General features: G+C 53.4%; 49 protein-coding genes. 22 read left to right on the forward strand and 27 right to left on the reverse strand.

The features are described from left to right. Positions 1 to 464: 464 nt before the first annotated feature. Positions 465 to 1454 (reverse strand): magnesium transporter CorA family protein, encoded by a 990-nt coding sequence (locus HY913_12610; protein MBI4964113.1) that lies wholly within the window; start codon positions 1452 to 1454, stop codon positions 465 to 467. A 542-nt stretch (positions 1455 to 1996) separates the two neighbouring features. Here HY913_12610 and HY913_12615 point away from each other — a divergent pair. From HY913_12615 to HY913_12630, 4 genes are all read left to right on the forward strand, one after another. Continuing rightward, the gene (locus tag HY913_12615; protein ID MBI4964114.1) at positions 1997 to 2491 is read left to right on the forward strand and encodes an amino acid-binding protein; all 495 of its coding nucleotides are present in this window, start codon (positions 1997 to 1999) and stop codon (positions 2489 to 2491) included. Positions 2492 to 2579: 88 nt separating this feature from the next. Then, a complete protein-coding gene (locus HY913_12620) occupies positions 2580 to 2921 on the forward strand; it encodes an ATP-dependent Clp protease adaptor ClpS (GenBank protein MBI4964115.1) in 342 nt (113 codons plus the stop codon). A gap of 154 nt (positions 2922 to 3075) precedes the next feature. Next, entirely contained in the window at positions 3076 to 3864 is a 789-nt protein-coding gene (locus HY913_12625; protein MBI4964116.1) for a glycosyltransferase family 2 protein, read from the forward strand. Positions 3865 to 4044: 180 nt separating this feature from the next. After that, positions 4045 to 5205, forward strand: a complete 1161-nt coding sequence (locus tag HY913_12630; GenBank protein MBI4964117.1) for a glycosyltransferase family 4 protein — start codon at positions 4045 to 4047, stop codon at positions 5203 to 5205. 211 nt (positions 5206 to 5416) lie between these two features. Here the strand turns inward: HY913_12630 and HY913_12635 are convergent, their stop codons facing one another. The 6 genes from HY913_12635 to HY913_12660 form a co-directional block, all read right to left on the reverse strand. After that, positions 5417 to 5977, reverse strand: coding sequence for a flavodoxin family protein (locus HY913_12635; GenBank protein MBI4964118.1), 561 nt, complete (start codon positions 5975 to 5977; stop codon positions 5417 to 5419). Then, positions 5952 to 7523: a uroporphyrinogen-III C-methyltransferase gene (cobA, locus tag HY913_12640; protein MBI4964119.1), complete on the reverse strand. Its 1572-nt coding sequence runs from the start codon at positions 7521 to 7523 to the stop codon at positions 5952 to 5954. Before cobA ends, HY913_12635 begins: the two co-directional genes overlap by 26 nt. Positions 7524 to 7571: 48 nt before the next feature. After that, positions 7572 to 8522 carry a hydroxymethylbilane synthase gene (gene hemC, locus HY913_12645; protein MBI4964120.1) on the reverse strand — a complete coding sequence of 317 codons (951 nt, stop codon included), beginning with the start codon at positions 8520 to 8522 and terminating at the stop codon, positions 7572 to 7574. Next, positions 8519 to 9835 (reverse strand): glutamyl-tRNA reductase, encoded by a 1317-nt coding sequence (locus HY913_12650; GenBank protein ID MBI4964121.1) that lies wholly within the window; start codon positions 9833 to 9835, stop codon positions 8519 to 8521. Before HY913_12650 ends, hemC begins: the two co-directional genes overlap by 4 nt. Continuing rightward, positions 9832 to 10683, reverse strand: coding sequence for a c-type cytochrome biogenesis protein CcsB (ccsB, locus tag HY913_12655; protein MBI4964122.1), 852 nt, complete (start codon positions 10681 to 10683; stop codon positions 9832 to 9834). The genes HY913_12650 and ccsB overlap by 4 nt, the downstream gene beginning before the upstream one ends. A 205-nt stretch (positions 10684 to 10888) precedes the next feature. Further along, positions 10889 to 11566 (reverse strand): bifunctional precorrin-2 dehydrogenase/sirohydrochlorin ferrochelatase, encoded by a 678-nt coding sequence (locus HY913_12660; GenBank protein MBI4964123.1) that lies wholly within the window; start codon positions 11564 to 11566, stop codon positions 10889 to 10891. 247 nt (positions 11567 to 11813) lie between these two features. On the opposite strand from HY913_12660, the gene HY913_12665 reads away from it, so the two are divergent. After that, a complete protein-coding gene (locus HY913_12665) occupies positions 11814 to 12047 on the forward strand; it encodes a hypothetical protein (GenBank protein MBI4964124.1) in 234 nt (77 codons plus the stop codon). A gap of 145 nt (positions 12048 to 12192) precedes the next feature. Then, a complete protein-coding gene (locus HY913_12670) occupies positions 12193 to 12399 on the forward strand; it encodes an AbrB/MazE/SpoVT family DNA-binding domain-containing protein (protein MBI4964125.1) in 207 nt (68 codons plus the stop codon). A gap of 174 nt (positions 12400 to 12573) precedes the next feature. Here HY913_12670 and HY913_12675 read toward each other — a convergent pair whose 3' ends face one another. The 4 genes from HY913_12675 to HY913_12690 all read right to left on the reverse strand — a co-directional run bounded on the left by HY913_12675 (position 12574) and on the right by HY913_12690 (position 16257). Continuing rightward, the gene (locus tag HY913_12675) at positions 12574 to 13290 is read right to left on the reverse strand and encodes an AAA family ATPase (GenBank protein ID MBI4964126.1); all 717 of its coding nucleotides are present in this window, start codon (positions 13288 to 13290) and stop codon (positions 12574 to 12576) included. Between the two features lie 34 nt (positions 13291 to 13324). After that, entirely contained in the window at positions 13325 to 14851 is a 1527-nt protein-coding gene (locus tag HY913_12680; GenBank protein ID MBI4964127.1) for an AAA family ATPase, read from the reverse strand. Between the two features lie 205 nt (positions 14852 to 15056). Next, positions 15057 to 15563, reverse strand: a complete 507-nt coding sequence (locus HY913_12685; GenBank protein MBI4964128.1) for a hypothetical protein — start codon at positions 15561 to 15563, stop codon at positions 15057 to 15059. A 448-nt stretch (positions 15564 to 16011) separates the two neighbouring features. Further along, positions 16012 to 16257, reverse strand: a complete 246-nt coding sequence (locus HY913_12690) for a hypothetical protein (GenBank protein MBI4964129.1) — start codon at positions 16255 to 16257, stop codon at positions 16012 to 16014. A 212-nt stretch (positions 16258 to 16469) separates the two neighbouring features. Here HY913_12690 and HY913_12695 point away from each other — a divergent pair, with 212 nt between their 5' ends. From HY913_12695 to HY913_12725, 7 genes are all read left to right on the forward strand, one after another. Continuing rightward, positions 16470 to 16829 (forward strand): hypothetical protein, encoded by a 360-nt coding sequence (locus tag HY913_12695; GenBank protein MBI4964130.1) that lies wholly within the window; start codon positions 16470 to 16472, stop codon positions 16827 to 16829. Positions 16830 to 16895: 66 nt separating this feature from the next. After that, positions 16896 to 17252 (forward strand): hydrogenase maturation nickel metallochaperone HypA, encoded by a 357-nt coding sequence (gene hypA / locus HY913_12700; protein ID MBI4964131.1) that lies wholly within the window; start codon positions 16896 to 16898, stop codon positions 17250 to 17252. Positions 17253 to 17347: 95 nt separating this feature from the next. Beyond that, positions 17348 to 17872 carry a type 1 glutamine amidotransferase gene (locus tag HY913_12705; protein MBI4964132.1) on the forward strand — a complete coding sequence of 175 codons (525 nt, stop codon included), beginning with the start codon at positions 17348 to 17350 and terminating at the stop codon, positions 17870 to 17872. Between the two features lie 18 nt (positions 17873 to 17890). Beyond that, positions 17891 to 19192: an amidohydrolase family protein gene (locus HY913_12710; protein MBI4964133.1), complete on the forward strand. Its 1302-nt coding sequence runs from the start codon at positions 17891 to 17893 to the stop codon at positions 19190 to 19192. Positions 19193 to 19376: 184 nt separating this feature from the next. After that, positions 19377 to 20318, forward strand: coding sequence for an aspartate carbamoyltransferase (gene pyrB, locus HY913_12715; GenBank protein MBI4964134.1), 942 nt, complete (start codon positions 19377 to 19379; stop codon positions 20316 to 20318). After that, positions 20315 to 20791 (forward strand): aspartate carbamoyltransferase regulatory subunit, encoded by a 477-nt coding sequence (locus HY913_12720; GenBank protein ID MBI4964135.1) that lies wholly within the window; start codon positions 20315 to 20317, stop codon positions 20789 to 20791. The genes pyrB and HY913_12720 overlap by 4 nt, the downstream gene beginning before the upstream one ends. A gap of 177 nt (positions 20792 to 20968) precedes the next feature. After that, positions 20969 to 21865 (forward strand): pentapeptide repeat-containing protein, encoded by an 897-nt coding sequence (locus tag HY913_12725; GenBank protein ID MBI4964136.1) that lies wholly within the window; start codon positions 20969 to 20971, stop codon positions 21863 to 21865. 269 nt (positions 21866 to 22134) lie between these two features. Here HY913_12725 and groL read toward each other — a convergent pair whose 3' ends face one another. Together groL and groES are read right to left on the reverse strand one after the other, a co-directional pair. Continuing rightward, entirely contained in the window at positions 22135 to 23766 is a 1632-nt protein-coding gene (gene groL / locus HY913_12730; GenBank protein MBI4964137.1) for a chaperonin GroEL, read from the reverse strand. A gap of 63 nt (positions 23767 to 23829) precedes the next feature. Beyond that, the gene (groES, locus tag HY913_12735; protein ID MBI4964138.1) at positions 23830 to 24120 is read right to left on the reverse strand and encodes a co-chaperone GroES; all 291 of its coding nucleotides are present in this window, start codon (positions 24118 to 24120) and stop codon (positions 23830 to 23832) included. A gap of 288 nt (positions 24121 to 24408) precedes the next feature. Here groES and HY913_12740 point away from each other — a divergent pair, with 288 nt between their 5' ends. From HY913_12740 to ubiE, 7 genes are all read left to right on the forward strand, one after another. Continuing rightward, on the forward strand, positions 24409 to 24849 hold the full coding sequence (locus tag HY913_12740; protein MBI4964139.1) for an NUDIX hydrolase: 441 nt from the start codon (positions 24409 to 24411) through the stop codon (positions 24847 to 24849). Positions 24850 to 24944: 95 nt separating this feature from the next. Further along, positions 24945 to 26123 (forward strand): 12,18-didecarboxysiroheme deacetylase, encoded by a 1179-nt coding sequence (gene ahbC / locus HY913_12745; protein MBI4964140.1) that lies wholly within the window; start codon positions 24945 to 24947, stop codon positions 26121 to 26123. Positions 26124 to 26561: 438 nt separating this feature from the next. After that, complete coding sequence (locus HY913_12750) at positions 26562 to 27347, forward strand: sugar phosphate isomerase/epimerase (protein ID MBI4964141.1); 786 nt, start codon at positions 26562 to 26564, stop codon at positions 27345 to 27347. A gap of 174 nt (positions 27348 to 27521) precedes the next feature. Beyond that, positions 27522 to 30455, forward strand: a complete 2934-nt coding sequence (locus HY913_12755) for an AAA family ATPase (GenBank protein ID MBI4964142.1) — start codon at positions 27522 to 27524, stop codon at positions 30453 to 30455. Between the two features lie 8 nt (positions 30456 to 30463). Then, positions 30464 to 33130, forward strand: a complete 2667-nt coding sequence (gene polA / locus HY913_12760) for a DNA polymerase I (GenBank protein ID MBI4964143.1) — start codon at positions 30464 to 30466, stop codon at positions 33128 to 33130. Positions 33131 to 33500: 370 nt separating this feature from the next. Beyond that, on the forward strand, positions 33501 to 34781 hold the full coding sequence (locus HY913_12765; protein ID MBI4964144.1) for a competence/damage-inducible protein A: 1281 nt from the start codon (positions 33501 to 33503) through the stop codon (positions 34779 to 34781). 90 nt (positions 34782 to 34871) lie between these two features. Further along, a complete protein-coding gene (gene ubiE, locus HY913_12770; GenBank protein ID MBI4964145.1) occupies positions 34872 to 35543 on the forward strand; it encodes a bifunctional demethylmenaquinone methyltransferase/2-methoxy-6-polyprenyl-1,4-benzoquinol methylase UbiE in 672 nt (223 codons plus the stop codon). 41 nt (positions 35544 to 35584) lie between these two features. On the opposite strand, the gene HY913_12775 is transcribed toward ubiE, so the two are convergent. The 5 genes from HY913_12775 to HY913_12795 form a co-directional block, all read right to left on the reverse strand. Next, the gene (locus tag HY913_12775) at positions 35585 to 36142 is read right to left on the reverse strand and encodes a hypothetical protein (GenBank protein MBI4964146.1); all 558 of its coding nucleotides are present in this window, start codon (positions 36140 to 36142) and stop codon (positions 35585 to 35587) included. A 91-nt stretch (positions 36143 to 36233) separates the two neighbouring features. Further along, the gene (locus tag HY913_12780) at positions 36234 to 39713 is read right to left on the reverse strand and encodes a tetratricopeptide repeat protein (protein MBI4964147.1); all 3480 of its coding nucleotides are present in this window, start codon (positions 39711 to 39713) and stop codon (positions 36234 to 36236) included. A gap of 210 nt (positions 39714 to 39923) precedes the next feature. Beyond that, a complete protein-coding gene (locus HY913_12785) occupies positions 39924 to 40373 on the reverse strand; it encodes a hypothetical protein (GenBank protein MBI4964148.1) in 450 nt (149 codons plus the stop codon). Next, complete coding sequence (locus tag HY913_12790; GenBank protein ID MBI4964149.1) at positions 40373 to 40696, reverse strand: hypothetical protein; 324 nt, start codon at positions 40694 to 40696, stop codon at positions 40373 to 40375. Before HY913_12790 ends, HY913_12785 begins: the two co-directional genes overlap by 1 nt. Before the next feature lie 132 nt (positions 40697 to 40828). After that, entirely contained in the window at positions 40829 to 41731 is a 903-nt protein-coding gene (locus HY913_12795; GenBank protein MBI4964150.1) for a LysR family transcriptional regulator, read from the reverse strand. A 116-nt stretch (positions 41732 to 41847) separates the two neighbouring features. Here HY913_12795 and HY913_12800 point away from each other — a divergent pair, with 116 nt between their 5' ends. Beyond that, positions 41848 to 42294: a thioesterase family protein gene (locus tag HY913_12800; protein ID MBI4964151.1), complete on the forward strand. Its 447-nt coding sequence runs from the start codon at positions 41848 to 41850 to the stop codon at positions 42292 to 42294. A gap of 2 nt (positions 42295 to 42296) precedes the next feature. On the opposite strand, the gene HY913_12805 is transcribed toward HY913_12800, so the two are convergent. From HY913_12805 to HY913_12835, 7 genes are all read right to left on the reverse strand, one after another. Further along, complete coding sequence (locus HY913_12805; GenBank protein ID MBI4964152.1) at positions 42297 to 42995, reverse strand: succinate dehydrogenase iron-sulfur subunit; 699 nt, start codon at positions 42993 to 42995, stop codon at positions 42297 to 42299. Next, positions 42995 to 44716, reverse strand: coding sequence for a succinate dehydrogenase flavoprotein subunit (locus tag HY913_12810; protein ID MBI4964153.1), 1722 nt, complete (start codon positions 44714 to 44716; stop codon positions 42995 to 42997). The genes HY913_12805 and HY913_12810 overlap by 1 nt, the downstream gene beginning before the upstream one ends. 44 nt (positions 44717 to 44760) lie before the next feature. Beyond that, positions 44761 to 45945 carry a citrate (Si)-synthase gene (locus HY913_12815; GenBank protein ID MBI4964154.1) on the reverse strand — a complete coding sequence of 395 codons (1185 nt, stop codon included), beginning with the start codon at positions 45943 to 45945 and terminating at the stop codon, positions 44761 to 44763. 195 nt (positions 45946 to 46140) lie between these two features. Further along, positions 46141 to 46644, reverse strand: a complete 504-nt coding sequence (locus HY913_12820) for a rubrerythrin family protein (protein MBI4964155.1) — start codon at positions 46642 to 46644, stop codon at positions 46141 to 46143. A gap of 273 nt (positions 46645 to 46917) precedes the next feature. Next, a complete protein-coding gene (locus HY913_12825; GenBank protein ID MBI4964156.1) occupies positions 46918 to 48651 on the reverse strand; it encodes a glutaconyl-CoA decarboxylase subunit alpha in 1734 nt (577 codons plus the stop codon). 404 nt (positions 48652 to 49055) lie between these two features. Next, on the reverse strand, positions 49056 to 50360 hold the full coding sequence (locus tag HY913_12830) for an ABC transporter substrate-binding protein (GenBank protein ID MBI4964157.1): 1305 nt from the start codon (positions 50358 to 50360) through the stop codon (positions 49056 to 49058). Between the two features lie 587 nt (positions 50361 to 50947). Beyond that, positions 50948 to 51745, reverse strand: coding sequence for a DUF2225 domain-containing protein (locus tag HY913_12835; protein MBI4964158.1), 798 nt, complete (start codon positions 51743 to 51745; stop codon positions 50948 to 50950). 141 nt (positions 51746 to 51886) lie between these two features. Here HY913_12835 and HY913_12840 point away from each other — a divergent pair, with 141 nt between their 5' ends. After that, a complete protein-coding gene (locus tag HY913_12840; GenBank protein MBI4964159.1) occupies positions 51887 to 53845 on the forward strand; it encodes an ATP-dependent helicase in 1959 nt (652 codons plus the stop codon). Positions 53846 to 53958: 113 nt separating this feature from the next. On the opposite strand, the gene HY913_12845 is transcribed toward HY913_12840, so the two are convergent. Together HY913_12845 and HY913_12850 are read right to left on the reverse strand one after the other, a co-directional pair. After that, the gene (locus tag HY913_12845) at positions 53959 to 54414 is read right to left on the reverse strand and encodes a transposase (protein ID MBI4964160.1); all 456 of its coding nucleotides are present in this window, start codon (positions 54412 to 54414) and stop codon (positions 53959 to 53961) included. Between the two features lie 393 nt (positions 54415 to 54807). Continuing rightward, positions 54808 to 56532 (reverse strand): hypothetical protein (locus HY913_12850; protein MBI4964161.1); only part of this gene is annotated, 1725 nt, incomplete at its 5' end.

A 56532-nucleotide genomic window follows, 5' to 3' on the forward strand; every position in this document is an offset into this window, starting at 1 on the left:
GCGGGGCCGTGCCCGCCACAGGGTGAATCGGCCTAAAAGTGAAGATGGCGGCCATAGGCCGCCCTACGGGAAACAGAATCGTTCGGGGGATTTCACAGACGCACTCACCACTGTCTCACGTGTCGCCTATCAGAGCCATCCTCTACGCTTAAAATGCGAGAACGTAGGGCGGGGCCGTGCCCGTCACAAGGTGAATCGGCCTAAAAGTGAAGATGGCGGCCATAGGCCGCCCTACGGGAAACAGCATCGGTCGGGGTATTTTACAGACTCACCCACCACTGTTTCGTGTGTCGCGTATCAGCGCCATCCCCTACGCTTAAAATGCCAGAACGTAGGGCGGGCCGTGCCCGCCACAGGGTGAACCTGCCCAAAAACGAAAATGGCGGCCATGGGCCGCCCTACGGGAAACAGCATCGGTCGGGGGATTACCCGGGAATCACGCATTGCTTTTTGCGTGTCGCCTATCAGAGCCATCCTCTACGTTTAAAGTACCAGTAAGGCAGCACCGCGGCCATTATCATGAGGCCAATAGACATGGGATATCCGAATAGCCATTCCAGTTCCGGCATGTGCTTGAAATTCATGCCGTACATACTGGCAATGAGCGTCGGGGGCAGAAAAACAACGGCAGCAACCGAGAAGATCTTGATGATCTTGTTCTGCTCAATATTAATCATGCCCAGAGTTGCATCGAGAATGAAATTAACGCGAGTGGCAAGAAAACTGGCATGCTCGGTAAGGGACCGAATATCCCGCAGCAGAGTCTGAAGCCGCGCTCTTGTATCAGGTTGCCACCATTTAACGCTGGTCTGAGACAGGAAGATCAGTAGCCGATTCATATTGAAGACGCTGAGACGTGCCTCGGATATGAATTCCCCGTACCGACCTATCTCTGTGATCATCTCTTTGAGGTCCATGCTCTCTGCATCGCTTTCGGCGGCCTTGCCGGGGACGGAGGGGAAAAAGACGCCGCGAGCTAGTCTGTCAAGATTCAAAGCCGTTTCTTCAAGGATGTCAGCCAAGTCGTCGACGACAAGTTCTAACATAGTTTCCATAATGATATCACTTGATTCACTTGCTCTGCTATCGCGTAGGAGCCTGCTGGAAAAGATCCGAAACGGTTTCGACTCTACATAGCGAACGGATATGAGTCTATTGGGAGTCAATATGAACCTGATGTCCGTACTGGAAGGCTGTCCCGCGTCAAGACGAGTCAACAACGCCACTGTCACGTATATGCTGTCATTCTTCTGATAAAAACGACTACTATCCTCAATCTCCTCAATCTCCTGCGCTGTCGGTACGTCAACCCCCAAGAAGGTCTCGACAAGCCGCTCCTCATCACTGGACGGGTTCAAGAGATCCAACCAGATCGTCTCTCTCGGAAGGTCGGCGATCCTAGTTAGTTGCAGTGTTTTGACGCCTTCCGTTGTTTTCAGATATGCCGTGGCCATTTTTCAAATCCTCTTGGGTCGATCCGGAATTAACCGGAAGGCCGATATCACTTTCTGTGCGAGCACCGTGCTGACGTAAGATTGTTCGAGGGTCGGAAGCCTCTATCAGACCTCCGTCGGCTGAAGCAAAATCATGGCAGCGCCAAGTAACAAATTGAATTCGTAGGAGATCCGGCCTTCTGGGGCAGGGTCTTCCGGTCAGCGGCCGTGCAGTTGCAGATTATACTCTCGAATAAGTTCCTTTGAAAGCAGAACTTCCTGAAAATCATAAGCCTTGGATCTTTCAGGGTTTGAACTATTCTTTGTGGGGCAGGCTTTCCGGCCTGCCAAAATCGGCATTCTATGACAGGCACGCGGGAATCCCGCGGCTTGCGGGAAGGCCCAGGATTCCACGACAACGATACGCGTGACTTTGGGCGACAATATGATATTATTTCACAATGTTACCATCGAGTGAATGTCCTTGCATGTTTTCGCTTGAGTGCGGCGGCTTTTGAGGCATAATACGATGACGCCAAACAAAAACATGGGTGGAGACAAACATGCCCGTCAAGAAACAGCTTGAGGTGATGCTCGCGGACGCGCCAGGGGAACTGGCCAAGTTCACGGCGGTGCTTAAGGATGAGCATATCAACATAGAGGCCATGAGCATTCAAGATGCCAACGAGTATCTTCTGGCCCTGTACGACGTGCGAGCACACACGGGCCGAAGGGTGGCGCCTCGGGACTATTACGAAGCGATTTTGAAGGAGTCGGCAAAATACTCGATGATCAGGCTAATTGTCGACAACCCTAACAAGGCTGTGGAGGTCCTGGGCAAGGCCGGTTATCAGGTAAAAATACAGGAAGTCATCGGTCTGGTCTTGGACAATCGGCCCGGACTTCTGCATACGGTTTCCCGCAAGTTCGGCGACGCAGGGGTCAATATTGCCTACACCTACGGCGCGGGCTTTTCGGACAGTGAGTCCGCTCTGTTCATTTTCAAGGTCTCCGACCTGGAAAAGGCTTTGGAAATCTTTCCAGAGGGGACCGCGTGAGGCTGCTCGTTTAACGAACCAGGCGAATTTCGAAGAGGTGTGTGGCAGTCCTGTTTGATTTTGCCGGGACCATTGCCTTAATGCATCCATGACTGAAAGTCTCGTTCCTTTACACTGTTATACCATTCGACGCTTTCCGCCCGTGGGTGTTGGTCGGGAACATCCGGAAGGCGATCAACCGGATAGCGGGGACCTTTACGAGGTCCGCATAATTGATAATGACCACAACACATATGGAGAGGTCATTCAAATCACCATGCGGGCTCTGGATATAAGTGAGGAAATGGCCTTTGCGATAGCGTGGGAGGTTGACCACATGGACTCCTGCGCGGTGGCCCAAGGGCCTTATGAGGACGCTGAGGCGATTGCACAGGTCATTCGGACCATCGGGATCGAGGTTCAGGTAAATCCGGTGGCTCAGGCGACTTGATGCGTGCCGGCAAAACGACCCGAGAACTTAGGGTCCGATAAGATATATTATGTTAACTCGCACATCTCGCACCATTCAGGAATTGACCCTTTCTCTTAGCCTCTGAAAAAACATGCATTGACAAGGTCCCCGTGCGTTCCTATCATTCGTCCTCATGGACGACTCAGCCCCAAAACAGCAACGGCCTCGGCTTAGCCTTGTCATTATTGCCAAGAACGAAGCGGACCGAATAGGCGACCTCTTGCAGAGCTGCCCCATTGCGGACGAAGTCCTTGTGGTGGATTCAGGCAGCACGGACGGAACGGTGGACGTAGCCCGTTCATTCGGGGCGCGGGTGATCCACCAGGAGTGGCTGGGATACGTAGCGCAAAAGCAGATGGCCATGGAAACCGCATCCAGTGAATGGATCCTCAGCATGGACGCGGACGAGGCACTGTCTCAGGAATCCGTGGCCGAAATCCTCAGGGCGTTGGAAAATGTAGAGCCCGAGGTACAAGCCTTCTCCATGCCCCGGATGAGCAGGTATCTCAATCGTTGGATCAAGCACGGCGGCTGGTACCCTGACAGAAAGGTACGCCTGATCCGCAGAGGCTCAGGCCTTTGGGCTGGTGACGCGCTCCACGACCGACTGGAGGTGAACGGCCGGGTGGAACGTCTCCAACATCCGATCCTCCACTACGTGTATCGTGACATCTCGGATCAGGTGAAGACCATTAACAACTTTTCGACCGTGGATGTGCATTACCGCGGGATGAGAGGACCGGGATACGTGGTCCTGGGCCTTCTGCACGCGGTCGGGAAGTTCCTTGAATGCGCGGTATGGAAACTGGGCTTGCTGGACGGCATTCCCGGCTTGATAATAGCGGTAAACAGTGCTTTCTACGTATTTCTGAAACACGCAAAATCGTGGGAACTGAGCCTCCCGAGGGACGAGCGGAAGTGATTTTCAAGATAGATGATCCGGGGAGGCCGAACAAAAAGGGCCTCCCCAGACCCCTCCCCAAAAACTCCCATGATTTTGCACCATTCGACTCGCTTGGCCGCTGTCAGAGATTCAGGCGATTCGAAGAAAGATGCGACCGCCCGCCGAGGGCACCCGCAATTCATCTCTATGAAGATCGCAATGGCTATAGAGAATTTCAGCCGGCACGCAGGCGGCGCGGAGTCGTACGCGGTGGAGTTGGCTCGTACCATGGTCTCCCAGGGATGGGAGGTTCATCTGTACGGACATTCGTGGGACCGCGAGCCTGACACCGCGGTATTCCATCCAATGCCTCGCCTTCCCAAGTGGATTCCCCCATCGGTTAGAATTCTGCACTTTGCCCTTACACACAGACGGATGGTTAAGGGTCAAGGCTTCGACATTGTTCTGGGCTTCGGCAATACCATCACCATGAATATGTATCAGAGCCACGGCGGGGTTCACCGGGTGAGCAACCTGAGGAAGCTTGAAGCTGTTCGCAATCCGTTAGTCAGGTTTATCAAGGCGTTGGCGGTCTTTGGCGTTCCCAAGTACTACGCGCGGGCCTGGATCGAATCCGCGGCTTTCCGAATGAATCAACCTCCTGTCATAATTGCAATATCCGATATGGTTCGGAATGACATGGCTGAGCGCTTCGGTATTGACAAGGAACAGGTCCGACTGGTGTACAACGGAATTGACCAGGCTAGGTTCAGGACCAGGGATGAACCTCAACGACGAAATCTGAGAGAGAAACTCGGGTTTAAGGATGAAATCCTCTTCTTATTCATGGCTTACGATTTCAGGAAAAAAGGAGTCCGCTATCTCCTCGAAGCTGCCGGAGAGCTTCGGGCAAGAGTGGGCCCGGGGAGATTTGGTGCAGTGATAGTTGGGCGCTCGCCCTCCCCTTCTCTTCAGCGCCGAGTGAGCCACCTGGATTTAGCCGATATCGTTAGGTTTCCTGGACCCACAAAGGAGCCGGAGGCCTATTACCACGCGTGTGACGTATTCGTTCTCCCGACCTTCTACGACGCCTGTTCGCTGGTGGTTTTCGAAGCCATGGCTGCCGGCTTGCCTGCAATCACCTCTGTCTTTAACGGTGCGGCGGGAATAATCGAGCACGGCGTCGACGGAATGGTGATCAAGGATCCAAGGAATACCAAAGAGATGGCCGACGCGATGGAGCGCTTCCTGGACCCGAACATATTGGAATCCGCTGGAGCCGCGGCTCGACGCACTGCCTCCAAATATACGCTGGAAGCCAATCACAAACAGATGATTGATATCATGAGAGAAGTCGTTCGGCGGGAATCTCGCTTATAGCATTTCTTTAAAGTTATGTCGGAATGGCAGATTTCCGTTGTCCCGGCGGAGGCCGGGACTCAGTACCTCCTGGATTCCAGGCTTCCGCCGGAATGACGGAAATAGGCAATCGGGAATTATATTGTTACATAGCATTTGACGAAACCTTTGACTTTATCGCAAAGCCAAGTTTCAAAGAATTGGTAGCGGCCGGCGTCCCTGCCGGCCATTGCTACAACTGATTAGCGAACGCGATCGCCCGGGCTCGCGCCTGGTCACCCATGGCATCGGGTTTGGATGCGAAGGGTATGACGATCTCACCCGCGTGATCGCATTTCAAGTAATCGGCAAATCTCTTGAACATCTCCGCCAAGAGATCCACATTGTTTTCGATCCCGTCTTCGCAAGTAACCACTAAGCCTATCCGCTTCCCTGCCATCAAAGATTGCCATTGAGCGGTTCCATACCCTGTAACCAGGCTGCAATGGCGGTCAACGAACGCCTTAATTTGCGCTGTGGGACCCCAGAAGTAAACGGGGGTCGCGTACAGCACTAAGTCGGAATCCAGTAATCGTTCGAGGATTTCGACCGCGTCGTCTTTCTGCGGGCAACCCGGCTTATCCTTGGATTTCTTGCAGGTCCAGCACCCTTTGCAGCCGTTGATCTTGTGGTCTACGAGTTGAATTCGGTTGACGCTATGGCCGCGTGCTTCCAGAGCTTCTTCCACCCATCCGAGTACCTTGCCGGTGTTTCCCTTCTTACGAGGACTACCCAGGACCGTCTCTATTCTCATTACCGCCTCTCTTTATTGAAACGAAATAGTCCGACAGCGCCTTTACCAGACCGTCGATGGTGTATTCGTCGGCCTTCACGTCCGCCGTCAAGCCACATTCTTTAAGTGTGCTCGATGTGACCGGGCCGATGGAAGCAAGCACCACCCCATCCATAAGGGCGGGTAGATCGCTGCCTTTCAGCATCTCAACGAGGTGAGTTACCGTGGACGAAGACGTAAAAGTAATGGCATCCAGCGCCTTTTCTTCCAGCATCTTGCGGACTCTTGCTATATCCGAGTCCGAGGGAAGGCCGGTTTTATAAACCGTTACGACCTCCACTTCACCGCCAATTCGGGTTAATCCCTCAGGGAGAACTTCCCTGGCTTGCTCGGCTCTGGCTATGAGGAAGCGTTTTCCTTGCACTTCAGTTTCGGAAAGCATGTCCAGGACTCCCTCAGCCACAAACTCCTTGGCAAGGCGGTCCACTTTCAAACCGAGCCGTCGAATAGCCGCCGCGGTGACGGGTCCTATGGCTCCCAGCCTCGGCCCGGCCATTTCCCGGATATCGTCGTTAAATTGGAAAAAACGCTCGAAAAACCGCTCCACTCCATTGACTGAAGTAAAAATCACCCAATCGAAGCTCTTGATCCTCGTGATGGCGTCATCGAGGGCTCGATAGTCATCAGGGGGCTGTATACTTATTGTAGGAAACAGGACCGGTTCGCCGCCCTGCTCCGAGATCTTGTCCGCCATCCTCTTGGATTGCTCTCTGCCTCTAGTGATCAGGATTCTCTTGCCGAAAAGAGGTTTCTTCGCGAACCATCCGAGCGTTTCATGCAAAGTCGCCACTGATCCGACCACAAGCACGGCCGGGGCTTTGATGCCTCTGCGCTTGGCCTCAGCAGGGAGATTTTCGAGGTCGGAGACCACGGCAATTTGCCGGGGCGTGGTCCCCCACCGCACCAGGGCCGCGGGGGTGTGTGCCGGTTTACCTGCTTTGATCAGTGATGTTGCTATGTTATCCAGGTTTTTCACCCCCATGAGGAAAACCAGCGTACCAGGATTTGCCGCGAGGACGTTCCAGTCAATCGAGGACTCTTCTTTGTCAGGGTCTTCATGTCCTGTCACAAAGGTCACCATGGAAGCGTGATCCCGATGCGTCACGGGTATGCCCGCATAGGCCGGCGCTGCAATGGCGGAAGTCACGCCGGGGACCACCTCAAAGGGGACGCAGGCTGCCACAAGCTCTTCAGCCTCTTCCCCTCCCCTACCGAACAAGTACGGATCGCCGCCTTTCAGCCGGACCACGGTTTTCCCATCTCTGGCTTTGGTCACAAGGAGGCGGTTTATATCAATTTGCTCTGCGGTGTGATCCTTCCCTTTTTTACCCACGTAGATCAATTCTGCATCGGGCCTGGCTTCCTCAATGAGCTTGTCGCCCGCCAGATAATCGTAAACAATGACGTCGGCCGTGCGAATCTTCTCAAGGCCCTTGACAGTAATCAGACCGGGATCGCCTGGTCCTGCTCCCACGAGAAACACGGTGCCGGGTTTCTTGAAATCCATCTGTTCCTTTCTAGTTACCGTATCCAATTCTCGTTTTGTTCCGTCGAGCTATATTATGTCTATGGCCGGCCCCGGCTCCCAGTCTTCCGTGAGCACAGCTTTGAGGATAGAAGTGGCTCCTTGTGATAAGAGGGCGTCCGCAAGGCGAGTTCCGACACGCGCGTCTTCGAAAGGCCCTGTGTAAGCATCGCGAATCATTGGATCTCCATCAGGGTGAACCACAGCGGCGGTAACCTGAATGCCATCTTCGTCGCAAACGCAATGCGCGGCCATAGGCACTTGGCAGCCTCCGCCCATCCTCTGCAGGAATGCTCGCTCGACCTTCACGCATCTCGCCGTCTCAGGATGGTCCATAGCCGCGACAATTTCTTCGACCGCAGAATCGGACTCTCGCGTTTCAAGCGCAAGCGCCCCTTGCCCTATTGCAGGGATCATGACTTCCGGCCCCATGTACTCGGTTATACGATCGGCAAATCCCATCCGGATTATTCCCGCTGCCGCAAGCATGATTCCGGCAAGGTTCTCGGTCTGAATTTTTCTTAGACGTGTATCCACATTTCCTCGGATGGATATCACTTCCAGACCGGGATAGCGATGCAGCAGAAAGGCTTTTCGCCGCAGACTCGATGTCCCTATTCTTGCCCCGGCCGGCAGATCTTCCAGAGTTCTTCCGTCTGCCGATATAAAAACATCCCTGGCGTCCTCGCGTTCTAAGACTGCTGCAAGCTTCAGCCCTGTCGGCAACTCCGTGGGAAGGTCTTTCATGGAATGCACTGCGAGGTCCACTCTGCCATCCAGGAGAGCGTCCTCGATTTCCTTTGTAAACAGTCCCTTGCCGCCAATCGTTGCCAGGGGTGCGTCCAGTATCTTATCACCTTGAGTTCTGATAGTGATCAGATCCACTTTGACGGTAGGGTGGGTCTTTTCTATGATCGAGGCCACGTGCCTGGCCTGCCAAAGAGCCAGGGCGCTGCCGCGAGTTCCGATGGTGAGTTTCATTCTTGTTTCGTTTCTTCCTTCTCGGGACCGGCCGGAGATGCAAGCCCATCCAACCCGAACAGTCTTTGCGCCACATCCAGGTAGACGTTTCTCTTGGATCTCGATCCTGCTTTCTTAAGGAATGCGATGGGATCGTGAGCTATCTTGTTTATGATGGATCGGGTGATTATTTCTACGATTTCTCTTTCGGCCGGGCTCAGAGTCGACAGCTTTCCGTTAAGGCGCGCCAGTTCCGCTTCCCGAATCCCTTCCAGTTTTTTCTTCAACGCGATTATTGTCGGTGCGGACTCCAGAGTTCGGGTCCATTCCACGAACTTCTGAGCCTCCTCCTCTACTATGGATTCACCGCGGATGGCTTCTTGCCGTCTTTCGCCGACGTTCTCGTGCACCACGGTCTGAAGGTCGTCAATGTTGTACAAGTAAACTCCGTCTATCTCGTTGGATTCCGGCTGCACATCTCGGGGGATGGCTATGTCGATGAGGAAGATTGGGCGAAATCGCCTCCGCCGCATAACGTCCTTCAACTGAGGCGCTTTGATCAAGGATTCACAACTGCCTGTTGAAGTGATTACCACATCCGCGCCTACCAGGCCGTCATCGAGTTGTTCAATGGGAACTGCGCGGCCTCGAAGTTGGCCCGCCAGCGTACAAGCGTTTTCATACGTTCGGTTCACCACGATTATCGGCTTTTCCGCGTGCGTCCTGAGGTGGCGAGCCGCCAGTTCTGCCATTTCGCCCGCGCCGATCAAGAGAACCGTTTTGTCTTTAAGGTCGCCCAGTATCTTTCTAGCTAGTTCCACAGCCACGTATGCCACGGACACTGCGGACAGCCCAACACCTGTCTCCGTTCGGACCCTTTTGGCGGTGAAGAAGGCCCGGTGCATCAGCCGGTTCAGGATCGGGCCGGTTGCGTTTGCGTCAGCGGCTCGGCGGTACCCTTCCTTGACCTGGCCGAGAATCTGGGGTTCTCCAACCACCATGGAATCCAGACTGGATGCTACCCTGAAGACGTGGTTAACGGCATCAATGCCTTGCCTCACATAGAGGAAGTCGCTAAAAGTTTTTGGATCCAGATCGTGTATCCGACCCACGGCTTCGATGACATCTTCCGCCGCATTCTCGGGATGTTCGGTCATAACAATGACTTCAGATCTGTTGCAGGTCGAGAGTATCATCGCTTCTTCTACTACGGGAACGTCAGCAATCAGCCTTGTAACTCGACCGTCCTGATCGCCGGGAAAGGTTATCTTTTCCCGGATTTCAACCGGCGCAGTGGAATGATTGAGTCCGACAACCAGTATTTCCAGCTTCATAGCCCTTTGGTCCTCATGTACGGACTCGTCGTGCCGAATGCGTGATGCCCGCCCAACAGAGCGCTTACTCCAATGAACGTGAAAATGACCAAAACAAAACCAAGAATCGCCAGCATAGCCGCACGCTTACCACGCCAGCCCAGCGCGATCCGCTGGTGAATTATTGCAGCGTAAACAAACCAGGTTATCAGGCTCCAGGTCTCCTTGGGGTCCCAGCTCCAGTAGAAACCCCAGGCGCTGCCAGCCCATAAGGCCCCTGAAATAATCCCTAGAGTCAGAAAGAAGAACCCGAGAGGAAGGCCCCGGCGATTGATCGAGTCCAGTGTCTCCAGAGAAGGCAGCAGTCTATGGTACCTGCCGATTTTTTTCGTTTTTATGAGTCTTTCCTGGATGATATACATCAGGCCGCCCACGGCTATGAGGGCGAAAATCCCGTTCCCGAGCAAAGCCAGCGAGACGTGTATGGGAAGCCACCAGCTTTTCAGGATCGGGACCAGAGGCTCCCTGATTTGATAGGAGAGCGTGGACCCAAACAACATCAATACCGATGCCAGAGGAGTGACTATAGATCCGAAGATCGGGCTGGGGTCCCGATACCGCATGACAAGAAAAAGCCCCACAATCAGCCAGGCAAAGAAGGAAAGAGCGTCAAACGATGTGGCCAGAGGAAAGAATTTGGAGAAGATAGCTCGGTGCATGATGGAAAGGGTATGTGCCGAAAATCCGAGTACCGAACACCAGAATGCTATAGGCGCCCGACCCTCCGAAGACGTCAGCAAGAACACAAGATAAGCCACAGACGCGGCCAGGTACAGTGCTATGGCGATTTTGAAGAAGAACAAATCCAATCTACCCGTCCCTACTCATGACTCATATTGAATAGCGTCCAAAAGCCACAAACGAATTTAGCGAGGCTGCCAGCTTGCCAAGAAATCGGCTTTATCTGTTGCCTCGACAGAGGCAACAGATAAAGATTACAGGAGTTTTTGGGGAGGGGTCCGGGGAGGGCCTTTTTGCAAAAAGGGCCTCCCCGGAAACTCCTCATGCCTCCCACTACTGCGGCGGTTTTTCCATGGCCGGCTCGGGATTGACATTTCCCGGCAGGATGGCTTTCAGGATTTCCAGCGCCCGATCGCGATCGTTTTCGCGCAATGCCGTCAGGATTTCAGAATCGACTATCTCGAGGAAAAGCTTCTTGTTCTCGTCAGAAGGACTTCCCGCGGCAAGTACGAGCCGGCGGAGTTCACCCATGAGTCTGGTCATGGCCGCGTATTCCGGCCCGTATCGTGTCTCCAAATCCTCTCGAATCCGCCGAGCCAGGGCCGGCGACGACCCTCCCGTGCTGACTGCTATTATTAGGTCTCCCTGAGTTATCACCGCAGGCACAATGAACGTGCAGAGTTCCGGAACATCCGCAATGTTGCACGGGATTTTTCTCGCCACCGCTGCATCGTGTATCCTGATGTTGACCTCACGGCGGTTGGTGGTCCCAAAAATGAGAGCCGTTTCAGGATACCTGTCCAGGAGCTTCTCGTCGAATGGTTCAGGGAGCCAATATATTGCTCCTGTCTCGGCGAGTTCCTCCAGTTGCGGCCCCAGTTCAGGAGATATGACCGTCACACGGGCGCCGCTTTCCAAGAGGCTCCCGATCTTCCGAGCCGCTACGCTGCCTCCGCCCACAACGATGACCTGTCTGTCATTAACGTTCATCATTACCGGGTACGGCTTCACAGGGCATCTCCTCGAAAATAGAATATTTTACACAATCCGCCGCAGATGGTCAATTTCTGCTGGGCTGTTTTGCCCATTGACAATTACTCACCGACGCGGCTCCCGCGATGCATACTGACATTGATTCCCATTGGAATCCCCTATAGAATCCGGTTCATGGGATCCGCGATTGAAATGCTGAGTGAGATAACCGACATCCAAACCATTGCAGTCGGTGGTTCCATTCGGCAGCGCCAGAGTAAAGATCATGGAACAGAAAAGAGAAGAACGGCATTTTGTAGTGTGCATCAAGAATGAGGGGTACGCTGCTTCATTGGAACCACGGAAGATTTACCGAGTGGTGCCGGATAGGACGGCCGCCGGTCATAGGCTGATCCGCGTCGTAGACGAGTCCGGCGAGGATTATCTTTACTCGGAGAAGTATTTTGCTCCAATCAGACTGCCGGACACGTTGATCGAGGCCCTGTCACTGGCCCTTTAGAGTTGTCCCGCTATGAACTCGACAGTGAGATGGCTCTAATGCTTGTTGCGCCGCGGCTTGCCTGTATGAGAAAGATCCCTTGCGGACACCAGCGGGTTTCGGTAGAAAGGGAGTATGACATAGAGTAAGTCGATAGGGGTGACGTATGGAAACCGTAACCGTATCTCCTAAATTCCAGGTGGTTATCCCCAAGAAAATCAGGGAAACCCTCGGCTTTCGAGTTGGAGATGATTTCCAAGTCTTGGTCTATGAGAACCGCATCGAGCTAATTCCCGTCAAGCCCGTTCAAGAGGACCGTGGCCTGCTGAGAGGAATTGATACGGCTATCAAACGGAAGCAGAATCGACGGTGACCTAGCACCCACTGAACACAATCATTGGCCATTGCCGTCCCAAAGTGTCATGGCGTGGACGCTAGCCAGATGCAATCTTGATTGGTGGGACAGGCTTCCAGCCTGTCTATTTGAATGACCGGCAAGATGCCGGCGCTACAGAATACAAACCGCAAGACTCAAGCCGAAACAGCACTACTTCAGAAACTGTCCGGGGTCATCGAGAAATTTCGCATAGAATCGGTATGCTGCGGTCTGGTTGTAATCGATGGTCTGGATGCTCGGGGTGTCGAAAGCCAGGATCTGGGCTTCAGGGCAGGCTAGAATTATGGGGGAATGGGTGGCAATTATGTACTGCTTGTTACCGTTGTTCAAGGAATCCATGATGATACGCACGAATTCTATCTGGTTGGGCGGTGACAGGGCTGATTCAGGCTCGTCGAGTAGATACAAACCGTCCAGTTGAAAACTATAACCCTTGAAGAAGGATAGGAAAGACTCCCCGTGTGAAAGCACGTTCAGAGACCCACCACCATAGTATTTGTCACGGGCAGGGTCGTCCAAGAGAATGTCATCGAGGGATGAAGCGAAGTTGAAGAAGGTCTCGGCCCTGAAATGAAAGCCGTACTTGTGCCTGGAATTCAGAGTGAGGCTTATGTGGTTCGCAAGTCGTGTTTCAAAAGGATTGTCGTGCGCCCGGTGGACTTTACTCCCTCCCCAGGGCAGAAAGCCGCTCTTTCGCCCGATCGCATCCAGGAGCGCGGACTTGCCCGAACCATTCTCGCCAACGAAAAAGGCCACCCGCGACGAGAAGTCGATCCTTTCCGTCTGCTGGAAGACTCTAATATTGAACGGGAATCGGTCGCGTGTTGGGAAACTGCCGGATTCTATGGCTACTGATTTTAGGTACATGAAAAGAGAGCTTTCCTCGAGAGCAGAATAGGGGTTACAGTTTGAAGATACCGGTATCCAGAAGTGCTCCGAACATGTCTTCCGCTTTTGCGAAGCCCTTGAATTCCTTGCTGTATTCTTCCTCGGTCTTGAAGCCAACTTCGACAAACTTATTGATATTTATGAAGAAGGCATACTGAATAGTCGGAGCCGTTTCTCCGGCGGAATCTCGATTCTTGTCTATGTGGAGGTTCACAATGTCGATTTGCGGAAGATCGGGAACCGCCATGTCCTTCTCCTTCAGGCTGATCCGGTCATGGAGGTTCTTAGTGGCCACCCAATCCTTCGACAGCACCATGGCCACATCAAGGTCGTATTCCAGATCCCCGCCACCGACGCAGTTGTGCATGGTGGGCCTGGCGAAATAGGTGGTGGAGAATTCGTCGTAGCTCGGCGGCTTTTCATCGAGCTTGCAGCCTTCCTTGTCCATGGCTGAAATTGCCAACACAGGGCATTCCAATTCCAGGCTTAGGTCCGCGAGCTGAGCGGATGCCTCATTAACCTGGCTCCTGATATCGTCGTACTGTCGTCCCAGGGGTATCTTCTGCAAGTAATCGAAAAAGATCGCTACATCATTGCAGCGGAATTCGTGCATTACGTTGTAAGCCTGGGCCTTGATCCGTTCTATGGTATCCTGCCGCCCTGCTTCGATGACGTAGAGATTGCTGCTGTAAGCCGCGGAACGTTCTATCACTTTCTTGACCAGGGCATGGCGCTGCTTTTCCTCCGGGGAAACCTCCGTCAACAGTTTCACGGGATTGATGTAACATTCCCGGCCCAGAAGCCGCGCAGCCAAAGTCCGCCGCGTTTGTTCCCATGTGTAGAACAGCACCGGGAAACCGTTTCTCTCGGCAAGCCGCGAGGCCATGTCCAGAGCGAAGGTGGTCTTACCACGCCTCGGGGGTCCTGCCAGGCCGTAATAGAACCCCTTCCTTATTCCGGAAAGGAGCAGTTCCAGCCTTTCGAAGGGTTGAATGGAGAAACCGAGGAGCTTCTTTTCACCTTGACGGTTAAGATCGGTTATTTCGCCAATTTCGCGGATAGTATCCTTAACCGGCGTGATCCGTTTCTTGACCTTTTGCTTCTGCATCTCGATAAGAGTTTGAATTATTCGGCTGCTGAATTCCACAAAGTCCTGGTCTTTGTATTGGCCCTTGTGCATGGAGTAGTTGGACATAACCTGGGAGAGCTTGTGCATCTTGTCGCGTAGGCTCTGGTCTTTAAGGATATCCAGATATGCCATCAACTGGTCGGCTTCCAGGCTGTCTTGCTCTCTTACAACCGCAAGTGCTTGACTTACCTCCGGGTTAAGCCATTCCTTTGTTTTAAGGGTGTTTTCGATGGTTATCCAGTCGATCACCTGTCCCGGAGTCTGGCTCATGTCATTCACTGTTTTGAAAATTACACGCAAGCTGGAATCCTTGAACACCTCTGCGGTGAAGCCGTCGCTTAACGCCCGGTTGAGAAGGTAACGGTCATCCAGCAGCCCGGCCAGCACCTTTGCTTCGATTTCTTTTGACATGAGTCCTCACCAGTTGTGGGCAGGAAATGTGCTTTCAAACAGGGAGCCTACGGCAAAAGTCTTACGGAAAAGTTCCCTTTCGCAGTTTCTCCGTTTGAAAGCGCATCCATTACCAAAGTACCATCCGCTCCTGATTGATGTCAAGCGGGCTTCGTTAATTACTGACGAGAATGACGATTTCAGACACAGGATGAGCCCGGCAAGCCTATGCTTCGGGCACGGTAAATCTCCAGCGGCAGAAGCGGTCCGCCGGATGAGGGTCGGGAGGAGCGTGGAGGCATTCCACTTGAATCGCCGGATCTATCTCGTGGGCAAAATTGACAAACTCTCCTCTATGCATCTCTTTGCAGTCGTATTCTCCCAAGTTGCGGCGTAAACGTGCCCGTTGAGTGGGACATTCAGGCACGGTAATGATGACTTCTTCAGGCCGCCGGTCTATCTCATAACCCACCAGAGTAGTCCACGGGAACAGGCGCTGGGCCTTGACAAAGCCGTCCAGCCCCTTCTCCGTGATACCGAACCTTTTGACAATGTCTCTTGCCGTCAATCCGGCCACACGGGCCCACACCTTTTCGTTGAAGCGATTTGCCACATCCGTCCCGTATTCTTCTTCCAGAAAAATGTACCAAAACGCGTCCACTACCCGATATTGGTGGAACAAGAAATCCAGGTAACGCTTCAGATCGTCTTTCTCCATATGGTCAAAATTCATCCGGGAACCTCGCGGATTGTGGTTGGCCAAGCGCCACTGATCTTGTCGGAATCTCCGCGGATTGTCAATTGGAGGGTTCAATGGTGGTCGTCTGTCGGTTGAGCGGCGCGTCCGGGGGGTTGCAAAAAAACAAATTACTGCAGACAACGCGAGGACGTATTCCAGATGAACCATCCTCGTAATTGTTCAGTCTTGCGAGGGAAAAACTCGCGCGAAACATGTCATTGCGAGCGCAGCGAAGCAATCTCGGGCCTCAAGAGCTGAGATTGCTTCGTCGCTTCACTCCTCGCAATGAAAGAGAACCGACAATTCCCCCGGCGTAAGTGGGGGGTTACGCATCCCGGTGTTTGTCAATAGTCACGCCAGCGAGTTCTGATCCCTCGGTCTGCCCATGAGATGAACCTACCACCTCCCGTAGGACGCCCGGGAAGCCCCGGCCGCGCGGGGTCTAGAACTCCTTCACCGCGGCTAAACCGTGGCGGGAGTCGTACCCGATTCTTATGCCCCCCACTTCGAGGCCTATCGTGACGGTGCTCTGCGGGTCCAGTATATGCTGAATGGTGTATTCCTGTACGGGTCTCCCGTTGCCAGACCGCACCTCAAAGACGGTATCCCAGGAGAATGCTTCGCGAGCAAAGAACGCGGCCGACATTCCCGCAAACAATAAGGCAAAAGTTGTTGAACGAATGCTCAAAATTGATCGCCTCCCGTAAAATTGGATGCGGTCTCCGGCCTTTTGGGTTCCGAATGGATTGGAATCAGGCAAGAATGCCGCTCTCCAACCCGCCATGTCTTGACGAACAACCGAACAGGCAGACCCTTCTCCCGCTTCGGGTTGTCGCTGGAGCAGAGATCTGCTAAAAGCTCTTGAACAAGTTGATTAACGACGGAAAGGACTTTGCGGAAATGGCCAAAGCTCTATTGGTTGGGACCATACTCGTACTTTTTCCGATACTCTCTCTGCTGGCAAACGCCCAACAGCTTTATCGACTACCCGATGTCAAGTCCATGAAACACATCACGACGAAGAATTCCGACCATGCCCCGGACATCCCGGGAAACGAGACCACCATGGACTACTATTCCGGCCCTAATGGTGATGTGGTTACCGTATACTCGTACCGGGGCCGGACCGTGGGCTTCAGCACACACTCCAACAAGGATGTCCAGGGAAGCTATCGAGTGTTTATGGATTTGACCGGGGAAGGCTCTTTCCAGGAAATAAACAGAGGCATTCAGTGGCAACTGCCGGCTTGGGTCAAATGAAGAAAGACTGTCTCCAGGGGGCGGTTCTTACGCGATCCAGTTCTTAGACAATGGTCAGGGAATATTATGCACGAAATGGCAATTGTTCAGAGTATCATGGACATCCTGATGCAGCAGGCAAAAATGCATCGGGCGACCAAAATAGTCAGCGTGGCTTTGGAATTCGGCAGGCTCACCGCGGTGCAGCCCGATGCGGTAAGGTTTGCTTTCGAAGTCCTCTCCGAGGGAGGAATAGCCCAAGGCACACGCTTGGACATAACCATCGTTCCGGTCAAGGTGCGGTGCTTGGATTGCTCTAAAGAAAGCATAATGGAAAACTATCAGCCGTTCTGTCCTGCATGTTCATCCGCGGCGATTCAGATTATTGAAGGCCGTGACGAGATGCGGATCGTCTCTCTGGAGGTGGACGGTTTCGAGGAGTAAAAAAGACCGTTCCGATTCGCGTCACATTGTGTCTAACCAGTAGAAGCACCGGTTAACTATCAATTGAGAAACACACACAATTGGGGAGGAAAACCATGAAACTTAAAGGCAAAAAAGCAGCGATCCTCTCGGAAGACATGTACAACGAATTCGAGTTATGGATTCCCTACTACCGGCTCAAAGAGGAAGGCATCGAAGTAACGGTTGTCGGTTCCGGTACAGCGTCCACTTACCACAGCAAAAACGGCATTCCGGTCCCGGTGGACAAGAACGCGTCGCAGGTGAGCGCGGCCGACTTTGACGCTGTTGTGGTGCCGGGCGGATATGCGCCGGACAAAATGCGAATCCATCCGGAAATGGTGTCCCTGGTCAGAGATGCTTTCAATCAGGGAAAGGTGGTTGCAGCAATCTGCCACGCGGGGTGGATGCTCGCGAGCGCGGGAATCTTGAAGGGCAAGAAAGCCACGTCTTATGTTGCTATCAAAGACGACATGACCAACGCCGGGGCCATCTGGGAGGATTCGGAAGTGGTCAGGGACGGCAACCTCATCACTTCGAGAAAACCTGACGACCTGCCCGCATTCTGTAGGACAATAATTCAGGCCATGGAGGGGAAGTAAGCAGGTCTCCGGGAACCCATGAGCAATATCAAGTCCATAATAGGCCGAGCAGTCTTACCGGATGGCATCAGTCCCGCGGAGATTTCTTTCGATACCACAACCGGTTTGATTGTTTCGGTTACAGAGATCGAACAGCCTGTTGAGGACAATTTACTGATCTTTCCGGGCTTTGTGGACCTGCACGTGCATGCCCGAGAGTATCCTCGCCCCCAGGCGGGAGATTCGGCTGACATCGCGAAATGGGAAGCCGCGTGCCAAAAAGAGACCTTCGCCACAGCAGGTCATGCCGCTATCAACGGCGGAATAACGCTGTTCGCTGCGATGCCCAACGACCCTACCCCACCCGACAACCCGGAGATGTACGCGGCCAAGCAAGCTGTCGCCGCTGCGTCCCCGTGCCCGGTGGTATTGTTTGCTGCAATAACAGAATCTTCCGAACCGTGGGCTGATGTGCCTTACAAGGTGTATCTGGACGGCTTGCCTTCTTCGGTATCGTTCACAGATTGGAAGGACCTGGAAACCGCGGTCGCGAGGTACAGAGGGTGCCGAGTATTCTTTCACGCGGAAGATCCTGAAGTCCTGCGAAAGCACGGCCAGGGCCCTCGATGGGAGGCCAGGCCTCCGGAAGCGGAAATCGTCGCTGTTGAGAGAATCCTTGAACTCACGGCCAGGTTGGGACTACATACGCATATCTGTCACGTTTCCACGAGAAAAGCCGTCGATTTGATCGACTCCCATAATAGGGCCGGTGGAAGTCCAGTGACCTGCGAAGTCACACCTCATCACCTGTTTTTCAGTGTGCAAGAGGGAAAGGTTTTTTCAGCAGAGTCGGCTCTTGTTCCGGCCAACACGCTTCTGGAATGCAATCCGCCGCTGAGGTCGGAGGATGACCGGCGGTTCATGGTTGATGCCCTGAAAGAAGGCCTCGTGGGTGCGCTCGCGTCGGACCACGCGCCTCATACCATGGCCGACAAGAGGAACGGCGCGCCCGGCATGCCGCATCTGGACACACTTGGCCCGTTCGCCGGATGGCTCATGAAAAGGTGCGGATTCACTGCCGCGAGGGTGGCTGAGGTCCTTTCACATATTCCCGGGACGATACTGGCTCCTGATCTCCAGCGGCCGCACGGAGCTATTAGACCAGCCTTTGAGGCTTCCTTCACGGTCCTGGATCTGGCGGAAACTACTCGAGTGGACGAGAATGGGATCTCGGGTCGCGGATGCCTGAAAACTCGCTGCGGATGGTCTCCGTTCCTGGGGATTGAGCTGCCTTCCGCGGTGAAGGCAACGATGATACGAGGAGAAGATCGCTTCGGGTGAAATCCTGTTATTGAGAACTGCAATTTGGCGATGCGTTGAATTTTTGACAAACACGGCGTGGAGATAGGTCAGTAAGGGCACGGCATGCCGTGCCCCTACGCGAGCATGATAGCGTTCGGTAAAGTGCCATTGTCAATGCGCATCAGGCAGGTTGGGGAATCACTTTCGGCAAGGGTGGTGTGAGATGGACTTTAGTGGAAAAGATCTTATATCCATGAACGATTTGACCCGCGAGGAGATCGACGCGATCCTTCAAAAGGTCCCCATCGTTCAAGATCATCCGGAAAAGAAGCAGCTTTGCAGAAACAAGGTCTCTGCGATGCTGTTTTTCGAGCCCTCGACTCGTACACGCACTTCTTTCGAAGTGGCCATGCGCAACCTCGGAGGGAAGGTAGGCGGATTTTACGACGCCAGCATCACCTCGGTGACCAAGGAGGAATCACTCTGGGACACGGTGAAGATGCACGACGGATACGGCTTCGACGTAATGGTTATTCGACATCCGTTGAAAGGGGCGGCAAGATTGGCTGCTGAAGCGGCCGAAATCCCTGTGATCAACGCGGGCGACGGCCCGAATCAACATCCCACACAGACGCTGCTGGACCTTTACTCCATCAAAGAAACTCAGGGTAAAATAGACGGCCTGACCATAGCAATGGTCGGCGACCTGGCAAACGGGCGGACGGTCCACTCTCTGACAGAAGCCCTCCTCAAATACGACGATTGTCGGATGATTTTTATTTCTCCCAGGGACCTTGCCATGCCACGGTCCTTGATCGACAAGTGCAGAAAGGGTTGGGCCGAACGAGGCGCCACCTTCACGGAGGGAAGCAGAATAGAAGATTTCATCGCGGAAGTGGATGTGCTGTATATGACCCGTATTCAAAAGGAAAGGTTCGAAGAACGATCGCCTCTTGCCGAGAAGTTCAGGAGCATCTATAGGCTTGAAGCCGCCATGTTGAAGGCCGCTAAGCCTCACATGAAGGTGATGCATCCCCTGCCCCGGGTAACGGAGATCGCCCCGGATGTTGATGCCAGCACTCACGCATACTACTTTCAGCAGGCCCGAAACGGACTCCTTGTCCGTGAGACATTGCTTGCCTTGATCCTGGGGGTCGTCAGATGAACGACAGGCGGATAACCATTGCCAAGATCAACACAGGGATAGTGATAGACCACATCCCCGCAGGTAAGGCATACCTTATCTCGCAGGTGCTGGGTCTAAATGCCCTGGCCCGCGAAACCGGCGATATCATTGCCATAGGAATTAACTTTGAGTCGCCCTCCATGGGCAAAAAAGACATAATCAAAGTCGAAAACCTAAGCCTGTCCCGAGACATGCTGAACGTGGTTTCGCTTATTGCTCCTCATGCCACCATCACTCGAATAGCAGACGGAAAAGTCATAGAAAAACACAAAGTGGAGATCCCGAGCGTCGTGGGTGACATCGTGATTTGCCCGGACAGGTTCTGTGTGACCAACCACGAGGAAGTGCCGGGCCAGTTCTATATCGTCGATCATGAGCCTCTCACCTTGCGATGCCATTACTGCGAATCGGAATTCTTCGGACCGTTGATCAAATATAAAGAGAAGACGTGATTGCCGGCAGAAATCAGGCCAATGGATCGCAAGCAATTCGCAGGGTTGGAAGGTCATGGTGGGGCAGGCGGGACGCCTGCCCCTAAATAGACAGGCAGGATGCCTGTCCCACCATGAACAGAATTCCCCTTGTTTGGAAGCGAGTTGATATAACACCTTCTCCGCGGAGGCCTCATCGTGGCCGATCTGACACTCTTGGCCGAACTGCTGAAAGGGGTGGAACCCTGGAACGCATGGCGTGAGGCGCACCCGGAGATAGAGGAGCCTGACCTGAGACTCATCGACATCACAGCGGATGAATACAAAGACACGCCGCTATATACTAAGGACGCTAAAGGCCGGCCCGTCATCAACCTAGAGAGAGCGAACCTTCAGGGCGCTCACATCAGCGGTGCGAACGTGCAAGGTTCCATTCTGTATCAGGCGAACTTGAGCGACGCAATTCTATTTGACACGAATATGCAGGGCGCAAAATTGATAGAAGCAGACCTTCGCGGCGCTTATCTTTTACTGGCAAATCTCTCCGGCGCAAACCTTTGGGCAGCGAACTTACAATTGGCAAATCTGGAAAAGGCTAACCTGGAAAATGCTGATGTTACGGACGTTCGTTTCTCACGCGGCTCTCGCCAACGCAAATTTCAAGGCATTCGCGTCTCCACGTGCTACGGCAACCAAATCTTCAAGAGCTTTGCGCAGGACCAGGATTATATAGAAACAATGAGGGCGTCGGGACGATGGGGCGCGCTTGGATTCTGGATTTGGTACATCTTTGCAGATTGTGGCCGATCTTTCTGGGTGTGGGCCGGTTGGGCGCTGGGGTCAGCCACCTTATTCGGATATCTTTTCTACTTTTGGATAGGGCCTGAAAATTTTGTCGTCGATCACCTGCCGAAATGCGAACTCTCTACCATGATCTACTACAGCATGGTCACGTTCACCACGCTCGGTTTCGGAGATGTGAAGCCGATATCAGTAGGAGCGTCAGCCCTCGTTATGGTGGAGGTGTTGTTGGGATACGTGATGCTGGGAGGACTTATCTCAATTATGGCAAACAAGTTGGCCCGTCGGAGTTGAGGCGCAACCGCCCCTACGAAACAATTTGTCACGGGCAATGCCTTGACCTGGGCACGGCACGCCGTGCCCCTACGAAAACGCCTGTTCCGGCGCCGCCCAACGTACTAATTTGGCTGAAGAAACAGGCTCGGCTATTGCCCCGCCTCTGAGGAGGCTGGGCAATAGCCGAGAATTGCAGGAGTTTTTGAAGAGGGGTCCGGGGAGGGACTTTTTGCAAAAAGTCCCTCCCCGGAATCTTTCCTTCTTTCTTCTTCTTCTCGTTCTCTCTCTTAGTACATGCCGCCAGGGGGCATTCCGCCGCCCGGCATTGCGGGAGCTTCTTTCTCTCTGGGTTTTTCCGCGACCATGACCTCGGTGGTCAGCATAAGGCTTGCAACCGAAGCCGCATTCTGGAGCGCCAAACGGGTGACCTTGGCAGGATCGAGCACGCCGTTCTCCATGAGGTCTTCATACACCTCAGAAGCGGCATTGAAGCCGAATGCGCCCGTCTTGTTCATGACCTTGTCCACAACGATGGAGCCGTCATGACCTGCGTTCCATGCAATCTGCCTGATCGGCTCTTCGAGGGCTCGACGCACGATCTTAGCGCCGACTAGTTGATCGCCTTCCAGTTTGAGCTTGTTTATCGCGTCGATGCATCTCAGGTACGAAACACCGCCACCTGGGACCACTCCTTCTTCGACCGCGGCACGAGTCGCGTTCAGAGCGTCCTCAACGCGGGCCTTCTTCTCTTTCATCTCGGTCTCGGTCGCTGCGCCGACATTGATCACGGCCACACCGCCAACCAGTTTGGCCAGTCTTTCCTGGAGCTTCTCCCGGTCGTAGTCGGATGTGGTCTCGTCGACCTGCGTGCGGATCTGTCGCACACGACCTTCAATAGCTTCCTTGGCGCCCGCGCCGTCGACTATGGTGGTGTTGTCCTTGTCGATGGTCACGCGTTTGCAGCGTCCGAGGTCATTGAGGCTAACGTTCTCGAGTTTCAATCCGAGATCCTCGGAAATGACCTGGCCGCCGGTGAGGATCGCGATGTCTTCCAGCATTGCTTTCCTGCGGTCACCAAAACCCGGGGCCTTTACGCCGCACGCGGTGAGAGTGCCTCTCAGCTTATTCACGACCAAGGTTGCAAGAGCCTCGCCTTCTACATCTTCGGCCACGATAAGCAGCGGCCTTCCCATCTTGGCCACTTGCTCCAATAGCGGGAGCATGTCGCGCATATTGGAAATCTTCTTTTCGTGTATCAGTATGTACGGCTCATCGAGGACCACTTCCATGCGCTCGGGATCGGTTACGAAATAGGGAGACAGGTACCCGCGGTCGAACTGCATGCCCTCAACCACTTCCAGGGAGGTCTCCATAGCCTTGGCTTCTTCAACGGTAATGACGCCCTCTTTGCCGACCTTTTCCATGGCCTCGGCAATGATGTTGCCGATGGTGGGGTCGTTGTTCGCGGAAATTGTCCCTACTTGAGCGATCTCCTTTTTGTCTTTTGTCGGTTTGGAAAGCGTTTTCAAGTTGGCCACAACAGCCGTCACGGCCGCGTCGATGCCCCTTTTAAGATCCATGGGGGATGCGCCCGCTGTCACCATTTTGATGCCTTCCCTATAAATGGCCTGAGCCAAAACCGTTGCGGTGGTGGTACCGTCACCCGCGACGTCGGAGGTTTTGGAAGCTACCTCCTTGAGCATCTGAGCGCCCAGGTTCTCGAACCTGTCTTCGAGTTCGATTTCCTTGGCCACTGTGACACCATCTTTGGTTACTGTTGGAGAGCCCCAGGACTTCTCCAGGATGGCGTTGCGGCCTTTGGGCCCCAAAGTGGACTTCACCGCGTCGGCCATGATGTTGACGCCTCTGAGAATCTTGTCCCTGGCCTGTTGCTCGAACATGATTATCTTAGCAGCCATTTATAACTCCTCCTTGAGTTTTTGTATTTTTGGCTTAATTTGCGTTGGATCATTAGCGGGCGCTTACTTCTCGACCAATCCCAGCACGTCATCCTCTTTCATGATGAGGTACTCGACGCCTTCAACTTTGATCTCGCTGCCGGAATATTTCCCGAAAAGGATGGTGTCGCCTTCTTTGAGTTCCAAGGGAATGACTTTTCCGTCTTCAGTGCGTTTTCCCTTACCGACGGCGATGATTTTGCCCTGTTGGGGCTTCTCTTTTGCTGTGTCGGGGAGTATAATTCCTCCCTTGGTCACTTCCTCCGATTCAACCCTTTCGACAAGGATTCGATCGTAGAGAGGACGAAATTTCATGTTTCTACCTCCTGGTTGTTGAGTCTGTAGTACGAGCGCTGGAGATTTTAGCACTCTCTATATGTGAGTGCCAATATGTGGCTCGCTTGTCAACCCCCACGCGGAAAAAATTGCAGATTTATCCTTTTCTTACACGAGCGCGGGAAAACTGATTTGGTTGTAACTTATTTGTATTAGACATGTTTCTTGACAGCACCCGTTGGAGGTCAGGGCACGAGATTTTTTTTCACGCGTCGGTTTGAGCTATTCGAGTCCCTATCGAGACCGCTTGTGTCACCGGGAGAGTAGATGAAGAGAGCCATTACCTGCCCTCATTGCGGCCATGAGGTCTTCCAATATCGCAACCCGTTGCCCACCACGGACATAATCATACGCGTTGCGGGCGGCATTGTTCTTATTAACAGAAAAAATCCGCCATACGGATGGGCCATCCCTGGCGGATTCATAGACTACGGGGAAAGCGCGGAAGCCGCGGCTGTCCGTGAAGCCATGGAAGAAACATCGCTTGCGGTCACGGACTTGGAGTTGGTGGGGGTCTATTCCGACCCGCATCGAGATCCGCGGCATCACACCTTGACCGTGGTTTTCACCGCGCGCTGCGAAGGCGTGCCTCGTGCCGCGGATGATGCCCTGGAACTGGGCGTCTTCACTCAAAATAATCTGCCATCGCCCCTGGCTTTCGATCACGCCAAGATCCTGATGGACTTTTTTTCGTCCAAGCGGTGGTAGGCTCTCTTGTCGCTTCCCGGTCTATTAGGACCATTGGTTGCATGTCACGGCTGGAAGCGTTATCCTTTTTGCATACATGAATTGAGGTCTTCTTCATGATCGGAATATCCAAGCTCTATTGCGGCGCTGTCGAGGCGTCGGACCCACTGCGATACGGCCGACGATCCAAAGAGCTGCCGTCGCATCTGCTCCAGTTCTCAGCGGACAAGAAGCCCGTGGTCGTCTGGAACGTTACCAGACGCTGCAATCTGAAATGTGTCCATTGTTACTCCCAGTCCGAAGACACCAATTACCGCGGCGAGCTTTCTTTCCACGAAGGGAAAGCCCTGATAGACGACCTGGCTGAGTTTGGGTCGCCTGTAATCCTGTTTTCAGGCGGTGAGCCGCTAATCCGTCCGGACATCATGGATCTCATTCGTTACGCCGCGGGCAAAGGCCTGCGAGCTGTTGTTTCCACCAACGGGACGCTCATAACCGCAAAGCTCGCCGAGCAATTGAAAGAAATCGGACTTTCTTACGTGGGTATCAGCCTCGATGGCCTGGAAAATGTCCACGACGCGTTTCGGGGCGTCCACGGAACCTTCGCCCGGGTGATGAACGCAATCAAGAACTGCCAGGACGTAGGCTTGAAGGTTGGGCTGCGCTTCACAATTAACAAGCGGAACTTTCAAGATATTCCGGGCATCTTTGATCTGGTTGAGGCAAAAAAGATCCCCCGAATATGCTTCTATCACCTCGTTTACGCGGGCCGCGGGACTGAACTAGTTAACGAGGACCTGAATCATGCACAAACCAGGGAAGTCGTCGATCTTATCCTCGATCGCACCAGGAAACTGCACGACATAGGCTTGCCTGTGGAAGTCCTTACCGTTGACAACCACGCGGACGGCCCGTACCTGTACCTCCGTCTAAAAAAGGAAGATCCGAAACGAGCCGAGGAAGTCCTCAAGTTGCTGCAAATGAACGAAGGCAACAACTCCGGCCGCGGTATAGGCTGCGTGTCATGGGACGGGGCTGTGCACGCGGACCAGTTCTGGCGACACCACAGTTTCGGCAACATTCGCGAGCGGCGTTTCAGTCAAATCTGGACCGATACCTCTGACGAACTCCTCATGAGGCTCAAAGAAAAGAAAAAATACGTTAAAGGCCGATGCGCAGAATGCCGCTGGCTGGACATCTGCGGCGGCAACTTTCGCGTCCGAGCCGAAGCAATACACGGCGATGTCTGGGCTCCCGACCCCGCATGTTACCTAACAGAAGCAGAGATTTCTTGAATGTAATGGGGGGGTAAACTTTTTTGCAAAAATGTTTCCCCCCGCACCCCCCTTCAAAAAACTCTATCATCTGTTGATCTTGAAGTTTCTGGTCTATCTGGCAGCTCTCGAGCTTTCTCACGGAGAGAATTCTGAAGGCCCACGCGGCACTCTTCAACAACGAGGCCCGTAACGAATTTACTCACGACCGGTAATTGTTGACATTGTACGCTCGACCCTGTCAGATTGCCTGAAGAATTCCGAATATGATACCAGAGGCCTGCGCAATTTCTAACCGCGCAGGCGCAATTTCATGTCTACGTGGTCTTGCCCTTGCCCAAAGGCAAGGGCAACGAGATGTGGGAGTTTTTGGGGAGGGGTCTGGGGAGGGACTTTTTGCAAAAAGTCCCTCCCCAGAAACTCTCTTCAAAACTCTTACGTCCTAGGGCGGCTTGTATCATGCTTTATGGCGGGCATGTTAAGGTGTTGGAGGATATTGGGTTTCTAAAGGGTCTGGGCTTTGATTTTGGTGAGCTGGTCCTTTGGAATGCAAAATCCAGGAAGCTCTGGAAGTCTTCAGGGTTGAAGAATGACTTGAGTGACGGCTTTTTTCTCCTGGCCCACGGACCAAATGAGGGTCCTCCGAATGATTTGGATAACTTGTGGAACAAATGCTATCCGGCTCTATGTAAGACCATTGATGTGGCAGGCCAGTTGCGGATCAAGCTGTTGGTAATTCATCTGTGGATGGACCGGCGTTTCGTGAAACCTGCTGTTCGCGAAGAGAAGAAGCGGGTTTTAAGAGAACTGTGTGACTATGGCATGGCCCGCAAGGTATTGATCTGCCTGGAAAACCTTTCCGAAGATGCCGAAGATTTGGCCGCTGCGCTGACTGCGGTTTCGGGCCTTGGCCTCACGCTCGATGTGGGCCACGGCCAACTGCTAGCGGAAACCAACACCTCGTTTCGAATCATAGACGAGCTTCTCCCTTTTATTAAGCATGTTCACCTTCACGATAACAAAGGAGGCCTGGGCGTTGCCGATGACCTTCACCTTGCCATAGGCGACGGGGTTGTCGATTTCGCCGGGATCCTTGGCGCTCTCGTTGCGAAGGGCTTCGATGGAACCATGACCCTGGAAGTAAAGAAGGAAGTCTTGTGGAATTCTTGCGAGATAGTGAAGGACCTGGTCGGACAGACTTCTAATCTGAGGAAATGTAAGTCGACCTGTTCGGCTCAATTGTAGTGAGAGGGCTTCTCTTCAAAGGGTGAGCCCAAGAGATTTTTGCAGAAAGTTCCACCCCACAGATCTCTAAAGTGATACATTGCCTTCATGGCAGCCGACTCCAAAACACAAGCCGTTCAAGGCCATATCGTCCGTATAGCGTCTGAGCCGCGACCTGCCCCGCGAGGTGGGTACATGTTTCGCGGGGTCGAGCTGGTCGCTGACGCGGACAGCGATCGGATATTCTTGATGTTTCCGGAGTTCTGCGGGAACGAAAACTACGAGTTTCCATTGCTGTGCTGGGAAGGGGCGCGGGTTGCCGCGTTCAATCTTGAAGTCAACAACCGACTGGACGATGGTAGCGTCATTTACACGGTGACTCCTGACAGCGACCTGTTGCTGGAACCCTTTCGCCCTGTGAGTGTAACGGAAGCTGTGGAGGGCGCGGGATGCGTTTGGTCGGCCGACGTTCGATTCCGTGCAGGTCCTGATGAGCCTTTCTGGATGGCTAAGGGCAAGCTTGTTCACAGCCTGTTCGAACAACTCCTCTGCAATCCGTCTACATCGGCCCGGCAATTTCAGGAGGTTTTCAAGAGATCTCTGCCAACCATCAAAAGAATACTCCCCGGCTCGAGCGTCTGGGTGACAGAGAAAGAGTTGAAGGCCGAGGCTGGAACACATTTCAACAACCTGAAATCATGGTTGAAAGATAACGGGAAAGGCCTTTCTGCTGTGGAAGTGGAGGTGGATCGGGTTTCAGCCCGGTGGGGACTAAAAGGCAGGGCTGATGCGATCTTTCACAATGGAGAGCGTGGAACAATAGTTGAACTTAAGTCCGGCAGATTCGCGGCCGATGATCATCTGCTGCAACTTTTCGCCTATCTGTTGCTCTTTTTCGATGAAGGGAAGAAGGCAGAACTTGATGGATGCGTCTTGTACTCTGCCATAGGAAGGCTCGAAAAGCTTCAGAGACCTCAGAACCATTGGAAAAGAACCATCCTGCTGGGCCGCAACCGGATCATATCGCTGAAACACTCGTATACGCTGAATGGCCTGGGATCGTCCGATGATCAAACCTGCGGCCGGACCGGGAAATGTTTTGCCAGGCCGTCGTGTCAGAAGATTTTCGGCAATTCCGGAAGTACGGAATCTCTCCTGACAGGAAAAGACAGGGAGTATTACGAGCGCTGGTTCAGGCTCTTGTCGATTGAGTCATGGGCTCAGGAAGGGAACTTCTCCCGTATTCTGGACTCCGGGACGCTCAACGAGCGACTGGAGGAAGAGGTCACGCTCCAGGTAGAACGTCTGGAGATCTTAAATAATGGGGAAGCCGGCGCGAAGGCGGCCGGTGAAGTTGATGACTCCGCGATCCTTGCCGATTCCTTGAGCCCCGATTGGGAAACCGAAAACCCGTTGGTGGGAGGCTCGGTCGAAGTCCTGCTGTTCGTCGACAGAGCCCAGGTGGACATAGGCCCGGGAGAAGAAATCATTCTTCACCGAGGTGATCCCGGCTCGCGACAGGCGGTCCGAGGAAGAGTGACGGGCTGTGACAGCGGTCGAGTCACGGTGAACCTTAAATTCCCCTATCAGTGCGCCCCTAATGATGGGTCTCAACTTGCCGAGTTGATGCGCGAAAATCAAAGTTGGCTCCTGGACCGCATACCATTCTCAAGGGGGCCGGAGATCTCCCGCCATGCACTCTTTAACTTCTTCTCCAGAGGCGATTCCCGGATAGTTAATCTGGTCGTCCACGGGGAAGCTGAACAGCTCGCCGAATCGCCCGGTCAAGAGGGCCGTGAAGCCGGGCACGTCCCGAGAATTTCTTCGATCCAAGGCCAATCAGAGGATTCGCGCGATGATCTTTGTTTTTCCGAGGGCCTGGATTGTGAGTTGAACGAAGATCAAGAGGCAGCGATCAATGCCGCGCTTGAAACGGACACCTATCATCTCGTTCATGGCCCACCTGGCACAGGCAAGACAAGAGTGCTCGCCCGGCTCATCAGGATCTGTCTGGATCGAGGCGAGCGCTTATTGGTGGCTTGTCCCACGAATGTGGCACTTGACCGACTGCTTATCGGGTTGATGGATCTTGGCGTCAAGGACTTCCTTCGCATTGGGGGCCGGACGAGCGTTTCCAGAGAATTCCTGGACCGCTTGGAGCGACTGGGCAACCCCCCTATCCTCTTGGAGGATCTCACCGGTTTGGATTGCGGTTTCAAGGAGTTCAGGAAGAGAGTAAGCGACATCAAGCTCATAGGAGCCACGGCGTACCAATGCACGGCTCATCCGATCTTCCTGCGCAAGAGGTTTGACCGGGTAATAGTTGATGAAGCCGGACAGTTGGATGAACCGTCCACCTTGGGGCCTCTGTCGCTGGCTCTAAAAGTTGTGCTGGGCGGAGACCATCTCCAACTTCCCCCGATTGTGCAGACTCGGCCGGAAAACTCAGCCTTTCCAGGCGATGTCGGCCTTGAGCAATCCCTTTTCGAGCGTCTTTACAACTCCTCGCGGCCGAAGAGGATCTCTTCATTGAGGATGCAATATCGGATGAACAGGGAAATCCAGGACGTCCCCTCTCGGCTCTTCTACGAGGGCAGGCTCCTCCCGGCACCCGAAGCCGCGTGCCGCCGATTGAGCACTAAACCGGGAGTTTCCGACGACGATCGTATAAACAGGATAATAGATCCGGACATCCCGGTGGTCTTCGTAGATGTGGAGGGGGCGGACAGCGGGAAGGCAAGGCCCGAAGAAGCCGCGGTGGCGTGCAACATATTGGAAAGTTTGGTGGAAAGCGGTGTGCCCGCAAGCGAGATTGGTGTGATCACGCCGTACAGGGCTCAGCAGGCTTTGATTCGAAGACACATCTCGAACAGTCGCTGCCGCAATTCGTTTTTCTCGGTGGACACCGTGGACCGTTTTCAAGGAGGCGAACGAGAGGTCATAATACTCTCTCTTGCCAGGTCTGACGAGGTAACCTCCTTTCTGGCTGATAGGAAGCGCCTGAACGTGTCTCTGAGCCGTGCCAGGTCCAAACTTATACTGTTGGGGCACGGGCCGATTTTAATGGACCATCCGCTCTTTGTCTCGTTGCTGGATGGACTGGAACGAGTCACAGTCAAATCGGGGTGATGGTAAACATGACAGCAAAAAAAGAGACGATTTATCTAATTGACGGCAGTTCATACATTTACAGAGCTTACCACGCCACAGGAGGGCTCTCAAACTCCAAGGGATTCCCGACAGGCGCTGTATTCGGTTTCACCAACATGATTATGAAGACCTTGAAGGACAAGGCGCCCAGATACATTGCGGTAGTCTTTGACGCCAAAGGCCCCACCTTCAGGCACGAGAAATTTCCCGAGTACAAAGCCAATCGTCCGTCAATGCCTGAGGACCTGAAGGTCCAGATCCCCTTGATTCACCAAATTGTTGAGGCATACTCCCTGCCCTCTCTTTCCATAGAGGGGTTCGAGGCGGACGATGTCATCGCAACCATAGCTAATCAGGCCAAAGAGAAAGGCTGGGATGTTGTTGTCGTCTCGGCCGACAAAGACCTGATGCAACTGGTCGGTGCCGGAGTTGTGATGTGGGACCCGCAGAGGGACATGGTCTACGATCCTGAGGCGGTGCAGAAGAAGTTCGGGGTGCCGCCGACTCAACTCTTGGACCTTCTGGCGCTTATGGGAGACAGTTCTGATAACGTTCCGGGTGTTCCAGGTGTGGGCCAGAAAACCGCGACCTCTTTGATACAACAGTTCGGTTCTGTGGAAGGCGTTTATTCTCGCGTGGACGAGGTGCAACAGCCCAGGATCAGGAGTAATCTTGCGGAGAATCGCGACAAGGCATTTCTCAGTCGGGACCTGATATCTTTGAACTATGAGACGCCGGTTGGAAAGGCACTGGAAGACCTCGTTCCAGGCGAGTACGACACGGAACGGCTCCGAGAGATATTCGGGGAGCTGGAATTCAAGAAGCTTATGGGCGACCTTCCCGCACAGAAAACCCTCGATTTTTCAGGTTATTGTGTGATCGCCGCCCTGTCGGAATTGAAAAAGTGGGCCACCAGCCTGCAGGAAAAGGGAAAATTCGCGGTGGATTTGGAGACCACCTCCGAACAACCTGTCCGCGCCGACCTGGTGGGAATATCGCTCTGTGGCGAAGACGGGCAAGCCTGTTACGTACCGGTCGGCCACGTCAAAGGCACCCAGTTGCCGAAAAAGGACGTGCTGGACGTTCTACGCCCGATTCTGGAAGACGAAGATATCGAAAAGGTCGGCCAGAACATCAAGTACGACATGATCGTCCTCAAAAAGGAAGGAGTCGAGATAAGAGGCATCAAATGCGACACAATGCTCGCATCTTATCTTCTTGATCCTTCTCGGCGGGGCCATTCACTGGACGATCTGGCACAGGTGTTTCTGGAACACCGTATGATCGGCATCAAGGAGCTTATCGGCACAGGAAAAGGCCAGATCCTTTTTTCGCAGGTGGATATTCCCCAAGCCGCAGAGTACGCGAGCGAAGATGCGGACGCGACATGGCGCGTGGCCTCGATTCTCTGCCCAAGAATAGATCAGGAAGGTTTGGGGGATCTGTTCCGCAATGTCGAGCTGCCCTTGATTCCTGTCCTGGTAGACATGGAACTGGCCGGCGTGCGTGTGGACACAACCTATTTGCAGGAGCTTTCGGGAGAATTCGGTAAAGTGCTCGAGGAGACTGAAAGCCAGATTTACCAGATCGCCGGAGAGTACTTCAACATCAATTCTCCCAAACAACTGGGTGAAATCCTTTTCGAGAAACTGGGGCTAAAGTCGGTAAAGAAAACCAAGACCGGCCTTTCCACGTCGCTGGAAGTGCTCGAACAGTTGGCGTTGGAGCATGACCTTCCGGCCAAGATCCTCGAATATCGCTCGATTTTCAAGCTCAAATCCACCTACGTTGATGCGCTTTCGACCCTGGTCAACCCGGTGACCGGCCGGATACACACATCGTACAACCAGGCAGTGGCAGCTACAGGACGACTGTCCTCGTCCGATCCCAATTTGCAGAATATCCCTATTAGAACCGCGGAAGGCCGCAAGATCCGGCGGGCCTTCATACCCGAGGACGGGCACGTGTTTGTGGCCGCGGACTATTCCCAGATCGAGCTTCGGGTCATGGCACACCTTTCCGGTGACGAAAGGCTTAGGACGGCGTTTTCCGCAGGGGAGGACATCCATGCCATTACAGCCGCAAGTGTGTTCGGCTGTTCCCCTGCTCAGGTCACTCCCGAAATGAGGCGAAAGGCCAAAGCGATCAATTTCGGGATTATGTACGGCATGGGGCCGTTCAAGCTCTCCAGTCAGATCGGAGTGGGCCTTAAAATGGCTCGCAAATACCTGGACGATTATTATGAGACCTATTCCGGCGTGAAAAAATACATGGAGGAAATCCCGGAACAAGCAACCAAAGACGGATTCGTTACCACCATACTGGGGCGAAAGCGCTTTCTGCCGGACCTGAACAACCCCAACAAAATCGCCCAACAGGCAGCTAGAAGGGTCGCTATAAATACCACGACTCAGGGGAGTGCAGCGGATCTGATGAAACTCGCCATGATTCATGTTCACAAGGCGCTCCGAGACCGCGGCTTGCCGGCACGCATGATCCTGCAAGTGCACGACGAGCTGATCCTGGAGGTTCGAGCCGACGCGGCTGACGAGACCGCGGAAATTCTGAAAAAGAAGATGGAACAGGTCTATCCACTGGCCGTGCCTCTCGTGGTCGACGTGGCCACTGGTAAAAACTGGGCCGAGGCGCATTAGGTGAAGGAGATTCTGGGGGAAACTTTTTTGCAAAAACTGCTGCGCGCAGGGCGACAACCCGTCTTTAGACTGGCTCAACCGCTGTCCTGAACGTGGGCAACTCGAAGGAATGTGTGGCCGCCCGCCGAGGGCACCCCAGACCCCCTTCAAAAAACTCCTATATCTTGTTTAGATATGCGCCTCGGCTTCGACGCCTTGTATACTGTTTCTCTGAAGTTCTTGCCGAGTGGTGCATTCCAGTCGTCCCGGCGAAAGCCGGGACCCAGGTTCTCCTGGATCCCGGCTTATTGTCTGGTTCCCAGGCTCCGCCTGGGAACCAGGATTTTGTTGTCACGGTCGTGGCGACACTGCGTGAACAGGAGCAAATTATATGGACGGTTCGTTTGAGGCATGGATACTCACGGTAGGCAACGAAATAATCAACGGCGTTATCACCGACACCAACCGGGAAGCCATTTCGCGGGAATTAAGGTCAGTGGGTATTACCGTAAAAGGAATGTCCTCAGTGGGAGACGACCCGGCACTCATCGCTGACGCCCTTGGCATGGCAATGGAACGGGCTCAAGTGACCGTTGTCTCTGGAGGCCTGGGGCCAACGGAAGATGACAAGACCTCGGCGTCGGTCGCAAGCTTCCTGGGGGTTCCGTTGCGGTCCGACCCGGAACAACTTGCGCGGATAGAGGAACGCTTCCGCCAGTGGAGCCGGCCTATGGCAGCCACAAACGCCAAACAGGCTCTGTTCCCTGAAGGGGCCATCCCGATTCCCAACGATTACGGGACCGCTCCCGGATTCCTGATCGAGAGACAAGGGCGGATAGCTCTGTTCTTTCCGGGCGTCCCGAGGGAATTGATAAGAATGCTGCGGGAACGAGGCATTCCGGCCATAGTGGAACGTTTCGGCGTCTCGAAACAGGTCTTCAAGACGAAAACGCTTAATGTCTATGGCCTGTCTGAATCCAAACTGGGAGAGATCCTGTCAGACGTGGCTCGTGACGAGGACAACTATCACCTCGCTTTTCTACCAAGATTTCCCATAATTAGACTTCGCATGGATGCTAGTGCAGGAACGGCTGAGGAGGCTGAGCGAATTCTGGTCTTAAAGCAGACGGTACTGAACGAAAGGCTGATAGAGAATATAATCTCCGATGCCGGCCGGTCCATGGAAGAGGTCGTGCTTGAACTCCTCGAGAGCAAGGGTCTCACCTTGGCCCTGGCTGAATCTATAACCGGCGGCATGATCGGGGAAATGATCACCAGAGTGTCAGGTAGTTCGCGGACCTTCATGGGATCAACTGTAAGTTATTCCAATGAATTGAAAGTTGATGTGCTGGGCGTGTCCGAACAGACAATCCGGACTTACGGGGCCGTGTCCCACCGCTGTGCACGCGAGATGGCTGAAGGGGCCAGGAAAGTCGCCAAGGCGGATGTAGGCCTTTCTGTTACGGGCGTTGCGGGTCCGGATGGCGGAACACCGGAAAAGCCGGTCGGCACCCTTTTCCTCGGCCTGTCAACGCCGGACCTTACGACCAGTAGAGGCTTCCTTCTGCCGGGAGCGCGAGAATGGGTCCGCACCCTGGCCGCAATGCAGGCGCTCGATCTCTTGAGGAGACACTTACTGGGTTATCGTGTTTACGGAACAGAGGAAGAGTAGGATAATCGGTAACAAATGACAAATACATCACAGAAAAATGACGGGGAGCGTCGCCAGGATTCTTTGATTTCCGCACAAGAGAATCGCGAAATGTTCGATCACATATCCGGTTATTACGACGGGACGAACCGGATTCTTTCTTTTGGACTTGATGAACACTGGCGCCGCCGCGCTGTGTCACGACTCGCTCCGGGTCCCGGCCGCACGTATCTGGATATCGGGTGCGGCACAGGGGACATTGCTCTGGAAATTCTGAAGCAGTGCCCGGAGAGCAAAGTCATAGGCATTGATCAATCGGACGGCATGCTCGGCGTGGGGCGAACAAAAATTCGCGGAGCCGGATTGGAGAACGCTATTTCGCTGGTCCTGGCGGATGTCCTTGACCTGCGTTACGAGGATAATTCCTTCGATGGAGCTATCACTTCATTCTGTATAAGAAATGTCACCGACAGGCGTCGCGCGTTAAATGAAATCCACAGAGTCGTTCGCCCCGGCGGCCTGCTTGTGATCCTGGAACTCACCGAACCTCAGGGACTGTTCATGAAACCTATGTTCAAGCTTTACGCAAAGGTTGTGATGCCCCTGGTGACAAAGCTGCTATCCTCTGTATCTGCTTATCGTTATCTCGCCGACTCAATGGCGGACTTTCCGAGCCCTCAGTCGGTTTTGGATATCATGAAAGAAACCGGCTTTGAGGACCTCAAGCACGGCCACATGACTGGCGGGATCGTGACACTTTTTGCGGGGCAGGTGAAGAGTTGAGGATCGAAGTCGTAACATCTGCCTTCAAGAAGCTGAAAGATTCAGGTCGCAGTGCTGGTGGACTCCGGTGACGCGTTTGTTCGCTTCCTCAACCATCCCATGATGAACATTGTCCCTGCGTAAAAAGAGCCAATGCAACCGAGGATTTTTGCCAGCAGGTCGGCTATCCGGTTGGTAGCCGACATCATCCCATCCTGATCGTTCCCTTCCTTCGCGGGGGCTCCGGGTTTGGTCTTTAGAACATCGAGCATCGTGTTTACAAGGGCCAATTGGTCGTTCAAACCCTTGTTCTTTTCCTCAGTGACCGCAAGCTGACGTTTCAGGTTTTCGATTTCCCTCTTGAGTTTTTCCTCTGCCCCGGAGTCACCACCGCCCATGAGGGCTTTGGCTTCGGTCCGGTCAAGCTTATCCCTCAGCCCAGCCTGTTCTCGCTGTGCTTCTGTAACAGCCGAAAGGAATTGCTCCGGATTCAACGCGGCCTTCACTGCTGTCAACAGAGGAATAGTAAAATACACGCCCAACAGTGCCGCGACTACCAACAAAGCTGCCTGTCGAAGAAGATGCCTCCGTTCACTCGTATGGGTCTGTTCGGAGTTCATATTCCAGTCCTTTGTGAGAGACAGAAAACATTTACTCGAATTCGGTAGAAGCATCCTGCTGTTAGCACGATGCGAACCGGTGTATGCAATGTCAAGAGGGCTCCCCGGCCAATATAAACCCGGCCCAAAAGAATGGATGATCGAAGCCGCGGGCGCGAAGTTCGGCCCTAGCTGCCGCAAGCGCATCGGATTTGGTCTTTCCCTCCTTCAAGTTGCGGAAGAAATTCTTCATGAGGCTGACCGAGGCCGCCTCGGAGACCGACCACAGGCTCATCAAGACACTGCGTGCACCGGCATACTGGAAGGCCCTTCCCATCCCCATAGTGCCTTCCCCGGCGGTTCGTTTTCCGAGGCCCGTCTGACATGCCGTGAGCACCACGATGTCGGCCGTCATGTTCAGTCCCATCACTTCAGTCATTCGCAAATATCCATCCGTTCCGGGAGGAACCAAGGTGAGCACCAGGACGGGTTCCATGATGCCGGGCAGGTCCTTGCCGAAGTACCCGTGGGTTGCGAATACTACTTTGTCGTATCCGTCCAGCTTAGGGCCAATCTTCTCCAGGAAGATCGTCTTGCTTGCGTCGTAGCCCGTGTAGACCCGGGTATCCTGCTTGTACATCGCAGCTAAATCTTCGACCAGCTCTTTGGTCCGAGTTAATCGAGTGAAACGCAAGCCACCCGCCTGTGCATTCTCCTCACCGGCCATGAGGCGTCTGTACAAGGACTCCAGAACTCCGTGGGCAGATTCCTTCTTTGCATGACCGGCCGCCCTCTCGTCCTTCTCTTGAAAGACCGGGTCGGCTAGGGCAAGGAGGCCCTCACGTGGTGCAGTGGTCTTCGAGGAGGCCCTGCTAAGGGTGAGAGCGGTAATGGATTGGTAATAGGAAACGATGTTACTGTCACCGAAGAACTCGGCCCCTGATACATACGGCAGGTCCTTGTCGGTCCTCACAACACCCGTATCGTTCAACATGAGCGCCTCAAAGGGTAGCATCCCCAGGGAATCGTCAGGCACTATAATGACCGGGGAGCGTGGAGGCAGAAGCTCCAGCACGTCCCTCAAAAGTAGGTCGGAGAGACTTTTCCCCGCGCCAAAATCAAAGGATTGGAGCTTGTCGTCAAAATTGCCCCGTCCGGGAATGATTTCGAGAGGCTTTCTGAACGCGAGGACGAGGTCGTCCAGATCTTTTCGTGGAATAGGCTTGAAAAGCGCTTTTACCAGATCTTTTCCTTTGGTCGCATATACTATTACGCCGGAGTGGGTTACGTGATACGCAAGCACCCACTCCTCGTCTCTTAGACCGGTCTCATCCAGGGCCATGGGTTGAGGATATTTCGCTGCGGCAAAAAGTGGGTAGTCTTTCCGAAGCATGGCAACATGCTCTGCTAATCTGTCCTTCAGGTTGCTCACTTCCTGCTCCAGGGGGGAGATAGCCGACTTTTCTTGCTTCTCGTAGGCGCCTTGGAGCCTCTTGGCGACCGCGGCTAATTGCTCGTTGAGCAACGAATCTTTTTCCATCACTTCTTTTGGAAGATCGGAGCCTGAATTTCGGCCTCTCTTCGATAATGCTTCGGCAAAGACGCGGGCCTTGGTGTATTCGGACGTTTTCAAGGCTTCAACAGGTCGGTTCATTTTAATCAACACTCTGGCAAGACCATCGTATGGCGTGGTTCTCCAAAACCCCCAGACCCGGACATTGTAGAATTCCGCCCGTTCGGCCTGACTCAAGGCCGTACGCATCTCTTCAATGTGTTGAATAGCCTTCTGAAAATGCTCCGCCGCTCCAGGGTTGTCGCCTATCCCTTCCAATGCCAGGCCCAGACCGGTGTACGAGGCGAACAGGTTGTCGGCATTCCTGTTGTCCTCGGAAGTCAGGCGAACAGTTTCGTAACATTCCCCTGCCCTCTTGTAATCCGACTTTGTGAGATACAGTCTCCCCAGCCCTTGGTTGTAACCTGCCTCGCGCAGAAAGGTCTCGGCCTTCTCCAAATCGCCCATATCGAGGTACAGATCGCCGATCAGGTATTTTTGCCAATGCGTGGGGACACCTATTCTTTCATAGATTTGAAGTGATTCGTTCAGAGTCTCCAGTGCCTTGTCATGCCGTCCACGGTCCGCGTAAACAACACCCAAGTTGCTGAGGGCCAGTCCTTCACCGCTAGGGTCCTTGATTTCTTTCCTGATGGCGAGGGACTTTTCGTAATACTCCACAGCCTTGTCGTACTGACCCCAGTTTTTGAAGACATTGGCCAAATTATTAAGGCTTATTCCCTCGCCCCCTGGGTCTTTAAGGTCTATGGCTATAGCTAGCGACCGTTCGTAATACTCCACGGCCTTGTCGTACTGGCCCCACAAATAATAGACAACACCCAGGTTGCTCAGCGTGTTCGCCTCACTTTTACGATCCTTAAGATTCGTCTGGATGCCATGAGCTTGCCGGTAATATTCTACAGCTTTTCCGTACCAGCCCCGGCTCTTGTGGACATTGCCCAAGTTACTCAGGGCGATTCCCTCACCTTTGGGGTCTTTCAAGGCCCTGCTGATGGCCAAGACCTTCTCGTAACAGTCCGCGGTCTTGTCATCTTGACCCCGGTAGCTGTAGACAATGCCCAGGTTGTTCAGGGCATTTCTCTCGCCCTGGGGATCATTGATCTCTCTGTTAATTGTCAGTGAGTTTCCGTAATACTCGACAGCCTTGTCGTATTCGCCTCTGTCCGAATAGACATTGCCCAGGTTGTTGAGAGCGTTGCCCTCGGCGCTCGGGTCCTTCATCCTCCTGCTGATGCGCAGAGATTTCTCGAAAGACTCCACGGCCTTGTCGTATTCGCGCCAATCCTTGTAAACGTTGCCCAGGTTTGTGAGAGTCAATCCCTCGCCTCTGATGTCTTCGAGTTTCCGGCTCAGAGACAAGGATTGTTGAAAGTAGTCCACAGCCTTGTCATATTGGCCCCAGTCCTTGTAGATTAGTCCCAAGTTGTTGAGGGCATTGCTCTCGGCATTTAGGTCCTTGATCTCCCGGCTGATGCTAAGCGATCTCTGATAACACTCGACAGCCTTGTCGTACTCGCCCCAATCCCGGTAGATTAAACCCAAGTTGTTAAGGGTTGTCGCCTCACCACTGATGTCTTTGAGTTCTCGCTTAATAGCCAGAGCCTGTTCGTAATATTCCACGGCCTTGTCGTATCGACGCCAGGCAGCATAGATCAAACCCAGATTATTGAGGGTACGAGCTTCACCCTCGACGTTTCTTAACTCTTTGGCTGTGGCAAGGGCCTGCTCGCAGTACTCAACGGCCTGATCGTATTTGCTCCAGTTCTTGTGAATAATGCACAGGTTGTTGCTTGCAGCGCCGATCCCTTCCGGGAAGGCCGCCTTCCGGAAGATCTGAAGCGCTCTCTGATATTTATCCACGGCCTGCTCAAGGTCCCCTTGATCTTTGGCAACTTCCTCCAATGTGAGCCCTTCGTTGAAAAGGCGAATCCCCTGTTCCTTGTCATTGCCGGATCCTTGGCCAGGCGCAAACACCAGAACCAACGCCAGCACCGTCGCAACTGAGGCCACTGTTGTCATAGACAGTCTCCTCCTTCATTCTCCTGATGCACTTGGAGGAGTAAGGATTCAAATAATGGTTGCGCTTAGAGTGACCGATCGAGCTGTTCAGAATCTAGAAGCACTTGATTGAACGCACATGGATAGGAATTCCTGACCGTGGCATACAAGCGGTGGGTTAAGGTTAATACAAGAGGCTTAGCGCGGCTTTTGGGCAAATCGTCGTTGCCGTCAGAACTTGACGGCCCTGGCGATCTCCGAGGAGATCTTGGCATTCAACCTGGCGGCATTGGCTCGACCTCGGATTTCGGTGGACAGGTCCTCGATCCACGGGGTGAGATCCGCGAGTTTTTCCTCCAGATCAATTATTCCGTGGCTCATGTAAATATCTGAAATGAATTTATCTCGTTCACGAGCCAGATCGCGGATTTTGGCGAGGATGAAGTGCAGGTTTTGTTTTGTGGCAACAAGGATCTCCTGCTTTTCCTCGATCCGGTCTAGGCGGTCACGCTCCTCCTCAGAGGACGCGGAACTCAACTTCTGTAGCCGCCAAACCTCCAGCAAGGCATTGGCCGCTATTTCTTCAGTATCGCAGTATAGCTGATATGCCGAGTGTATTGCTTCGTTGTAGCAAGACCTGATCAATGCCGCTTCTTCGAGCTTTGCAGCGTCGCGTGTCATTAGGCTTTGCCCGACTTCTCTTTGCTTCTCGGTTTAGATGGCGGGCCGGCAGGCTTGTCTTGCACTCGATCCAAGATGCCGTCAATTCGGTGATTGATTCCCGCCTCGCCAAAGACCGAGTTCATTCGCTGTTCAAGGGCCGCATCTTCCTTATAGAGCTTCCTGAGCCCAAAGTATCTGATGGCATCGCTGAAGCCTTCTTCGTATGCGGTCTGTCTCGTTTTGTCTTCAGCGGGAGGGGAGGCAAAGAATTTTTTATATACAAGGTATGCCACTGCAATGACCCCTATTACTGAAAGAACGTCGAAGAGCAAAACAACCATGGATCACGTCTCCGTTTGGCCGCAGTCGATATGGCTATCTTATCCACAAGCGGGGAGCAACTGCAAGCCGGAAATTGTGACTTTACTGCCCGTCATCCCTCAGTTCTCTCGGCGAGAATTCGTCGGCCCTTCTCATGAGATACCGCTATGCCCCTTCAAAACCATATTAATAAATGCGCTCTTGTACGAAGGGAGATTCTTGGTCCTCCGTGCGACCAGGGCAACGTAATCGGCCTCAAAATAGTGGGCCAATGAAATGAATTCGAGGTTTCTTTGGCCCAAAAGAGGGAGGTCCTTTACCATTGTTGCAAAGGACACCCCCAGCCCCATCTCAACGTACAGGGCGCTCAGCTCGACATTGGAGGACTCCATGGCCACATGATAGCCTACGCCAAGTTTTGCGAGCCGTTCTTCCAATCCCGGGCGATTGATTTGCGTTGATCCTTTCGGAGGCAATATGAGAGGATATTGCGCGATTGCCATTAGGGTAACGTGTTTCTCCTCGGTCAATGGATGCCCCATTGGAGCCATCAGAACTGTCTCAACCTCTCTCCACCGAAATACCGCGAAGTTTTCAGGAACCGCTGACTCTAGAGCGAACCCGAAATCAATGTCGCCACTCTTTACAAGGTCAATCACGCTCTTTTGTGGACGGTCGAGTATGGTCAACTGAACGTGTGGGAATCGAGTGACATAGTCTTTCAGCACGAATGGAAACACGTGGTAAAGAGTCGTGAAGGGTGCTGCTATTTTTAAGTGGCCTTTCTGGAGCCCCTTCAACTCATTTAGTGACTCCAAGAAAAGTTCATGTTTTTCGAGGACCGCCGCGGAGAATTGAAGGAACTCTTCGCCGGCCGCGGTGAGACACAGTTTCCGCTTACCTATTCTTTCGAAGAGCAGACAATCCAGCTCTTTTTCCAAGCTCTTGATTTGCTGACTCAGCGCGGACTGGGTTCTAAAGGTAGCTTCCGCGGCTCTGGTAAAGTTGCCCAACCGGGCTACGTGATAAAATCCGATAATTTGTTGCCATTCCATAACTAATAAGCCATTCTAATTTATATTATAAGAATTATTAGATTGACTTATGACAGTAACACACCTATGAGCAACTGCAAAGCTTGGGAAAAATCTTTTCTCACGGAGGGTGCGCCATGAAGGACTCATTACGGCCGGGATTAGCCTTTCGGTTCGGGTTCAAGATTCCGGCGAACATGACAGTGCCTCGCCTCCTCTCTGAATCGCCGGAATTTCAGTTGATGCCGGAGGTGTTGGCGACGGGCTTTATGGTCGGACTAATCGAGTGGGCTTGCATTCGAGCGGTTAACCCTCATATCGAGTGGCCGAAAGAACAGACTGTGGGCATTGGTGTTAACCTGACTCATTCCGCAGCTACTCCCCCAGGGCTGATCGTTACGATAGAGGGAACACTGGAACGAGTGGAGGGACGCAAGTTGATCTTTCATATTGAGGTCGATGACGGAGTTGACAGGATTTCTGAGGGAATCCACGAACGATTCGTGATCGACGCTGAAAAGTTCAACTCTAAAGTAGCTCAGAAACTCGCTGCCGTCTCAAGACAAGATGCTCACACCGGTTAGGTTTATGACGTGGTTTTCTTGATTTCGGCCTTTATCAAATTTATTTCCTTGGTTACCGGGATTTCTTTGGGGCAGACCCTCGTGCATTCATAGTGGTTGAGGCATGCCCAGACGCCGTCAGGGTAATCCATTTGCTTGAGCCTTTCCGCCTTCTCCTTGTCCCTGGAGTCGAAGATTCTCCGAAAAGCCTGGACAATAGCAGCCGGCCCCAGGTACTTCTCATTTTCGTTCGAGATAGGACAGGCTCCGACACAGCACGCACACAAGATGCACCGGATGGACTCGCCCATCTTCTTTGCGTCCTCAGGTGACTGGATACGCTCTTTCTCCGGTGGGGCCGAGGCGATCAAGTAGGGACGAATCCAGTCCACTCTCTCAAAAAAAATGTCCAAGTCCACAATCAGGTCTTTGAGGACCTTGAAAGTCGGTAGAGGCTCAATGACCACCTCTTCTCCGTGGTAGTCTTTAACTAATTTTTGGCAAGCTAAAGCGCAGCGGCCGTTGATCTTTACGGCATCCGAGCCGCAAACCCCGTGCGCACAGGACATGCGGTAGCTGAGGGTTCCATCCTGCTCCCATTTGACACGGTTCAGGCAATCGAGAATCCGTTCCCAGGGCTCGGCTTTGACGGTGTAATTACTATAATAAGTCTTCTTGTCCGCCTCGGGGTCAAACCGGAAGACCTTCAGCTTCATTTCCATCAGTACGTCCTCGCCTTGGGTTGGAAACGGGTTATGGTGACTGGTTTGTGAAAGATCTTCGGTTCTGCCTCGGTTTTTTGAATCAAAGTGTGTTTCAGCCAGTTGTTATCGTCTCTTTCGGGATAATCTTCACGAAAATGCGCACCGCGGCTCTCTTTCCTGGCCATCGCGGAGACGAGTATGGCTTCGGCCAGACCCAACAGTGATTCGAGTTCCAGGGCCTCCAGGATGTCCGTATTGAAACGTGAGCCTAGATTATCTATTGATACCTCCTGATATCGTTCTTGCAGTTCTCGCAATTCCGAGAGAGCGGCTTTCAGGTCCTTTTCCTTCCGAAACACGGAGCACTTATCCGTCATGATCTGCTGCGCGGCTGCTCTAATGTCGCCGGTTCTTTCGCCTTTCTTGCGGTCCTTGATTCGAGCAATTGCGTCAAACACTCGATCTTCGGCTTGTGAAGCAGCTCCGGACCAAGCGATGTCGCCCAGGTCTTCATTAATTTTCTTGCCGGCCCTTCTGCCGAAGACCACCAGATCCACCAGTGAATTGCAGCCCAGCCGATTTGCCCCATGGACAGATATGCAAGCGCATTCGCCTGCTGCATAAAGACCTGTAACCGGTTGGCCGTGTTCGTTCAGAACCTGGGCGTCGGAGTTGGTTGGAATGCCACCCATCATGTAATGGCAGGTTGGATTGACCGGGATAGGCTCGGTGGACACATCGATGCCGAGATAAATCTTGGCAAAGGACGAAATGTCGGACAGCTTTTCGGCCAATCGATCCTTGCCGATGTGAGTAAGATCGAGATGCACAAAATCGCGACGGTCGATCCCGCGGCCCTCGCGAATCTCCGTCATCATAGCTCTCGATACCATATCCCGCGGGGCAAGGTCCTTGATGGTGGGCGCGACTTCTTCCATGAACCGCCGGCCCTCAGCGTTCCGGAGGATGCCGCCCTCCCCTCTCGCCGCCTCGGTGATAAGCACACCAAGACCGTAGATGCCCGTGGGGTGAAACTGAACGAACTCCATATCCTCCAGAGGAATCCCGGCCCGATAAGCATAATAAACACCGTCGCCGGTGTTGGCGAAACAGTTGGAGGTAGTTTTGTAGACCTTTCCGAACCCGCCCGTAGCCAGCAAGACGCATTTTGCCTTTATAGTGCGTACCTGCCCGCTGGAAAGTTCGTACACGACGATCCCGGCTACCTGATTGGCCTCCATCACGAGGTCAAGCAACTGGAACTCCGAATATACCTTTATCCCCCTTCGGACGGCCTCACCGAAAAGCGTATCGAGTATAACCCGACCGGTTCTGTCCGCGGCGTGGCAGGCCCGTTTTATAGCCGCTTCCCCGAAGTTCTTTGTATGGCCGCCAAAAGCCCTTTGAGCTATCTTGCCCTCGGGAGTCCGATTAAAAGGGACACCCATGTGTTCCAGTTCGTACACAGCCCGTATGGCGTCTTTGGCCAAAATCTCGACCGCGTCCTGATCGGCAAGATAGTCGCTCCCTTTGACCGTGTCGTACATGTGCCATTCCCACGAATCAGGTTCCTCATTTCCCAGAGCTGCCCCGATGCCTCCCTGGGCCGCCCCTGAATGGGACCTGGTGGGAAAGACCTTGCTAATGAGTCCCACATCGGCCGCATCGCCCACTTCGAGTGCAGCCCGAAGGCCTGCCAGGCCTGCACCCACTATCACAACATCATGTTTTAATTCCATGTTTCCTTGGCCCGTATGAAAGGCTGGCCGTCCGGGATCGCCACTTACTCTGTTCTGGCTTCTGCTGGCTCATACTCGCAACCCATGAGACCGCAGTATTGGCCCACGTACTCGGCCTGGGGCCTGTAAAGCATAGGTTTGTCCTGGGCTTCGGCGAACTTCTCTTCGATCACGTGGCTGCACCAGCCTGCAATTCTGGAAATGGCAAAGATGGGGGTGAACAGATCGCGGGGAATTCCCATCATGTGATAGACAGGCGCGCTGTAGAAGTCTACGTTGGGCCTTATTTCACTCTTGCCCCGGCGGTCGAACTCTTCAACAGCATTCTGTTCGAGCTGTTTCGAGAGCCGGTCCAGTTTCTCCATGCCTTTGCTCTTACCCAGCCGGGACGCCATGTCCTTCAGATACCTTGCTCGCGGGTCCATGGTCTTATACACTGCGTGTCCCATACCCATTATTCTCTCCCCGCGATCAATTCGGTCCTTCACCCATTTGGGGAGATCGTCAACAGCTTCCAGTTCGAGCAACATGGCCATAACCCGAGCGTTTGCTCCGCCGTGCAGACTTCCGGACAATGCCCCTATTCCTGCCGCGACAGCGGCGTACATGTGCGCTCGCGTCGAGGTTACTTCTCTGCACGCGAAGGTCGACGCATTAAAGGTATGATCCGCGTGGAGGATCAAGCACACATCGAGATCGTGAGCGGTTGCGTCATCCGGCTTCTCGCCTTTGAGGAGCCAGAGAAAATTGGCTGCGTGCGAAAGCTTGCTATCTGAGGGCAGCGGCTCCTGCCCATTTCTTATTCGATGCCAGGCCGCCGTTACGACAGGCAGTCGGGCGATCAGTCTGATGGCCATCCGCACATTGGCTTCTCTTGTCCTTCCGCCCAGGTCCGGGTCCGCCATTCCGAGCAGTGGCGCTGCTGCCTGAAGCACGTCCATTGGGTCGGACTTCTTGGGCAATGCCTTTAAGCAAGAGTAGATATAATTAGGCAGGTCCCTGCCTTCGACGACTTGGGCCTCGAACTCCTGAAGCTCCGGTGTAGTCGGTAAACGGCCGTTAAGGACCAGATAGGCCGTCTCCATAAAGGTGGATCGCTCCGCGAGTTCTTCGATGCGATACCCGCGGTAAATCAGGACGCCTTTCTGCCCGTCGATGAAGCTGACCTTGGTATCAGCTACAGCGACCCCTCTTAAACCGATGTTCTTGACAGAGACCGTCTGTTGCATTTTGCCCTCTCAGCAAGAAATAAGGATGTAAGGCATACCGTTCCCAGCGCGCCGTATCTGTTACTAAAATTCGCAAAATAGGAGTCCAAGGCCGCTTCAAGATTGCCAAGCCTCAGTGGAGACACGACCTTGGCATTGCACAAGTCCGCAATCCTCACGCCAAGTATTCGCTGAACTATTTTCCTCTGAAATTTCTCATTCAGCCTGGAAAAATTCATCTTTCTTCCCGCCGCAAACAGGGCATTTGTCCGGGGCTGCATCACCAATTGTGTAGCCGCACTTGCTACAAATATAATAATCCTTTTCCGGGACCTTTCCACCGCCTTCAACGGTGTTTATCGCTTCTTCGTACAGCGCTCCGTGGACTTTTTCCACTTCATTGGCCCAGTGAAAAGATGCCACCGCTTTTCCGCTTTTTTCCTCTTTGGCCACAGCTAAGAACGCGGGGTACATTTCCGTGAATTCGTGATGTTCCCCGCCGAATGCTTCCTTGAGGTTTTCCAGGGTGGATTTGACCCCCTTGAGCACATCCAGGTGGTTATGAGCGTGAATCGTCTCGGCAGCTGCCGCGGCTCGAAAGAGTTTGGCCGCGCCCTTGTGACCTTCTTCTTCCGCCTTTTTGGCAAAGGCCAAATACTTTCGGTTGGCTTGTGACTCTCCTGCAAAAGCTGCCAGTAAGTTCTGTTCCGTTTGGCTCATTGTTTCCTCCCCTCGTGGTTCAAAATAAAGAAATTGTGTCGCTCAAGTCATTTGCTCGAAAAACTCGGAATCCAGGCTCAATAAAGTTGCCATATAAACAATAGGTTGAAGCCACAATAAGAAATCGCGGCTGCGTCACCCGAGTAACTATTGCCATAATAACATGGGGCACAAAAGATTGATATTTGTTGCACTGAAGTCTTTTCGAAAACCAACCCAAGGAGCCGGTCAGAAAAGAATCCTCACCTTGGGCAGGTTTTCGATTCTTGGAACTTATCCCTTAATAATTCTGGGAATCATCATTTGATGCTGAGGGCAAATAGAATCCGGATTCTGGTACGCGCAGCCAACAAACGCGGTCATATATTTTCGCATTTGCGTGAAAGAGACTACCTCGTCCACAAAACCTCTCTTTGCGCAATAAATTGGGCGTGAATTATCGTAGTACTCCCGCGCCAGGGCATTCATTTTGTCTACCACCGGCTGCAACGGCCTGCCGCCATCCTTCTCCTTTACCAACCGCCTGGCGAAAGACGCTGCTGCGGCAGTTTCCCCGTGCATCACGTAGATTTCCGTCGTTGGTGTGCCCAGAGTGAAAGCCGTGTGGTTATTGGCCGTGGGACCGCCCATGATGTAGTGTGCTGCAGCCGTCCCTTTACGAAGAACGACAAGCATCATCGGCACGTTGGTCTGCTCGATGGAATAAATTAAGGACTGTCCAAGGCCCAGCAGTTCCGCTTTTTCAGCTATGTCGCCCACGTCAATTCCTGACGTGTCCTGGAACCAGATTATGGGTACTCGATCGCGACCGCACAGGGTTACAAACTCGTTCATCTTTATCAGGCCCTGCCTGTAGAGTTTGCCTCCTATGCCGGGGTAAGGCGCGTACTCGGGATAATTCATGCCCAGAAAACCTTGTTTGTTGCCGATAATTCCAGCGACAAAGCCGTCCAGCTTCACGAGGCCGGTGTACACTTCCGGGCCGTATTCAGGTCTGAATTCCATATGCTCGCTGTTGTCGGTCACCCGTGCCAGGACTTCGTCGAAGCCGTAGACTGCCTTCTGATTCATGGGGACAATGTGATTCAAATCTTCCCCGCGGAATTTGGGCTCAGCAGGCTCAGCCACACGGAAGAATTTGGGGTTATAGGCCGGGATTGCGGTCATGTAGTCTTTCAGAGCATCCAGAACCGCTTCCTCCGTCTCAAAGACGGCCTTGAAAAAGCCTGTAGAGTCATAGTGGACCCCGACGCTTCCCGGCGGCACTTCCTTGAAGTGACGAGTAGCTTCTATAAGGGTTTCAGCGCCTTCCTCGTCAAAAGAACCTTTGGGGCTCATGCCGCTCACGATCCCCCCGCCTCCGACGGCTATATTGCAGTCCTTGTGCGCCAGGAGAATGGTAGGGCTTATTCCATGGTAGCCCCCACCGGCAGGGTTCGTGCCGTAAATCCCGGCAAGGACCGGGATTCCCAGCTTCTCCAACTCGGCGTGCCGGAAAAAAGTTGTGCCGCCACCCCTCCTGTCCGGATATACTTCCTGTTGTTCCGTAAGCTTGACTCCGGAGCAATTGACCAGCCATATCAGTGGGATGCGAAGCCTTTTAGCCAGATCCGTCACCCGGAGGACGTTTTCAGATTGTCCCGCGACCCACGCACCTGCGAGCACTTTGTTATCGAATCCTACGATAACTGCCCAGCGGCCGTTGATTTTTCCCAGCCCATCCACAACGCTGGTGCCGCCCTCGTCGTTGTTCGCCGGGTTGTAAATGGTGTGGAGAGGGCACCATGTTCCAGGATCTACAAGATATTCAAGCCGCTGCCATATCGTCCATTGACCACGTTTGTTTATCTGCTCAGTCGTCAGGCCTGCGGACTTAACCGTTTCAACGGCTTCCTCAATTTGGCGTTCCACTTCCTGTATCTGAGCGACGTTTGCCTCTGTGTCTTTGATCTTGGATGCACTAAGCGGCTTACCGATCTCCGTCATCTTTTCGAAGTACGGTCTCATCCCAATTCCTCCGTCGGATTCGCGTTGAGCGTGGATGTCAAGGCAAGGCAGAATATCAATTTGTGGTCACGATTTCAAGCACGACTATGTTGATACCGGTTCGTCATGCTGAACTACTGACTAGCCCGCGGGGAGGCAATCCGTTTTGGTGCCTCTCTGTACGGGGCTCGAAAACTCTTCTTGTCATCTTCCGTGAGGCGCTCGGATGATTCCTTGAGTTCATCCGGAGAGAATTCGGTTTTCCGGCGAGAATGCTGCCGGGCGGCCAAGCCACTTCCCGAGCAACGCGGTCAATTCGGGTTGCGTTGCTCCTGGAGCCTAACTTGACGTGCGTACCACAGCGGTTTCCTCACATCTTGCACTTGTTGGTGGGGCGGCTTAAGGCCACCCCACCAACAAGTCCATCACTTGGTAGAATACGGGCTGTCTTCCGGCATCGGGATTATGGGTTCCGCGATCTTCACACTCTTGGGCCAAACTATAGCCAGCTTCCCTTTGGTAAACTGAGTCACCACGGGGTACGAACGGATGTTTTGGCCTGCGAACTCGTCTTCCGGAGGTGCGAACTTCACGCCAAAACCACAGGGGGTGGCTCCGTCAGGGATATCGATTTCAGCAAAGGCTTTGCGGATGGATTCGGGCCCCAAGTCTCCATACTTTTTCAGGGCCAGAGGCGCCACTTCGTTGAGCAGAATCCAGGTGTAGCTGAAGCCTCCAGTGGCCTGGCTCGGAGGGTTCGGCTCACTGTAATCCTTCCTGTACCGTTCAAGGAACTCCTTGATCAGATCGCCTTGCCCCGGAGCAAGCTTCTGGACGTCAAGGGTCTGTGCAGGGGCAGGATTAAGGTTGAACAGGTAGAGAACCATCGAAGGATCAACCGTCTTGCGCAACAAAAGAAAGTTGGCATGTCCGGCGCCATGCCCGAAGATAGCCTTGGTCTTCAAACCCAACTCCTTGGCCTGCCGTAAGAAAAGCACCACGTCGGGGAAATAGCCGGTATGCAAAATGGCGTCAGGATTGGCCGCCTTGAGCCTTACAATTAGTGGTGACAGGTCTTGTGATTTAACCGAATAAGCCTCGTCCAAGACTACCTGCATGCCGTACTTCTTCAGGAGTGCAAGGGAGGCGGCTGAACTCGTAGCGCCGAACGGACCGTCTTCGCGGATCACAGCCACTCTGATATCTTTGGGATCAGCGTAACCGAATTTGGCGCAATTCTCTCGGATGGCCTCCACACTGCCCTGACCCCATTGTGAGCCCATGGGGTGCATGCGGAAAACGTACTTCAGGTGACGGCCTTGCAGCACTTTGTCCGAATTGGCTATGCTCACCAGGAAAACCTTCTTGTGCTTTTCTGCCACAGGAGCCAGGGGGACGCCGAGGACGCTGGAGAACACGCCCACGACCACCGGCACGTTTTCCACGGTCCACAAACGCTCAGCTTCCTTGACGGCAACGTCCGGGTTGCTCTGGGCGTCGGCCACTACCGGGACTACCTTATATTGTCCGGCTACGCCCCCCCGCTCGTTGATCATGTCGATCGCCACCATGGTTCCGCGATGTGTCGCCAGAGCGCCGGCAGCGGCAAACGTACCGGTCAGTGAGTTCAACACTCCGATCCTGAACTCCTTTTGGTCCGCACACAGGGAACCGCCTGCAGCAAATAGCGTAATGCAAATCACTGCAAGCACAACCTCGATCCTTCTCATGTCCGGCCTCCTTCTGGTTTACGGAAAGGAAGATTCCGTGTAGGACATAACCCTTCATTCTCAATCGGTTGAGTACCTTGTCGGGCCTGGGCTGCATAGGAGCACAGCCGCGCAATAGTGGACAACGTCAATGTGCGCTAGGGATTTACGCTGAAAATATATCGCCGCGCAGAAATTACTGTCAACACATTTCTGCGAAACTGAGGTAACCCCTCAGTTACGCGGGGAAAGCCATGGCCGTCAGGTGAGAAACCAAAGTAGGACCGGCAGGTAAAGCGGATAATGGTGAAGCCCCAACTGACGCGGAAAAACTGAAAGGACCGGCATCCGACAGATTATCAGTCTATAGCAAGTGCCAAAAATAATGTCCGATTGCGCAAGGCGGTTCCGGGAAAGTAGTAGGTTCCGGCCTCCGTGCCGGCACATTTTGCCAATATAAATCAATCACGCCCCTGGCGTGACAGGGACCCCGGATCGCGGTCCGGGGCAGGCTCTGGTCCCTACTGGTTTTTTAGGAGTTCGGGTTGTACAAACGGTCAAGAATTGTGGCAAGTGGTATATATCTCTGTATCTCTAGACACCAACAGCTAGAAACGCTTTCGGTCATCCTCGTCCGGTTGCTCGGTTTGTTCTCGGAGTTCATCGGGAGTGAATTCGGTCTTTCTGGTCGGAATGCTCCGGAGCGGGGGAAACAGCCCCTTAAAGCGCGGGGATTGCTGCTCCATCTGGTCCGGGGAATGGAGGGACCAATAGGCGGTGGAATCTTCCTCTTCGATCAGGACGGTTAACAACAGAGCCGGATATCTATAACGCGGGTTGTTGCCAAGGAATGTCAGCATCTCGCGGCCGCGAAGAAACTGGCGTCTGCGTCTATTTATTTCACCCAACAAGTACATTACCATGCCCGGGTCACCTTTGGTGAGTCCGCGGCGGAGAGCGTCATCCAGATATTTGTCAGCCAGAATCAGCATCTCATCTTCCACGTCCAGACAACCCAGTTCGCGTGCCGCCCAAGAACCTTTCAGGCACATGATTGCCAAGTCGCGCGGATTGAGGCCTCTAGCGTGAAGCACGGAAACCAAAGCTACCCAACTTTTCGCTGAGTGATCCTCCTCGTTGCAGGATTTGAAAATCTCTATATAGTCTTCCGAGCGGATCAGGTCTCTGATTTGGCCGGGAACTCGCTTCTCATAGTCTGCTACGCGGGCGGTGAACAAACAATCGGGGCAGGTTGCTATATCCGAGGACAGGTTGCAGTCCCTGGGAATGGCCCGGAAATCCAGTCCAAAGCCGAAGACGCTTCCTTTCCTGACTTCCGCGGTGCGGCTATGGGAAAAATGATTGTAACAAAGGGGACAAGCAAGAGCCACTGCTGAACTGGTCACACAATCCTCCTGAAAGGAAACTCATTCATTTGTTCGCTTCCTCCCCCTAATACTGCGACAGAGCTAACATATCATAAAGGACAGCTTTTGGCCAGGGTTTTCTTCAGAGGCTGCTTTTCTTCTTTCCAAGAGAAGCCGAAAATGATTAACTTTAATGGTGAGTTTGCCATGTCAACGGTCCCTTCAACTCTTATCGACTACTCGAATGATTTGAATCCGGAACAACTGGAGGCTGTTTCCATTCCGAGCGGCCCCATCCTGGTGATAGCCGGAGCCGGCTCCGGAAAGACCAGGACCATAGTCTACCGCGTCGCATGGCTGGTGGAGCACGGAGTGGATCCCTCCGCTATTCTGCTCCTAACCTTCACACGCAAGGCGGCCGAGGAGATGCTCTCCCGAGCGTCTCAGCTTCTGGACGGCAGGGTTTCGAGGGTCTCGGGAGGGACTTTTCACTCGACCGGAAACCTGCTGCTACGCCAGTACGCGCCGCTGTTGGGCTTCAATTCCGGCTTCTCCATAATGGATCAGAGCGACACGTTCGAGGCTTTGGACCACATCAAGAAGAGCGTTGGCCTGGCAGTGGATTTGAAACGATTCCCCAAGGCGCGAACCATAGCCGAGGTGATTGGGAGAGCGGTGAGTTGCTCCGAGGGCATTCCGGATGTCTTAGCTGCTCGCTATCCCCATTTTGCAGAATACGCCTCGGAAATAGACCGCATTCGACGAGAGTACGAGCAACACAAACGGGAAAACAACCTGATGGATTATGATGACCTCCTCGTCAACACCATCAGACTGCTCGAGGAGTTCGATCACGTCCGCGATGAGGTCTCTAAACGGTGGCAATACATCCTTGTGGACGAATACCAGGATACGAACAAACTTCAGGCCAGGATCGTCCGCCTACTGGCTACCGCTCATGACAATGTGATGGTGGTGGGCGATGATTCTCAGAGCATCTACTCCTTCAGGGGAGCTGATTTCGCCAACATCATGGAATTCCCGAAGATTTTTCCAGGCACCCGGATCATCAAACTCGAAGAGAATTACAGGAGTACCGCGCCTATTCTGGCAGTAACGAACAATATAATAGAACGAGCGACCATCGGATACCCGAAAAGGCTTTTTACTCGTCGAGTCGGCGGCTCGCTTCCTCTGGCGGTCCGGCCCCTTTCCGAACGAGAGCAGAGTCGGTTCGCGATCAAGTGCGTGCGCGAATTATATGAACACGACGTGCCTCTGAACGAGGTTGCTGTGCTTTTCAGGGCCGGGTTTCATTCCTTCGATCTTGAAGGCGAACTGGCCCGGAACAATATACCATTTGTGAAATATGGCGGGTTCAAGTTCCTGGAAAGTCAGCACATAAAGGATGTGCTGGCTCATCTCAAGGTCCTGAGCAATCCTGCGGATCGCTTGAGTTGGATTCGAATCCTGAAACTCCTGCCCGGCATCGGCATGAAAACCTCTATCAAGCTGGCAGGTAGTATCGTCCAGGACGGCATCCCCGCAGATCCGCTAAAACTCGCGGCGAAGGACTCCAAATACGGGGTATCTTTCAAGGAACTGATTGAGCTGATTCATGAGCTGAAGGGTAAACAAGCGCCAATTTCGGAAAAAGTGGACCAGATCAACCGCTACTATTTCCCTTTCCTCAGGGAAAAGTACGACAATTATCCCAAGAGGATGCGTGACTTGGAGCACCTGGCCGATTTGACCGTCCCGTACCGCAGCCTGAACCGCTTTCTCAACGACATGGCACTTGAGCCTCCCGATGAGGAGGGCAGCGGCATCCAGGAAGCGAACACTAGTCTGGTCCTCTCAACCATTCATTCCGCGAAAGGTCTGGAGTGGCATACTGTTATTCTTATTTGGGCTGCCGAGGGACGTATCCCGTCGCCCATGTCCCTTGATTCCGACGAGGACCTGGAGGAGGAACGGCGCTTGATTTATGTAGCTGCCACACGTGCCAAGCGAAACCTGGTGGTCATTGCTCCGCTGACTTTTATGGACCGCCGGCTTGGCGCAGTCCCGGTGAAGATGTCTCGATTTCTTGAGGAGGTCCCTCCGGAATATTTCCGATCCTACAGTCCGGCGCAATAAGGCCCATTGATGCTTTGGTTCACACGCTTTGGTAGGACCGGCATTCTGCCGGTCCTGTTGCGATCGGACGGTGGATCTGTCCTGGAGTGTGTGACCGACAAGACGCCGGTCGTTCAGAGGCAGGAACCAAAACCCACCCAGGGGTATTCTTGAATAGAAGGCCATCTTTTCAATGGGTTATTCAGAATGTATTGCGCCTTTTCGATCAATTCTTTCTCATCTCTCACAATCCTATCGAAGTACTCATGCTGCCAGACGGGGCTTGTCCTTCCCCAGTTCTTTGTCAAGCGCCTGGCAGAGAACGTTTTCCACGAATGAACGATCTTTTGAAGCCCAAAGCCCTCTAGAGGAACTACCAGCACATGCGTGTGATCGTCCATCACCACATATGCGGGGAGTTCATATCGCTGACCTTCGAAGTATTTGAGCGACGTCTCCACATCAGTTCGCTCCTCGGGTGTGAGAACCAGTTGATGCTTCGCAAGGCGCCATGTGACGAAATATATTGCCCCCTGGATTCGCCAATGGGGTAGTTTTCTCCGGTAAATCGTAAGCTCCGGTGTATTCATCTCAAGTCCTGGTAGGACCGGCATTCTGCCGGTCCTCGTGCATGCAGGGACTGTGGATGTGTCTCGCAGCCGGCGACTGACTAGGTGCCTGAAATGACCGGCAGAATGCCGGTCCTACCGGTTTGAGCGCCCGGCGATTCATGTCAAACAACCAACCGTTGGTTCCCGCGGCTCCGCGTGCATCCAAATGTTAGAGCAGCAGGCTGCCTGTGGAGCCTTCATTTCCTTGGTAGGACCGGCATTCTGCCGGTCGTCCTGCATGCGGCCTGCGGACTTTTCTCGGAGTCCACGATCGGCTAGGTGCTCGAAATGACCGGCATGATGCCGGTCCTACCGGGGATCACGTGCCGTGCCCCGATCCGTTCTGCGCTCTTGGAGTGAATAGGCCGATTCCTAAGAAAGCTTTGCCAGCTCTTCTTCAGCCCTCGTCACCCATCCGTCTGCGCCGCATTCTTTGTAAATGTCTATCGCTCTGCCCAGTTGCTCTTTGGCTTTTTCCTTGTCGCCTTTTCGTCCGAAAAGCTCGGCGTACACGGCATAGTCCCTACCCAGATGGAACATCACCTGGTTGCGGCGGTCGGCTTCGATAGCCTCTTCGATCCAATGCTGGGCTTCCTCAAGGTGTTGATCATCAACGATCAGAAGAATTTCGGCGAGGTATCTTTGGATGTCACCTTGGTACAATTTTACCCGGTTATTTTGCACATAATGACGGAATCGCTCCAGCTCTACGTTTTTCTCACCGCTTAAAACCCGTGTCTTTTCCAGAGCGATCCTGGCCAGGTTCGCCCACGAGGGAAGTAATCCCATTCTGTCAAGAAGGTCAAAGGACCGCCGGGCGTGGGTCTGGGCGGCTTCGTAGTCTCCCATCTCAAGGTAAGACTCGGCCAGAGCAAAGTGGATCATGGCAATAACAGTAGAATGGGTGTTCATTTCACCGAGAGCTAGGCCCTCCAAAAAGCAGTGTATGGCTTCTTCAGGATGGCCCTGATAATAGTAAGAAAGACCATGGCAAGCATGTGCCACTATTTTTGAATATATATCGGCACTCTGCTCGGCCAGGTTTACTGCCTCCTTGCCCGTTCTATGGCTCAGCTCAATTAGCCCATGCCAGGACTGCAACAGGCTCTGGTTACTCTTCATGTTTGCCACACCCCAGAGATTGTTTGCTGCCATGTTGATCTTGAGCGATTGCTCCAGATGAGCGGATGCCTCGTGAAAACGGCAATCCATGGCTAATGCTACCGCTAGGTAGTAACTTGCCAACGCCACGGAAACCATGTCACCCAGCTGGATCCCGAGCCGAAGACCATGGTTCAGATGTTCAAGCGCTGTTGAAAAATCTTCTTTTACCCAATAGTTGAAGGTTCCTGTTACCGTGTAAATCTGGGACAATCTTCTCGTGTAGCCTCTGCGCGCTGCAGCCTCCAGTATGGGATCTACTGCCTCTTTGGCTTTGTGCAGATTTCCCATTTGCAGCAGATAGAGGCCGAGAACGGTTCGAGCATCTATGATCTTTTTTTCCACTTCATCACTGGGAGGTAACCTTTCAAGGCATGCTATCCCCTTTTCGGCAAAGAGAATCGCATCATTGAGTGAAGCCGTCTTTTCGGCCTTCTTACTTGCCAATCTGGCGTATTTGGCAGCCTTCTCATGCACCTCACTGGTTAGAAAATGCTCTAACAAGACTCCGTAATGATCACCGACATTGTCCCCGTAGAGGTCCTCAATGGCTCTGCCTATCTTCTCATGGAGCAGTTTCTGTCGTTTGGCCAATATCGAGTCGTAGACTACTTCACGGGTGAGCGCATGTTTGAAAACAAAGGTCGAATGGGGAAAAATGCCTCGCTCATAGAGGAGTTCCGCGTCCTTGAGAACGGAGAGATGGGAGAGCAATTCTTGCTCCGGCAATTCCGTAACTGCTTTTATCAACTCGTAACTGAATTCCCTCTCTATGGCCGAACCAGCCTGAAGTAACTCCTTGGCAGGGGCCGGTAACGAATCCACCCTAGCCATGATCACGTCCTGGATCGTCGAAGGAATGGCCACGCGATCCAGGTCTTTCGCCAGATGACAAGTATCGTTTGTCCGCTGTATGATCTCCATATCCCGGAGTGA

It is taken from the genome of Desulfomonile tiedjei (assembly GCA_016212925.1).
In the GTDB taxonomy this organism is placed as follows: Bacteria; Desulfobacterota; Desulfomonilia; order Desulfomonilales; family Desulfomonilaceae; genus JACRDF01.

Bases quoted from the DNA above. Each gene is read 5' to 3' on its own strand.
- HY913_12705 (MBI4964132.1), top strand. From the start codon at position 17,348: ATGAAACTTAAAGGCAAAAAAGCAGCGATCCTCTCGGAAGACATGTAC.
- HY913_12775 (MBI4964146.1), bottom strand. From the start codon at position 36,142: ATGAACTCCGAACAGACCCATACGAGTGAACGGAGGCATCTTCTTCGA.
- HY913_12610 (MBI4964113.1), bottom strand. From the start codon at position 1,454: ATGGCCACGGCATATCTGAAAACAACGGAAGGCGTCAAAACACTGCAA.
- HY913_12685 (MBI4964128.1), bottom strand. From the start codon at position 15,563: ATGAATTTTGACCATATGGAGAAAGACGATCTGAAGCGTTACCTGGAT.
- hypA (MBI4964131.1), top strand. From the start codon at position 16,896: ATGCACGAAATGGCAATTGTTCAGAGTATCATGGACATCCTGATGCAG.
- HY913_12635 (MBI4964118.1), bottom strand. From the start codon at position 5,977: ATGAGAATAGAGACGGTCCTGGGTAGTCCTCGTAAGAAGGGAAACACC.
- hemC (MBI4964120.1), bottom strand. From the start codon at position 8,522: ATGAAACTCACCATCGGAACTCGCGGCAGCGCCCTGGCTCTTTGGCAG.
- ubiE (MBI4964145.1), top strand. From the start codon at position 34,872: ATGTTCGATCACATATCCGGTTATTACGACGGGACGAACCGGATTCTT.
- HY913_12825 (MBI4964156.1), bottom strand. From the start codon at position 48,651: ATGAGACCGTACTTCGAAAAGATGACGGAGATCGGTAAGCCGCTTAGT.
- HY913_12750 (MBI4964141.1), top strand. From the start codon at position 26,562: ATGCTTTATGGCGGGCATGTTAAGGTGTTGGAGGATATTGGGTTTCTA.
- HY913_12755 (MBI4964142.1), top strand. From the start codon at position 27,522: ATGTTTCGCGGGGTCGAGCTGGTCGCTGACGCGGACAGCGATCGGATA.
- HY913_12615 (MBI4964114.1), top strand. From the start codon at position 1,997: ATGCCCGTCAAGAAACAGCTTGAGGTGATGCTCGCGGACGCGCCAGGG.
- HY913_12720 (MBI4964135.1), top strand. From the start codon at position 20,315: ATGAACGACAGGCGGATAACCATTGCCAAGATCAACACAGGGATAGTG.
- HY913_12765 (MBI4964144.1), top strand. From the start codon at position 33,501: ATGGACGGTTCGTTTGAGGCATGGATACTCACGGTAGGCAACGAAATA.
- HY913_12680 (MBI4964127.1), bottom strand. From the start codon at position 14,851: ATGTCAAAAGAAATCGAAGCAAAGGTGCTGGCCGGGCTGCTGGATGAC.
- groL (MBI4964137.1), bottom strand. From the start codon at position 23,766: ATGGCTGCTAAGATAATCATGTTCGAGCAACAGGCCAGGGACAAGATT.
- HY913_12805 (MBI4964152.1), bottom strand. From the start codon at position 42,995: ATGGAAATGAAGCTGAAGGTCTTCCGGTTTGACCCCGAGGCGGACAAG.
- ahbC (MBI4964140.1), top strand. From the start codon at position 24,945: ATGATCGGAATATCCAAGCTCTATTGCGGCGCTGTCGAGGCGTCGGAC.
- HY913_12740 (MBI4964139.1), top strand. From the start codon at position 24,409: ATGAAGAGAGCCATTACCTGCCCTCATTGCGGCCATGAGGTCTTCCAA.
- polA (MBI4964143.1), top strand. From the start codon at position 30,464: ATGACAGCAAAAAAAGAGACGATTTATCTAATTGACGGCAGTTCATAC.
- pyrB (MBI4964134.1), top strand. From the start codon at position 19,377: ATGGACTTTAGTGGAAAAGATCTTATATCCATGAACGATTTGACCCGC.
- HY913_12630 (MBI4964117.1), top strand. From the start codon at position 4,045: ATGGCTATAGAGAATTTCAGCCGGCACGCAGGCGGCGCGGAGTCGTAC.
- HY913_12675 (MBI4964126.1), bottom strand. From the start codon at position 13,290: ATGTACCTAAAATCAGTAGCCATAGAATCCGGCAGTTTCCCAACACGC.
- HY913_12620 (MBI4964115.1), top strand. From the start codon at position 2,580: ATGACTGAAAGTCTCGTTCCTTTACACTGTTATACCATTCGACGCTTT.
- cobA (MBI4964119.1), bottom strand. From the start codon at position 7,523: ATGGATTTCAAGAAACCCGGCACCGTGTTTCTCGTGGGAGCAGGACCA.
- HY913_12800 (MBI4964151.1), top strand. From the start codon at position 41,848: ATGAAGGACTCATTACGGCCGGGATTAGCCTTTCGGTTCGGGTTCAAG.
- HY913_12780 (MBI4964147.1), bottom strand. From the start codon at position 39,713: ATGACAACAGTGGCCTCAGTTGCGACGGTGCTGGCGTTGGTTCTGGTG.
- HY913_12815 (MBI4964154.1), bottom strand. From the start codon at position 45,945: ATGCAACAGACGGTCTCTGTCAAGAACATCGGTTTAAGAGGGGTCGCT.
- HY913_12665 (MBI4964124.1), top strand. From the start codon at position 11,814: ATGGAACAGAAAAGAGAAGAACGGCATTTTGTAGTGTGCATCAAGAAT.
- HY913_12840 (MBI4964159.1), top strand. From the start codon at position 51,887: ATGATTAACTTTAATGGTGAGTTTGCCATGTCAACGGTCCCTTCAACT.
- HY913_12625 (MBI4964116.1), top strand. From the start codon at position 3,076: ATGGACGACTCAGCCCCAAAACAGCAACGGCCTCGGCTTAGCCTTGTC.
- HY913_12845 (MBI4964160.1), bottom strand. From the start codon at position 54,414: ATGAATACACCGGAGCTTACGATTTACCGGAGAAAACTACCCCATTGG.
- HY913_12710 (MBI4964133.1), top strand. From the start codon at position 17,891: ATGAGCAATATCAAGTCCATAATAGGCCGAGCAGTCTTACCGGATGGC.
- HY913_12820 (MBI4964155.1), bottom strand. From the start codon at position 46,644: ATGAGCCAAACGGAACAGAACTTACTGGCAGCTTTTGCAGGAGAGTCA.
- HY913_12795 (MBI4964150.1), bottom strand. From the start codon at position 41,731: ATGGAATGGCAACAAATTATCGGATTTTATCACGTAGCCCGGTTGGGC.
- HY913_12650 (MBI4964121.1), bottom strand. From the start codon at position 9,835: ATGAAGCTGGAAATACTGGTTGTCGGACTCAATCATTCCACTGCGCCG.
- HY913_12695 (MBI4964130.1), top strand. From the start codon at position 16,470: ATGGCCAAAGCTCTATTGGTTGGGACCATACTCGTACTTTTTCCGATA.
- HY913_12810 (MBI4964153.1), bottom strand. From the start codon at position 44,716: ATGGAATTAAAACATGATGTTGTGATAGTGGGTGCAGGCCTGGCAGGC.
- HY913_12670 (MBI4964125.1), top strand. From the start codon at position 12,193: ATGGAAACCGTAACCGTATCTCCTAAATTCCAGGTGGTTATCCCCAAG.
- HY913_12785 (MBI4964148.1), bottom strand. From the start codon at position 40,373: ATGACACGCGACGCTGCAAAGCTCGAAGAAGCGGCATTGATCAGGTCT.
- HY913_12790 (MBI4964149.1), bottom strand. From the start codon at position 40,696: ATGGTTGTTTTGCTCTTCGACGTTCTTTCAGTAATAGGGGTCATTGCA.
- groES (MBI4964138.1), bottom strand. From the start codon at position 24,120: ATGAAATTTCGTCCTCTCTACGATCGAATCCTTGTCGAAAGGGTTGAA.
- HY913_12830 (MBI4964157.1), bottom strand. From the start codon at position 50,360: ATGAGAAGGATCGAGGTTGTGCTTGCAGTGATTTGCATTACGCTATTT.